This window comes from Desulfocastanea catecholica, assembly GCF_054657295.1.
On the sequence record NZ_BAAHYZ010000016.1, the window covers coordinates 57,672 to 106,421 of the forward strand.

A 48,750-nucleotide genomic window follows, 5' to 3' on the forward strand; every position below is an offset into this window, starting at 1 on the left:
GCCAACTCGGTGGGCAGAGAAAGCCTTTTTTCAACCACCAGGCAGGCAGCACCGTTTTCCACCGCCTGCCAGGCAAAGTCATGGGCATCATGGCTTTCTCCCTTCAACGCGACAAAAATCCCATCGCGGCTGACATGCCTGCTGTCGGTGATGACCGGGCCGAGCAATTTCGTTGCATCTATTGGATTCTTGCCTGGGTGCAGTCTGCCTCCCGCTGCAGTGGCCACCAGCTCCGCCGTCCACGAAAAGAGCACGCGTTTTGCGGCCAGGCGATCATCAAAAAAACGTTTTCCCTGCAGGGTCAATTGGTAGGGCTCATGGCCTTTGCCGGCAATAACGACGATATCTCCAGGCGAAGCCGCCCGAATGGCCGCGTCGATCGCTTTTTGCCTGTCACGTATTACCACATATCCAAATTCTTTGCTGCTGGTAACCTGGAGAGATCTGTCATTTTTCAGTTCCAGCCGGGGCAGCGCCGTCTTGCGCAGTCCGTCAAGAATCTGTGCCACTATTCGTTCAGGATCTTCCGTGCGTGGATTATCATCGGTCACCACGGCGACATCACATACCTTTCCGGCAATTTCACCCATCAGGGGCCGCTTGCCCTGGTCCCTGTCCCCGCCGCAGCCAAAGACACAGACCAGCTTATTATGCGGCAGTGCCGCCACGGTCGTCAGCACTTTTTCCAGAGCGTCAGGGGTGTGCGCATAATCAACCAGCACCACCGGTCCCTTTCTCTCCCAGGCCGATCCGGTGCTGATCCGCTCGAGTCTTCCGGGAGCTCCGGCAGCTGTGGCCAGAGCGCGGCAGATAAAGGTCTCATCAAGGCCCAGGGCCAGACAGAGGCCGTAGACGGTCAAGATATTATCTATGTTATACCGCCCGACCAGCGGCGACGAGAGAGTATGCCGGCCGGTAGAGGTCTCAAGAATGAGATCCGTCTGCGCAAGTGTTGTCGAGTAACTCCGCAGCCAGACCTCTGCCCCTTCCTCTTCGCCCCATCGTATCGTTTTCCTGCAATTTTTGTCACAAATCCCCTGCAGCAGCTGCAGCCATGCTCTTTCCTCCGAACTCCCGTGCACTCTCGGCAGAACAGCTGTCCCGCTATTTTTCATATACTCCGAAAAGAGCCGCGCTTTGGCCTGAAAATAATCTTCCATGCCCGCATGGTAATCCAGATGATCCCGGGACAGATTGGTAAAAGCGGCAGCATCAAACAATATCGAGCCGATGCGCGACTGGGCCAGGGCATGCGACGACACCTCCATAATCACCTGTTCCACCCCATTATCGACCATTTCCCGCAGCAATTCCTGCAGTAAAAAAGCCTCCGGGGTGGTAAACCGGGTTGGCAGAATTTTCTGCTCCCCCCGCCGGTTGGTATACCTGTTGTTAACCGTTCCGATAACCCCGACAGCCACGTTCGCCTGCAGCAAAACATGTTCGAGCAGATAGGTGCATGTGGTCTTGCCATTGGTACCGGTGATGCCGATAAAGTGCAGTTTTTCCGCGGGTCGATGAAAAAAGTTTGCCGCGATGGCCGCATATGCCTGCGCGGTATCCTCTACTTCGATGACGGTTGCCTGCAGGTCTCTTGCCCTCGCTTCGTCAAGTCTTCCGAGACCACAGATTATGGCCGGTGATCCGGCTGCTACAGCCGCCTCGATATAATCGTGACCATCGCAGGCAACTCCGGGAAGAGCGATAAAAAGACTGCCCGGAACAACGTGACGCGAGTCAACGGTAACCGTGGTGATCAGCTGTTCAGCTATCGTCCTGGCGGGGTTGGAGGAGATCAATGTATATTGCAGCCCGTGGAGAAGAGATGCAAATGTCGTGTGTGTTGTCGAAGATGCCATGCGCATAGTGTTGTGTTGTAAAAGATTGTCAGTTTACATCAAGGCTGAAAGATGAAAAAGCCCTCACACAAAAACGCCGGACGGCAAGGAAGCACTAAAAACTTCCAGACTTATTCCTTGTCTCTCGGGGTCACCCCTTCAAGCGGCTTTTTGAATAATTTGTCCGGAACTATATTCTCCTGCTTTTCAAGAATCAAGACACATTCCGTTATTCCTTTCAATGAGGTACCCGGCCGTGGCTTTTGATCGACAACTTTTCCTGTTCCCTGAATGTGCAGCTCGACAGGTATCCCCTGCAGGAGACGAAGACTTTTTCTCAGACTCAACCCCTGCAGATCCGGCATCACTCCGGGGGTAGCCTGTTCTTCTTTTGCAACCTTTGCAACACTGCCGCTCAACTCAAAAGCCAGGCGGTTGCCCGCCTGATAATTATCCTCGTTGCCGACCTCAGTTTCCGCAAAATCGGCTAAAGACTTGCCGATTTGCTGCAGTACCGAGATTCTCTCCACCTTTTCTTCGACAATCTGCTCAATGGTTTTTCTTTTTTCGTCCACGTCACCGCTCACGCCCTGCGGACCCCGCTGCACGACAATGAGCATATGCATATCGTGACTTGCGTCAGGGAGTGTGGCAAACACGACATCATTGATGAGAAACTGCTGCCGTCCGCCATGCCGCGCAGTGACCAGGATTTCATCCCTGAAAAAATATGACCCCGATGCTCCATGGCTGGCCTGACTTTGAAAGAAAGATTTCAGCCGCTCACCTGCACCGGCAGACCAGTTGGCCAACCGGCCATCGCTCACTGCATTGCCCGGCAGGATAACCTCATCACCCGTTTCTTTGTCAACAACCTTTTTTACGACAAAGGGGTGTATTTTTTCACCTTTGCCGAGCAGAATGGAGAAGATGGTCAGCAGCCGGGAAGGTGTGGCAGACTCCGGGACAAAACCGAAGGATCCGGCTGGTTCAACGACCGGCTTCTGTTTGTTCGTTGCCGTCTGGCCGGATTGTGTCGGCACATGGAAATCAGTGTTCGATGATTCCTGAAGCCCGAGTGAATCCCAGAAACGCAGCTGACTGCCGAGATCATTATCCTCCGGGACGATACTCCAGGCAGAGGGTGAGAGGTCTTGCACAGGTTGTGCGTACAGCATTGTCGCATCCCGCAGGAAGATTCGGAATTTTTCAGGGATGCAGAAAGGAACAAAAAACATATTCTCCGTCTGTTCCTGAGAATATCTGGTAAAGGTGTTGGGGTTAAACCCAGGCAGGTTGGCACCGCCGATTATTTCACCGGTGCCGCTTTCCAGCAGATAGACAGTAACTTTTTCCGCCTGTTCACTGCGGGCAATATCGTTACTGAGTTTTTCGAGAATATCCTGTATTTTCAGATCGATGGTTAACACAAGATCCAGCGCGCTGCTCAGGGGCTGCTGTGCTTCCTGCTGTTCTATTTTCCTGCCGGCCAGAAGTCGATCATAGAAAAATTCCACCCCGGCCAAACCTATGCCGTTTTCGACGTAGCCGATAATATGGGCTGCCTGAAAATCATTGGGATAATATCTCTTTTCATCTCTCTGCAAATATATTCCGGGCAGCTGGAGATTATTAAGAGCAAGTTCCTGTTCCTGACTTATATCTCTGGCGATCCACAGTCGCAGTGCACCTCTTTTCAGCTGCTCTTCTAGTGTATTCTTATTTAGAGCCAGTATCTGACTGAGCTGCGTCGCCGTTTGCTGGATAGAATCGATCTCCCGGGTCCTCGCATACACCGACACCCGTTCAAGAGTTACCGCAAGCTGTTTGAGGTTTCGGTCATAAAATGCTCCTCTGGCCGGATCATTACCGGAAAAGGTGCTCTTTACGGTGTGCAGTAGATCCTGAAGAGAGCTGGTGATGCCGTAGTACCGTTCGACCTGGTATAAAGCAGCCCCGAGTGCCGCAACAATCAACAGATAGACAATTGCCCGCCCCCCCCTTTTTTCTTTCTGCATTCTGAGGCGGGATTTTTTTATCATTTTTTTTATCAGGGAGAGACAAAGTTTCCGTTACTCCGATTGAACCATCCCACCTGATCTCCGGAATGTGCATAGAGTGCTAATTTTTCTCCGGCAAGTTTCTCTATATTTTCGGGAGCCCAAAGGCTTGCCTTCTGGGCAAGCAGTCCAATGTTTTTATCCATCAGTTCATGCCGCTGATTTTCGACCATGGTAATCGTCTGGTCGGTGTTTGTCACGACAGAGGCAAGGAACATATGTATAACCAGCACCACCGGGAAAATCATCAACATAATCCTGCCGACAGGTTTCCACAAAACCAGCCATTCAGACAGATCAAAAAGATCCCGAGATCCGATCTGCTGCCGTCCGCCGATTTTGGCAATCGATCGCATATACGCTTCTGTAGAATTGTTATAATTCATAGTACCCTCTCTCAAATGATTAGTGTGCAGTGGAAATTCTTTTTTGTGCAACCCGTAATCGTGCACTTCGCGATCGGGGATTGACGGCAATCTCCTCCGGCGAGGATTGAACCGGCCTACCGGTCAATACATCCAGCAACTCGTTGTTTCTAAATTTTCTCTTGACGATCCGATCTTCCAGAGAGTGAAAAGAGATCACACAAAAATTGGCCCCCGGCTTCAAATACCGCACGCCGTCATCGAGGATGCGGGCCAGATTTTCCAGCTCGGTGTTGACGGCTATGCGTAAGGCCTGAAAGACCTTCGTCGCGACATGAATTCTTTTCGGATGAAAGCGTTTCGGTACCGCATGGGCAACTATGGCGACAAGCTGCTTGGTGGTGCGGAGCTGCTCTTTTTTCCTGTATTCAATTATCGCGTTGGCAATCGGCCGAGCCTGGCGTTCTTCCCCGTAGTAATAAAAAATATCCGCCAGTTCCTGTTCCGAGCAGGTGGCCAGAATCGATTGCGCCGTTGTTTTTCCCCGGTTATCCATGCGCATGTCAAGGAGTTCATCACGCTGAAAGCTGAAGCCGCGTTCGCCCATGTCCAGCTGCAGAGAAGAAACTCCGATATCGATAAGCAGACCATCTATCTCCTGAACACCTATTTCGTCCAATCCTTCGGCCAGTTCGGCAAAATTTCGTCGGACCACCGTCAATCGATCCTTAAAACGGTCCAATCGCAGCAGAGCGTGCTGCAGTGCACTGTCATCCCACTCAAAGGCAATGACTCTGCCATCCGGGGCCGAGGCGGCCAGTATGGCTTCGGTATGCCCGCCCAGGCCAAGCGTACCGTCGACATACACCTTACCGGACTGCGGGTCCAGAAAATGGATACATTCCGGTAACAATACCGAGGTATGCAGCTGCCCTGCCTGATGTTCGATGACCACTAGAGAATCCCCATCCTGGCAAGACCTGCCTGATATTCTTCAAAATTGTCACGGGTGCTGTCAATTTCCGCCTGCGCCACGTCTTTATCGCAGATTTCAAACCAGTCTATCATGCCGGTCAAGACCACATCCTTGGTCAGATTGGCCTCGACGCGTAATTCAGGAGGAAGACGAATACGCCCCTGATTGTCGACGACACACTCAACGACGCCACCAAGCGCATAATGCACAAATTTACTGATCCCCTGCTCCCCGCCCTGGGTCAGCAACTTAGTCTCCAGGGCCTCCCACTCGGCCATGCGATACGCCCGCAAATGTGTCTTCCAGGGGGCGACCATGAGAATATCGGAACCGCTTTGACGCAGTACATCACGAAAACGACTGGGAAGATTCAGCCTCCCTTTCGTATCCAGTACGTGAACCGTTCTGCTTCGAAATCGATTTTGTGTCAAAGATACGCTCCTGCACCCCACACCGAACCACTTCCAACTACCATCACCCCACTTTCAACCACCATAGTTCTTTTTATAAGGAGACAAGCCCAGTGTCAAGAGAAATAAATTTGTAACTTCAGGATGATAACTATTTCCCCCAGGACCGAGACAACCACAATATATTGGGTCATGGTGAGGTAAATCCGCTCCGCATCTAGTAAATACAGTGAAAATCACCACAAAACACCCAACACACAGATTGCCTTAAAAAGTTAAGTAATCACGTATTTTCATATGGTTAAACATCTGATACTCCGAGGACAAAAAATTTGATTTTTTTGTAGTGGAGCAAAGTGGTGGGAGGAGGGAGGGGGAAATGTTTACGGGAAAAAACAAGGGGCCGACTGAATGTCCATCAGTCGGCCCCAAGGGAATGAAAAGCAGATTGCAGGGGGATCGGATTGCAGGGGGATTATTCACGCAAAAGGCTGCTGTAATCCGCATCACTGGAAAAACTGTGTTCGGTTCCCGGATAGGTACCTGCTTTTACTTCAGTGTGATACTGCTGAATACTCTCCTTGATGAGGGGCGAGAGATCGGCGTATTTTTTGACAAATTTCGGGGTAAATTTATCAAACATGCCAAGCAGATCGTTGACGACCAGCACCTGGCCATCGCAATGCACGCCCGCGCCGATTCCGATAGTCGAAATTTTGCTCGACTCGGTGATCAGCTGCGCCAGTTTATCCGGGATACATTCAAGCAGCAGGCCGAAGGCCCCGGCTTCTTCCAACCCTTTTGCCTCGGCAAGAAGCCGCCTGGCATCGTCAAGCCCCTTGCCCTGCAATTTATAACCGCCGAGTTGACTGGCCGTCTGCGGCGTCAGACCAATATGGGCCATGACCGGCACGCCTGCCTGGACCAGGGCCCGAACTACACCGCACATTTCCAGACCGCCTTCCAGTTTTACCGCATCACACCCGGCCTCTTTCAGAAAACGTATACCGTTTTTCACCGCATCCCGTTCGCCGGTATGATTCGCGCCAAACGGCATATCAGCAATGATAAAACTCTCCGGAGCGCCACGCCGAACGGCCTTGGTATGATGGAGCATCTCCTCCATGGTCACCGGCACCGTCGAATCATAGCCGAGCATGACCATGCCGAGGGAATCGCCGACCAGCAAAATATCAATCTGGCAACTGCTCAACAATCGCGCCATTGAACTGTCGTAGGCGGTCAACATGGAAATCTTCTTTCCTTGTGCTTTCATTGATCGTATTTCTGCAAGTGTTTTACGCATAGGTATAACCTCTTCATGGAAGGAGGGAGGGCCTCTTTTTTTCTTTCCTAGTCTTCAAAAAGAGACTGCTGCATAGCATTTTGTCGGGGAAGTTTCCGTTTAAAGTGTTCGTACGCCCTGGCTGTCGCCACCCGCCCCCGTGGCGTTCTATTCAAAAAACCCGATTGAATGAGAAAAGGTTCGTAGACATCTTCCAGTGTATTTTTTTCTTCACAGACCACCGTCGCCAAAGTTTCCAGGCCAATCGGGCCGCCGGCAAATTTATCAATAATGGTCAGCATGATGCGCCTGTCCATGTCATCCAGGCCGAACTGGTCAACGCCGAGAAGATGGAGTGCCGCGTTGGCGACGTCACTGTCGACCACCGCATGGCCGCCCACTTCGGCAAAATCCCGTACCCGCCGAAGCAGTCTGTTGGCAATTCGCGGCGTTCCACGGGATCTTTTGCCGAGCTCCAGGGCGCCGGACTGATCGATAGTCATGCCGAGAATTTTCGCCGATCTCCGGACGATGGTGACAAGCTCCTCGGGCGAATAGAATTCCAGCCGCAGCACAACCCCGAAACGGTCTCTGAGCGGCGGCGTCAACAGGCCGGTACGGGTCGTTGCCCCGACCAGGGTAAACCGCGGCAGGTCCATTTTCACCGATCGGGCCCCCGGCCCCTGGCCGATAATCAGATCGAGCTGAAAATCCTCCATGGCCGGATAGAGCACTTCTTCGACGGCGTGGTTCAGGCGGTGGATCTCATCAATAAAAAGGACATCCCCCTCCTGCAGGCTGGTGAGGATAGCGGCAAGATCGCCCTGTTTTTCGATTACCGGGCCTGAGGTCACTTTTATCCCCGCCCCCATTTCGTTGGCAATAATATAGGACAGCGTGGTTTTACCTAGACCCGGAAAACCATGAAAAAGAGCATGATCGAGAGGTTCGCCGCGGCCAAGAGCCGCCTTGATAAAGATGGCCAGGCTTTTGCGCACCTGCTCCTGGCCAATATAGTCGGCGAGCCTTTGCGGGCGCAGCGAATTGTCATTGGCCGGCTCGCGCAGCTGCGGCCCTGACGCGACTATGCGGTTGGTGGGCGTATCGGAGCTGATGTCTTCCTCAATGTTCATGCCAGTGCTCTCAGAGCCTCCCGAATAAGAACTTCAACCTTCTGGGTGGAAAAATCCTCTTCCCCCAGCTGTTTTTTCACCTTGGCCAGCGCTGCCCTGGCCACCCCTTCAGCATAGCCAAGATTCATAAGGGCGGAGATAGCATCGGCCGCTGCCGAACCTTCGACGGCAACCACGGTGGCACCGCCGCCTTGCAGCGAGATTGTTCCGGAGACCAGATGGCTCACCTTTTCCTTGAGATCAACGCAGATACGCTCCGCCGTCCTTTTGCCGACGCCGGGAAGTGTTGTCAGTCTTTTGATATCACCACTGCTGATCGCCTGGCAGATCTCGCCGACCCGTAGGCCCGAAAGCATGGCCAGGGCCAGTTTTGGTCCGATGCCGGAAACGGTTTTCAGGATAAGAAAGAGCTCTTTCTCCTGTTCCTCGAGAAATCCAAACAGGGTGATCGCATCTTCCCGAACATTGGTATGAATGTAGAAAAAAGCATCCTCGCCCTTCTCCGGCATCCGGGCAACACTGTCAGTGGATAAGATCACCTCATAGCCGACACCGGCCACATCGACGATCGCCCGGTCAAAACCTTTTGAAAATACCCTGCCTGTCAGTGTCGCTATCATAAATTGAGTACCTGGAGATGGGAGGCCATCACAGTTGCAGCTGATTGGCATGGCATATGGCCACGGCCAGGGCGTCGGCGGCATCGGCGCTCGGTGAACCGGACAAGCCGAGCAGCACCCGGACCATATGCTGCACCTGATCTTTTCCCGCCTGGCCGTAGCCGACAACCGCCTGTTTTACCGCCCGGGGGCTATAGTCAAAAACGACCAGCCCGTTTTGCATGGCGGCGACAACGGCAGCTCCCCGGGCATGGCCCAGTTTCAAGGCCGAGCGCGGGTTGGTGGCCAGAAAGACCTCTTCAATGGCAGCAATGACCGGTCCATGTACCTGAACCACCTCATTTATGCCGTCAAAAATTTCATTGAGACGATAGGAAAAGGGAAAGCTCGTCGTCGTTTTCACGACGCCGCAGGCCACAAAATGCAGCTGCCCCCGATCGGCATCAATAACTCCATAGCCGGTAATCCTGCTCCCTGGATCGATGCCGATTATTCTCTCCACAATAGTTGCCGAAAGAGCTGCCTATTCCGACAGCAGCTCCATCAGTTCATCGTCTATGTCAAAATTGGCATAGACATTCTGGACATCATCGTGGTCCTCAAGGCTCTCCATCAGCTTCATCAGGGCGCGGGCAATCTTTTCATCGGTCACCTCCACGGTATTTTGCGGCACCATGGAGATGGACGCATCCAAAAAGCTGATGCCGGCCTCTTCCAATGCGCCGCGTACGCCGTCAAAATCTTCCGGGGCGGTGAGGATCTGGAATTCGCTCTCTTCCTCGACAACATCCTCGGCGCCGGCTTCAAGGGCCGCGTCCATCAGCATCTCTTCCTCGACCGTGCTTTTATCAATGAGAAGCAGCCCTTTCTTGTCAAACATATAGGCTACGCAACCGGACTCGCCCAGATTGCCGTTATTTTTCGCAAAATAATGTCGAACATCGGCCACAGTCCGATTTCTGTTGTCTGTCAGACATTCAACGAGAATGGCCACGCCGCCGGGGCCATAGCCTTCGTACATGATCTCGTCGTAGATCTCGCCGGCTATCTCGCCGGTGCCCTTCTTGATTGCCCGGGTGATGTTGTCCTTCGGCATATTTTCCGCCTTGGCCGTGACAATCGCCGACCGCAGACGCGGGTTGCCTTCCGGGTCGCCGCCGCCCTGGCGGGCTGCAACGGTAATCTCCTTAATCAAACGGGTGAAAATCTTGCCCCGTTTTGCATCAATTGCACCCTTTTTCCTCTTGATTGTCGACCACTTAGAATGTCCTGACATATATCACCTGGTTATTATTTCTTTGTAACTATCAATTTATTCCCGGAGATTACTTTTTATACTCCATTCCCAACACAAATACTTCCCTACTTTCGATGCGCGAGCTCTTCGGCTTGAGCACCTTGACCATGGCAAAACGCTTTTTCAGCTCCTCGACAAAGGCAGGAAAATCTTCCCCCTGAAAAACCTTGCAGATGTAGTGACCCTTATTCAGCAGGAGTTCCTCGGCAAGGGCCAGGGTTTTCCGAACAAGAATCAACGACTTCTGGGCATCCGTCCATTTATTGCCGGTGGTCGCCGGCGCCAGATCAGAAATAATCACCTTGAAGGCCGGACGAAATTTCCGGACCATAAGAATCATCTCCGGCTCGAGTATATCCTGACAGAGCCAGTGAATCGGCGCCCCTCCCGGACGGACAGTCTGATCCGCCTGCTGCAGATCAACCCCGACGACAATCCCTTTCGGACCGATCACCTCCGAGGCATACAGCGACCAGCTGCCTGGATAACAGCCCAGATCAAGCACGCTGTCGCCCCAGTGAAGAAATTTGTACTTGAGCTGCACTTCTTCCAGTTTATAGATGGAGCGGGCCGGATATTTATCTTTTTTGGCCTTTCTCGAATAGTAGTCGTTTATTTTACGCACGTTTTAGTCCATTTATTTTTCTTTGACAAGACGAAAACCAGGATCGGACCTCGCTCGGCAGAGGTATCCCTCAGGAAACTCTCTCGTTCAAATATGTATTCACCCAGGCAAGGGCGGTTGTTCTATCGACCACTTTACCCTCGACCCTCGCCGCTTCCAGCTCCTCGAGAATTTCTGCAAAAAGCGGCCCCGGCACAAGGTGAAATTCGCCGATCAAGTCCCTGCCGGTCAAAAGACGCGGCCCATGCAGCACCGGGGCTATCGTCTCATCATACATTTTGTCGACCGTAGCGAAAAGTGTCAGCAGCTCTTCTTCCATCCTCTCCGGCTTCTTTTCTCCGAGACTGGCCAGGCTGTCCGACATGGCCAGTAAAAACAATCCGATCAGACTCTTTTCCGCCCGGCGGCAGAGTTTTAATGCCGCTCTTTGAGAAACCGGTTCCTCCCGCTGCACATTGCACAGGTGAAAAGGATGCATATGCATGGCAATCAGGCTGCCGACCAGCTGCGCATCTGCTTTACTCCATTTTAAACGATCGGCAAACTGCAAAAAAAGTTCCCGGCCCACTTCGTCATGGCCGTAAAAAGTGACCCGGTCATCTTTATCGGGGCGTATCTCTTTGGTTACCGGTTTGCCGACATCGTGCATCAGGGCCGCCCATTTCAGACATCGCACCACCCTTTCTTCTTGCAGATAGCCGATAATTTTCGCCCCATGGCCGGGGAAAAACCGCTCCGGCTCGGCGAGAATCATCTCCATCATCTGCAGGGCCAGGAAGCAGTGCTCCAAGACATCCAGATGATGAAATTCTGGCTGCTCCACCCCTTCCCCCTGGTACAGTTCCGGCAGCAGCCGGCGCAAAAGGCCGGTCTCGGCCATATCGCGAAGGGTCTCACTGGTCCGCGGCGAATCAAAAATCAGCTGCAGTTCGTAGGATATCCGCTCGGCGGCACTGTTTTCAATCAGAGAAGCATCCCGGGCTATTGCCTTTTTCGTTTCCTGGTCAAGATGAAAGCCAAGACCGGCACACATTCGATAGCCGCGCAGCATTCGCACCGGGTCGGCGGTAAAGGCGCCTGGGCAGTGCCGCACCCGTCCCTGACGCAAATCCTCCAGACCACCGGTGGGATCGAGCAGGCTCCAGCTCGACGCTGCCGTTTCCGCCTTCGTCTCCACCGGCGAAAGCTCCATGGCCATGGCGTTGACGGTGAAATCCCGCAGGCGTAAATCTTCTTCAATGGTCTTTACGCCTGCCCGAAAAGCGGCAAGATCAACCTGCTCCCCTCGCCAGACCAGGCGAACCGCCTCGTCATCGGGCCCGGACAGATCGACCAGGGTTCCGCTACCCAGCTCGCGCTGCAGATACTGTGCACAGGGTAATACCCGCCCGGCGACGGCAATATCCAGATCATGGGAAACCCGACCCAGGAGACAATCGCGGACGGTCCCTCCCACCAGATACATCCGCACCCCTTTTTCTTCGGCTGTGCGCAAAAGGGCCTGGAGCAATTGCGCAGGATAGCTTGTACAACATTTTGTTAAATTCTCCAGCACTATGCGATACACCCTTTTCTTTCCTTCTGCTCTTGGCTATATTCCCGCCATGTGAGGTCTTCCGGCAAGTGCCGCAAGCACCACAGTCTCCCCGCCAATCGTTGACGGCTCTTCGAACAACGCCAGCGAAAGGCTGTAAAGATACCATATCCAGCCTAAGAAAAAAAGATACGCCTTATGAACCAGCTACCGCCGTTTCTCTATCTCGCCCCTCTGCGCGGGCTCACCGAGGCACTCTTTCGGGAACTCCTGACGGGTCATTTTGGCGGCTTTGACGCGGCGGTAGCGCCATTTATCACGCCGCAGAAAAAATCGCTGTACGAAGATAAACAGATCCGTGATGTGCTGCCGGAAAATAACCGCAACCTGCCGGTCGTACCGCAGTTGCTGCACACCGACCCGGAGGACTTTCTTGTTTTGGCCCGTCGGCTGGCAGATCTTGGCTACAGGCACATCAACTGGAATCTCGGCTGCCCGGCGCCGATGGTCGCCCGGAAAAAGAGAGGTTCCGGTTTACTGCCCTATCCTGAGGAAATTCTCGGCCTGCTCACCAAGATCATGCCAAAACTGGAAATCGAATTGTCGATCAAGACGCGGCTGGGTTTCAACGACCACGCCGAGACCAGGGCCCTTCTGCCGCAGCTCGACCAGTTTCCGCTCAAAGAGATAATCATCCACGCCAGACTCGGCAAACAGCTCTACAAAGGGATCACGGATCCTGACGGTTTTGCCGTCTGCCGGCAGCTCAGCAACCATACCCTCGCCTATAACGGCGATATTAATGATGTTGAGACTTTCAGATCGCTTGCCGACCGATTTCCGACGGTCAACCGCTGGATGATCGGTCGCGGCGCTCTCAGTAATCCCTTTCTTGCCGAGGAAATAAAAGGCTTTCCGCCACAATCGGCAGAAGAGAGAAAAATGCGCCTGTATAAATTTCACGACGAGCTGTTCAGCAGGTACACCGAGCGGCTCGCCGGCCCCAGCCATCTGCTTGGCCGGGTAAAACATCTCTGGCTCTACCTCATTGCCTCTTTTCCGGGAAATAAAAAAATGCTCAAGAAAATCCTCAAGAGCCACACTCCGGCAGGCTACCGTGCTACTGTCGAAGAGCTTTTTGCAAAGTAGATTTTTCTTTTCTCGGACAGCCGGCTCAGCGTAAAGCCCAGTCCTGGAAAATTTCGTCAGCCAGAGGCAAAGCGCGGAGCAGCCGACGAGATGGCCCAAGGGTGCAGGTGACCTCACCCCTGTCGATGTTTTCCGGCAGTTTTTTGCCGTAACGGACAACCAGAGAGGCGGCACGTTCGAGATCCCTCTCAAGCACTTCCCGGTTCGGATAGCGGCTGCCGGCTTTTTTCAACACGGCCAGCGGCCCCGCCCACTCTTCCATCTGCAGCACCGCGTCGTCGGCCTGGACCAGTTTCTCCAGCTTGATATTATCTTTCTCGGTACGGCCGACAATCAACCATCCGCCACCCGGCAGGATGAACTGGCGACCGACCAGCAGCAGCCGGATATCCGTCACGCTGATTTCCGCCGTCTGCAATATCGACTCGCGCGCATAGACCTCGGCAATACGCTTGCTGAGAATGGGATCGGCAAGAATGCATCCTCCGGCCGGGGCAGGGATATCGGTAATACCGTACTGTTTCGCCAGGGCAATCTGCGGCGAACGGCCGCGCCCGCTGATGCGCAGGAGTTTTGACCGATCCACCCACCCTTGTATCTCCGCCTCCGTTTCATTCATAAGCTGGGCACAGAGCGGACGCAGGAGGATCGATTTTGTGCCGGAATCCCGCTCGATGACGTTCAGCGTATCGCGGCGCTGGGACATCGGCCGCTGGCCGAGCACTTCCCCGGAAATAAGAAAAGACGCACCCCTCTCCGCGAGCATCTTTTTCGCCCGGGAGAGCATCATGATCTTGCAGTCGATACATGGGTTGAAATTTTTGCCGAAGCCGTGCACCGGGTTGCGCAAGAGCTGCAGATATCCGGGACTGATGTCCTCGACGATCACGTCTATGCCGTAGCTGGCCAGCACCCGCTGCCTGTGCGCCTCGATATCTTCGAGGATGTCGTAGTGAAAAAAGGGGGTGACGAACTGAATCGCCTCGACTTCGACGCCCTGGTCCATCACCAGCCAGGTGGCCAGGATGGAATCAAGCCCTCCGGAAAAAAGCGACAGCGCTTTTATTTTTTTCACGCGCAGGCACCGCCTTTGACCAGCAGCTCTTCCGCCCATGCCTGGGTCTGCTCAGTGGCGGAATCCCCGGCGAGCATCCTGACCAGTTCCTGCACCCTTGATTCAGGGGTTAGGCGGACAACAGCGGATTGGGTCCGCCCATCGCCGACTTTTTTTGATACCTGAAAGTGCAGGGTGCCCCGGGCGGCAATCTGGGGCAGATGGGTGATACAGAAAACCTGATGATGGGCCGACAGCTCCTGAATCTTCCTGGCCACCGCCTCGGCCGCCTCGCCGCCTATCCCGGCATCCACTTCGTCGAAAATCACCGTTTCGACCATATCTTTTCGGGCCAGCAGGCACTTCATGGCCAGCATCAGCCGCGACAGCTCCCCGCCGGAGGCAATTTTTGCCAGCGGCTTGGCCGGCTCACCGGGGTTGGCGGAAAAGAAAAATTCACCCCTTTCCCAGCCGGTCGCCCGCATCGTTTCCGGCAGCTGCACCACATCTTTCCAGACCATCTGAAAACCTGCCTGGTGAAAGGCCAGCGAGGACAACTCAGCGTTCATTGCCGCTTCCAGAGTGGCGGCGGTCATCATGCGTTTTTCCGAGAGAAGCCTGGCCCGATCGCACATCTCGCTTTCGAGCAGCGCCACTTCCTTTTCCAGCGCGGCGATTTCCTTGTCCATATTGTCCAGATGCTCCAGCTCGCGTTCACCCTGCTCGGCAAAATCGAGAATGTCCTCCACCGATACGCCGTATTTCCTTTTCAACTGCTGGATGAGATCGAGTCGTTCGGCGACCTGCTCCTGCCGATAGGGATCGTTTTCCAGCGAGTCGCGGTATCCTTTCAGCTCGTTGACATAGTCTTCGGCGAGAAAGGTATAGCCGGTGATATCCTCGGCAAGCTTGACAACGCCGGGGTCGATTGCCGCCAGCTGGGCCATGTTCAGCCGCAGGGTGGTGAGATGATCCATCAGCTCATGGGAAAGCAGCCGGTGCGTCGACTGACTGAGGGTAATCAGGGTCTGGGCATTTTTCAGCCGCTTTTTTTCGGCAAGCAACAGCTCATCTTCTCCGGGCTGCAGCGCCGCCTCCCTGATCTCGCTGACCTGGAAGCGCAGAAAATCCTGCCGCTGCTCTTTTTCCTGCTCCTGCAGCCGAAGCGCCGTCAGCTCAGCCCTTTTATCCTGCCAGGTTTTATGGATCTTGCCGACCAGCAGCCGATCGGCCCAGAGATCACCCAGGGTGTCGAGGTAATCCAGGTGCAGCCCCGGCTGCAGCAGCTGCTGATGATCATGCTGACTGGCGACACTGAGCAGTTCGGCCGTCAGCTCGGCGACAATTTTACCCGTCGCCAGTGAGCCGTTGACATAGAACCTGCTCCGCCCGGAGTCGCTCATGATGCGTTTGATGACCAGCGAAGGCTCCTCGCCAAAGCCGCCTTCCTCCAGTTTTTGCAGGAGCAGGTGATGGTGGGGATTGATCTCGAACAAGGCCTCCACCTCACAGCTCTCGGCACCGCTGCGAATCCAGTCAGACGACGCCCTTCCCCCTGACAGGAGATGGATGGCCCGCAGCATGATCGATTTCCCCGCTCCGGTTTCGCCGGTCATGACCACCAGTCCCCCGGCTTTCCCCTGGTCAAAGCCCAGTTCAAGAAACTCGATCAGGGCCAGATTTTTTACGCGCAGTTCACACAGCATCGGTTGTTGTTGACATCCTCACAATTAAAAAGTCCTTGCTTGACTCTGCTGAAAAAGGACAGTAGTTTACTCATAATTCAAGCCGGTTGTATCGAGAGCCCGTTGTCGGCCGGCCCGATAGCCGTCTTCTCCAAGCTATAATCGACAACAGTTAATCGACAACAATTGAATATGAAAGAAAAAACGGACCTCAGCGCCAGCCTTGAAGATTACATTGAGGCAATCTATCACATAATCGAAGAAAAGCTCGTGGCTCGAAGCAAGGAGATTGCCGCCCGTCTCGATGTCAGCCGCGCCTCGGTGACGGAGGCCTTACGGGCCCTGTCCAAAAAAGGTCTTATCTACTATTCGCCGTACGAGGCCATAACCCTGACCGACGAAGGCAAAGAGGTGGCGGAAGATGTTATTTTCCGCCACGATGCCCTGAAACGTTTTTTTATCGACGTGCTGACCATCGAAGATTCGATTGCCGAAGAAGGCGCCTGCCGGATCGAACATGCCGCGCCGCCTGAAATCATTGCCCGGATGATCAGTTTTACCGAATTCATGCAGATCTGTCCCCGAGGCGGCGACGAATTGATCAAGGGTTTTGCCGATTACTGCAAACGGGGGAAACAAAACGATAACTGTGAAAGATGCGTTTCTCACTGCCTCGATACACCTAGAAAAAACTGATCCGCCGGGTGCTTTCAACGACGACCGGCCTGCAGCAGATGAGTCACTTCTCCCTCTTCCGGAAAACGCTGCAGACTTTTCTTGGAATAAATCAGCTTGCCGTCAGCAACAATCTCGAACACGCCTCCCGAAGAGGATATCAGCTCTACTTCCGCACCAAACGCATCCTTGAGTTCAGCCCCCAGACTGGAGGCACGCGGCTGGTAGTTTCACTTTGCACAGTACTCTATGGATATCTTCATTTGTTTTTCCTTCAATATTTCTTACTCTACGATAACGTTGCGAGCATAAATGTATCAAAATACGACTGTCATTGCCCCTGAACATTAGCCACTTTTTATCTCTATATCAATATGAACATGGATAAATCAACCGCCGGGAATACCACCTCACCCCTTTTCAAAGAACTTGCCAGACTGGACCACGAGGAGTCACAGCGCCTGTCACCGGGCGTTACCCTGTCCCGAAGAGGGGTGAGACGATCCACGGAAGGCACCGCCGCCTATCGGCAGCAATTTGCCCTCGATGCCGACAGGATTCTCTATTCCCGGGCCTACAGCAGATATATCGACAAAACCCAGGTGTTTTCTCTGGTGGCCAACGATCATATCACCCACAGGGTTCTGCATGTCCAACTGGTCGCACGGATCGCCCGGACAATCGGCCGTTTCCTGCGCTTAAATGAAGACCTCATCGAGGCCATTTCCCTCGGCCACGATGTCGGTCACCCGCCCTTCGGCCACGACGGGGAAGCATTCCTCTCGACCATCTGTCTTGCACACGGCCTGCCGCCCTTTCAACATAACATCCAGTCGGTCCGCCTGCTTGACAAACTCGAGAGAAAAGGCCAGGGCTGGAATCTCACCCTGCAGGTACTCGATGGTATCCTTTGCCATGACGGAGAAATACACGCACAATTTCTCTGCCCTGACCCGATCACCACCTTCGAGGAGTTTGACAGGAAACTGGAGGAAAAGTCAAAAAATGCCCAGCTGGTCAACATGCCGTCAACGCTGGAAGCCTGTGTTGTCCGCCTGGCCGATACCATCGCCTATATCGGCAGGGATATTGAGGATGCCATTATCCTCGGTTTGATCACCCGGGACGACATCCCCAGGAACTGCCGAACACTTCTCGGCAGCACCAACGGCACCATCGTCTATACACTGGTGACCGATCTTATCACCCACAGTCATGTTGGCCCTGTTGCAGATACGCCATCGTCGTCTATCGGCTTCAGCGCGGAGGTTGCCGCCGCCCTGCGGGAACTGAAAACCTTTAACTATGAATGCATCTATCTGGCCCCGCAGACCAAGCAGCAGAACCCGCTCATCGGGGAGTGCTTCACCCGACTGTTCGACCACTATCTGCATTGTCTGACAGACTCACCGCAGCAGCTGTCCGGCGATGTTGACCTGATGACCGACATTAATCCGCATTACCTGCAAAAATACAGTCCTGAGGAGAAGGTCCGCGATTTTATCGCCGGCATGACCGATGATTTTTTCCTCAAGCAAGCCGGGTCAATCGGCTGCAAGGTACCTGGCAAAAAGTGATCCAAAGAGGCTTCTGATTAGTCGAGTCTGCACGGAAATTGCTCGCCTGTAGACATTACCATTGACCTCGGTTCTCGAACATGGTATCCATTTCCCTGCAAACCAGCACCCGTAGCTCAGCTGGATAGAGCACCGGACTTCGAATCCGGGTGTCGCCCGTTCGAATCGGGCCGGGTGTACCAAATATATGAAGGCGTTATCGGGAGTTCCCGGTAGCGCCTTTTTTTTGTCGCAGACGTGTCCGGCATCCTTCAATAATAACTGCACCCATCCATACAATGTGTGCACAGATGTTCCTTCGGCAACCCGATGGCGGCCACCAGATCATCCAGGCGCTGGTATTTGAGTGAGGTGAGGTGCAGCTTGGTGCGTATTTGCTCGATCATCGCCAGGTTCTTGGCCGATCCGGTCTGAGCATATATGTGCAGGTCTTTATCCTCGGCCCCTTCGAGCTCCTGAATGGTCTTGCGGCCGACCAGATCCAATGTCGATCGCGAAGAGGAGAAATTGAGGAATTCGCAGGGATAGATCAGAGTGGGGCAGGCAATGCGCATATGGACCTGGCATGCGCCGCAATCGAACAGGACCTGCACATTTTCCTTGAGCTGCGTACCCCGTACGATCGAATCGTCGCAGAACATCAGACGCTGCCCTTCAATGAGCCGGCGCACCGGTATCAGTTTCATTCTGGCCACGAGATCGCGCATCTTTTGATTCTGGGGCATGAAACTGCGCGGCCACGTCGGGGTGTACTTGACGAATGGTCGGCCGTAAGGGATTTTCTTTTCATTGGCATAGCCAAGGGCATGCCCGATGCCCGAATCCGGAATACCGGCAACAAGATCCACTTCGACATCATCATGCTGGGCCAGCACGGCGCCGCATTTATAGCGCACGTGCTCCACGTTGATGCCCTCATACTCCGAAGCCGGGTAACCGTAATATACCCATAAAAACGAACAGATCTGCATACGCTCTCCCGGGGGAAGCCGCTGTTCCCATCCATCGGCGGTCAAAAAGAGGACTTCGCCCGGCCCCGGGAAATATGCCGTCTCGAAACCAAGGTTGGGAAAAGCGCTCGTTTCGGAACTGACCGCCGTGGCCCCCGACCTTCGCCCTACCACCAAAGGAGTCCGTCCCAGTCGGTCGCGGGCGGCATAGAGCCCTTTCTCGGTAAGCAGGAGCATCGAACAGGAGCCTTGAATAATCTCCTGGGCGGAACGAATGCCTGCCTCGAAACTCTCTTCGCGGCATATCAGCATGGCCACCATTTCGGTCGGGTTGGTGATGCCGTCGGAGGTGCTCGAAAAATAGCCCTTCCTGGCATAGGCTTTTTTGATCAGGTCCGCCATGTTGTTGATCCTGCCCACGGTGACGATGCCAAAAGTGCCGAGGTGCGAGTCGATGATCAATGGCTGCGGGTCGGTGTCGCTGATCACGCCGATACCTTGCCGCCCGTGAAAGGTGACCAGTTCGGACTCGAACTTGGAACGGAAGTATGAGTTCTCAATATTATGGATGGCGCGATGGAAACCATGCGTGTTGCGCACGGCCATGCCGCCACGCTTGGTTCCCAGGTGGGAATGATAGTCCGTACCGTAAAAAAGATCCGTCACACAATCGGTTTGCGAGACAATTCCGAAAAGACCGCCCATAGTTACCTCTAGTTATAGTGTATTCATTGTATATCTTCTGCATTCGGCCCGCTCGGCAATCCATGGCCGACCGGACCGAATGGTCAATCCATCAAGGATTACCGGCTCAGCGGATATCGCCGTGATAGTTCTGCAGGGAACGCACCTTGGCCTCCCCTTCACGAATCGCCGCGATCCCTTTTGCCGCGGCAATGGCCGCCGCCGTGGTGGTGATATAGGGGATTTTGTATTTGATAGCTTCCTTGCGGATGTTTGAGCTGTCAGCCGATCCCTTTTTGCCGCTGGGGGTATTGATCAGCAGGTGTATCTGCCCGCTTTTGATCGCGTCCACCAGATGAGGTCTGCCCAGACCGATTTTGAAAACTGCCTGGGTGTCGATGCCTTTTTCCTGCAAAAATCGATGGGTGCCTTCTGTGGCCATGATCGTGAATCCCAGCTCACGGAAGCGGCGGGCCGGTTCCAGGGCTGCCTGCTTGTCGCGGTCGGCAATGGTGAACAGCACGGTGCCCTGCAGGGGCAAAATAGACTGGGTTGCCTCCTGGGCCTTGAAGAAGGCCCGGCCGAAGGAACTGGCCATGCCGAGCACCTCGCCGGTGGAACGCATTTCCGGGCCGAGCACGGGGTCAACCTCGGGGAACATATTGAAAGGGAAAACGGCCTCTTTCACACCGAAATAAGGAATGCGTATTTCTTGCAGGTTCAGGTCGGTCAGGGTTTTTCCGAGGATAATCCGGGTTGCCATGCTCGCCATGGACAGCCCGCACACCTTGGAGACGATCGGCACGGTGCGCGAGGCCCGCGGGTTGGCCTCCAGCACGTATACCGTATCGTTCTGAATGGCATACTGGATGTTCATCAAGCCGATCACCTTCAGTTCGATGGCGATGCGGCGCGTGTATTCGCGGATCGTGTCGATGTCTTTTGGCGCGATGCTGATCGGCGGGATGACGCAGGCCGAATCGCCGGAATGGATACCGGCCAGTTCGATGTGTTCCATAACTGCCGGCACGAAAGCGTCTACGCCGTCGGCAATGGCATCGGCCTCGGCTTCGATGGCGTTGTCGAGAAACTTGTCGATCAGTACCGGGCGTTCGGGGGTGATCTCTTCCACCGCCACATGGAGATACCGCCTGAGCATCTGGTCGTCATGGACGATTTCCATGCCGCGCCCGCCGAGCACGTAGGATGGTCGGACCATCAGCGGATAGCCGATCTGCGCGGCAATCTCCAGCGCCTCTTCGGCACTGGCAGCCATGCCCGATTCCGGCTGGGGGATGCCGAGGCGACGCATGATCTGATTGAAACGGTCACGGTCCTCAGCCAGATCTATTGCCTCAGGCGAGGTTCCGAGAATGTTTACCCCCGCCTCGGCCAGTTCTCTGGCAAGGTTTAAAGGGGTTTGGCCGCCGAACTGGACAATGACGCCTTCCGGTTTTTCTTTTTGATAGATGCTGAGGACATCTTCCACGGTTAAGGGCTCGAAGTAGAGCTTGTCCGAGGTGTCGTAGTCCGTCGAGACGGTTTCCGGATTGCAGTTGACCATGATCGATTCAAGCCCCGCCTCGCGGATGGCCATGGCGGCGTGGACGCAGCAGTAGTCGAACTCGATGCCCTGGCCGATGCGGTTGGGCCCCCCGCCGAGCACCATGATCTTGCGGCGGTCGCTGACCGGCACCTGATCGACGCCATTATAGGTGGAATAGTAGTATGCCGCGTTTTCCACCCCGCTGACCGGCACCGGCTGCCAGCCCTCGACGACACCCATGGCGATGCGCTGCTCACGAATGGCCCGTTCCGACACCCCCAGCAGGTTGGCAAGATATCGGTCGGCAAAACCATCCTGCTTGGCCCGGCGCAGCAGGTCGTCCGGCAGGGACCGTCCTTTACAGCTGAGAATCTCCTCTTCCAGGACCACCAGTTCCTGCATCTGCCGGATGAACCAGGCTTTAATATGGGTCAGGAGATGCAGCTGGTCGATGGTCGCGCCTTTACGCAGGGCTTCATACATGAGAAACTGCCGTTCGCTGGTGGCAACGGCCAGCCGCTGCATGAGGGTTTCCAGGGGAAGCTTGTTGAAATCCTTGGCGAATCCGAGGCCATAGCGGTTGATCTCCAGACTGCGGATGGCTTTCTGAAAGGCTTCTTTATAGTTCCTGCCGATACTCATGGCCTCGCCCACGGCACGCATCTGCGTGCCCAGACGGTCGTCGATCCCGGCAAATTTTTCAAAGGCCCAGCGGGCAAATTTGACCACCACATAGTCGCCCGACGGCGTATATTTTTCCAGGCTGCCGTCGCGCCAGTAGGGAATCTCCTCCATGGTCAGACCGCCGGCGAGAAGAGAAGAGACGCGGGCGATGGGCAGTCCGGTGGCCTTGGAGGCCAGAGCCGACGAGCGGGAGGTGCGCGGATTGATCTCGATCACGGTCACCCGACCGCTCTTGGGGTCATGGGCAAACTGAACATTGGTGCCGCCGATTACCTCGATAGCCTCAACGATGGCATAGGAGTAGTCCTGCAGTTTTTTCTGCAGGGCCGGGTCGATGGTCAGCATGGGAGCGGTGCAGTAGCTGTCGCCGGTATGTACGCCCATGGCATCGACGTTTTCGATGAAGCATACCGTGATCATCTGATTTTTGGCATCCCGAATCACCTCCAGCTCCAGCTCTTCCCAGCCCAGCACGGATTCTTCCACCAGCACCTGGTGAATTAAACTGGCGGCAAGTCCTCGAGGCACGATGGTGCGCAGCTCTTCAAGGTTGTACACCAGTCCGCCACCGGTGCCGCCCATGGTGTAGGCCGGTCGAATAACCACCGGATACCCCAGTTCCTCGGCAATTTTTTCTGCCGCCTCGAGGGTGGTCACGGCGGTGCTGCGCGGCATATCGATACCCAGGCGCTCCATGGTTTCCTTGAAAGCGATGCGGTCCTCGCCGCGCTCGATGGCCTCGATGTTCACACCGATCACCTTCACACCGTATTTTTCAAGAATACCCTCGTGATACAGCTGGGACGAGAGATTCAGCGCGGATTGGCCGCCGAGATTGGGTAAAATCGCATCGGGTCGCTCGGCGGCAATGACCTTTTCCAGGGTTTTGACGTTGAGGGGCTCGATATATGTCGCATCGGCCATGTCCGGATCGGTCATGATGGTTGCCGGATTGGAGTTGACCAGTACGATCTGATAACCGAGAGAGCGCAGCGCTTTGCACGCCTGCGTTCCGGAATAGTCAAATTCACAGGCCTGCCCGATAACGATGGGACCGGAACCAATGATCAGAATTTTATGAATGTCGTCGCGCCTGGGCATTACAAGCTCCTTTTTTGTATGGGATGCGTCTCAGCGGGTTGTCGAGGTATTCGAATAGGCATGAACAGTATTTGATAAATTAAGCCACACTGAAAATCAAGGTATAGTTTTTGTTGTTGTCAAAAGAATCTCTCTCCGACAGCCTCCTCGACGAAAAACTCCATGGGAAGCGCGACGCCGCACTCCCCATGGAGCCTGTCCGAATCCCTCCCACCGTCTATCTTTTCATAAACTCAACAACGGTAAACGACGCAAAGCGCCAGCCATCCGCCTGTTTCTCCACGGTGATATTCAATTCATAGGCATCGGTAAACTGCTTATCGACTATCTTGCCGTTTATACGGAGGGTGGTAAGCACTTCAGCCCGGTCGTCTCCGACAATTTCGACAGCAGTATCATGAAAGCTGAACGCCGTGCTGGTCAGCCTCTTTTTCATCATAAGAAAACGATCGGTCAGCTCTTTTTGACTGAAGGCACGGTCAATCTTCAATGATGCAAAGTGGACGGTGCAGGGGTCAGTGCAGAGCTTTGCCGCCAGCGCCGCTTTCTGCAGGGTTTCAATGACCGGTTCGTCCCTGACCGACGAACAGTATTCCGCCAGTGAGTCCAGATTATCCCTGATTTTTTTCTCGTCACTGGGCCAGAAAAAGATTGCCCCGCCGACAACGAGCACCAGGGCAAGGAGCAGGATTTTATTGTTCATGGGAAGACGCCTCCAACGATTCGGTTCATGGGGGTTTCGCCAAATTGATGGCGGTCCATGGGGCTGCCTCGATTATCACCGACGACATAGACATGTCCCGGCGCGACCGTTCTTGGCGGAAGTTCCCAGGCGGATCGATAGTGGACATAGGGCTCATCGATAAGCTTTCCATCGACATAGAGAAACCCTTTCCGAAACGCAACCGTCTCCCCCGGCAAGGCGACAATGCGTTTCAGCAGCATCACCCTCCTCCCTGAATAACGCACAGTCACCACATCAAAACGCTCCATCGGGGCAAAGGCATACTGCGGCCGCCAGGAGAAGGCATAGGTTCTGTCACGGTAGGTGGGCTCCATGCTCACCCCCTGTATGCGCAGCGGAATGAGGAGATGGCCAAAGATCAGGTAGCTGGCAAGGGCGACCAGGGCAAGACGGATGAAGTATCTCTTGTTCAGGGTCGGCAGGAAAAACCGGCGCAGGGACGAAGAAGGCGTCATATTATTGATTTCCTAGCTTTCGATGTGCTTGACCAGTTTGACCGGCTCAACTTTCTTGTTACGATGGACCCTGATATTGAGCAGCTCGACCACGACAGAGAAGGCCATCGCAAAGTAGATGTAGCCTTTCGGCACGTGCACATCAAATCCCTCCGCCACCAAGGTAAAGCCGATCATCATGAGAAACGATAATGCGAGCATCTTGATTGTCGGATTTGCGTCGACAAAAATCCCAATAGGTTTCGCGGCGAATAACATGACAATGACCGCACCGATGATGGCAACCACCATGACCGAGATATGCTGCACCAGACCGACGGCGGTTATCACCGAATCCAGCGAGAAGACGATATCGAGCAGGGTGATCTGGGCAATGGTGGCATAGAAACCGCCGTATCCGGCCTGTGGTTTGTCTTCATCACTGACGCTTTCCAGGCTGCTGTGAATTTCATGGGTCGCTTTTGCCAGCAAGAAAAGGCCACCGCCGATGAGCACCAGATCCCGTCCGGAAAACTCCTGTCCGAAAAAACTGAACCAGGGATCGACCATGCCGATAATCCACGCCAGACTGAAAAGCAGTGCGAGTCGCGAGAGCATGGCAAAGCCGATGCCCAGAGATCTGGCCAGATCGCGCTGCTTTGCCGGCAGCCTGCCCACCAGAATGGTGATAAAAATAATATTGTCGATACCTAAAACAATCTCGAGAGCGAGAAGAGTTGTCAGCGCCACCCAGGCCTCGGGCATTACCATCCATTCAAACATAAGCTATATGACTCCTTGTTGGTTTTTCTCAGCAATCAGTTCTATAAGCCTGTCCGGGAACGCTCCTGGAAACAGTAGGGATCCAGAGCAGTGAAAATATCCCGGCCCAAGCCGTGACTCACCGCCGGACACCCGCCACAGACAGGACGTATTGCACAGGAAGTGCAGGCGGAACTGCCAATTCTGTAACGTTCGGCAAGAGGGGTATGATAAATTTTAGTCAGGGAATCCTCATACATATTCCCCAGGAAGGAGGGGAGTTTTCGGCAGGCGTGAACTTCGCCGTCCGGGAGAAGGGAAACAAAATTAAAGGCAGCACCGCAGCCAACACCGGCACAGCCCCCATGCAGGGGTTGTCCCTTACGATGAAGATGCAGATTACATAAATTATCTTTGAGGCTTAAAACGGGATTGATGGCAGCCGCATTGACAAATCTTTCAAGAAATTCCGGATACTGCGCCGGATCCACCGAGGCGAGCGCCGCACCTTCTCCGACCATTGCCAGTCTGTTGAAGGTAAACAGGTCTGCCTTTCCCCGCAATATTTCCGCGAGTGGGAGAACCTGATCCATATTCGCCCTGGTGAGGGTGAGCATGACCATACTGTATATATTCATTTTTCGCAGCAACAGAAGAAAAGCCATGACCCGGTCAAAGTGGCCTGCGCCGCGCATATAATCATTATGTTCCTGCAGCCCTTCCAGGCTCACCTGGTAGAACTCCGGCATGCGGATCGCCACCATCTTTTCAAGGTATGTTCCGGCCATTGGGTTACCGAGTATCGCAGTGAGAAATCCTCGATCAACGGCTTCCTGATAGAAGGTATAGAAATGCGGAGACAGCATCGGGTTGCCGCCGGTGAAACTGACCTGGCCATACACATTGTGCTCCCGGCAAAATCGGTAAAAATCATCGAGTACATGAATCCCCTGTTCAACTGTCATGGAGGTGCGGTCACTGCGATCATAGCAATGACGGCAATGCAGGTCACAGTGTTGCGTTATGTGCCATTGCAGGGTGAACGAGTTGGTCGAGCATGCGCCTTGTATCGCTTTATTTATCGCCACATCCTCTCTGCAGAAATCTTTTGCACGAACTATTTTTGACGGTGGAAAAAGAATAATTCCTTTTTGCCCGGCGCTATACAAGATGCTGTCAATAAAACCGACACTTACCTGCGCCGCACGTGCCGCAGCTTTGCTGTCAATACCCTCGGCGACAATTTTCAGGGCCAGCAGATCGAAGTTGCTCGGCGTGAAGATTTGGACGCCATCCTCGTCACTCCCCGGCATGAGGAGGATAAAACCTTTTCCCGGCACAGGAGCAGCAGAGCCCCCTGCAAGCAGCTCGCCCAGCCCCTGCCAGCCGACTTCAAGGAGGTCAAGGCCCGGATGCACCATTCTCATCTTGATGTCTTTGGGGACAGCAACAGGATGCAGCAACATGGAATGGATTGCCAGTTCAATGGCTGCAAGGTCGGCAAGATACGGGGTGTCTTGACAAAGTTTTGGGTTTTTTCTGAGATGTTCCGGAAGGTTCTCGGCCGGGGTACAGGTAAACCCCTGGGGCAGCGAGATCGAGCTCAAAGGATAGATGATGTGCAGCTCAGTTTTCACAAAGACTCCTTTGTGATCTGTTGAGGCGAAAAAAGCTGGTGAGCTGTCGGATGCACAGCAAAGCCGGAACCCGCTAATAAGTTCCGGCTGCAGATCAGTTATGAACGTGCGGACCGCACGCTACTGTCAACCGCTTCAACCACTTTTGGCAGGCTTTTTCTTAGGCAGTTCAGTGTCTGCCGGCATCGCTTCCTTCGCTTCGTCCTCAGTCTTTTTTTTGCCTTCCTCAACTGCTTCAGGAGTCTTTTCAGCTTCTTTCTGACCAGCGCTCACGGCGCTGTCCTTGTGTCCACTTCAGCCACTTGCCGCAGCGGGCTTGCTTACTTCAGCGCTACCTGCGCTGGGTTTTGCCCCTCACCCACTGCCTGCGGCATGGGCTCCCGGCAAAGTGATCCCACCAGCACTGATCAAGCTTGCGACGCCAAGGCTTGCCAGTATCTTTTTCACATCCTTTTTCATAACAGTCTCCTTGTGCGGAAGTTTATGAAAACAGGATAGGTGATCCCTATCCATACATAGACAGTTATAGGAATTATATATCTATAACCGACAAGAGATGTCAACCAGAATTGATAATCTATATCACCGCTCAATATAAATTTTTTTTATCAAACTGGGTGAAAAAGTTGCCGTCCCCTGTTTACATTATTTCCAATTAGGGCGTATAATCGTAACGATTGTTGGTTGGAACAATTCCGGTCCCATTCGTCAAAGCAGGGCTCTGGCCTTGGTGAGCAACAGTTGGAGAGAGAACTTCTCCGTCATCGAAAAAAAAAAGAAATGTCCGAAAAATTTTCCTGTTGTCGCTGGGTCCGGGCAGTATTGGAGGGTAATTTTTGAACAAGCCAGAGGAAAAATACCGTGATGCAGTTTTTCTCATCACCGAGGAGCGTTCCTGTCCCATTTACAATGCAGGTGAAGAGCTGAAGGTGCAAAATTTCAACCTGCTGATACCATCCTATAAACCAAGCTGCCTCCATCTGGCCCAGAAAATTGCCAACATCGTCACTGTAAAACATACTATCGGTGGGCTTCCCCAAAGTGGTGGGCAAAAGTCTCAATTTGACTGCGGCGGCTGTGAGGGCATGATTCACTTTGAGTACAAAAAGGGCAAGGATTTTGCGACGCTGCAGATGAAAATGCTCCAGGTGGCAAGAGATCGGCGTCGGCAGAAGCTTATTGAACAACATTTCGGGGAACTCCGGCAGCTCGATATCTTTAAACCTCTTGATGATCACTCTTTAATTGACCTGACACTGCTGCTTGAGTTTAACACGATCCCCAAAGATAAGAGAGTTGTGAAGAAGGGAGCGCCAGGCAATGATCTGTATATTATCTTGAAGGGAATGGTAACGGTCATTAATGACCATGGCTCAAAGGTTGCCGAGGTTAAAGCAGGAGAGATATTCGGCGAAATGAGTCTTCTTTCCGGTGAACCGGTGTCCAATTCTATACATACTGCCGAAGACACCGAGGTGGCTATGCTCAGTGTGAAGAATTTCCGGAATGTCATGAAAAGGTATCAGATACTGCAGCTTTTTCTCTTAAAGATGTTGGTCGACAGGGCGCAGACAATAGCCTTGCGGTCAGGAAATATTACCTCCGGCATGACCGGAAAATTAGCCGACATAAACCCTGCAGATCTTTTGTATATGATCAATGCCGCACGGAAAACCGGGGCGGTTCATCTGTCACTGAAAGAAGGTAGAGCGGTGATCTTTTTTAAGGAGGGGGAAATCGTCTTTGCCCGTTTTCAGAAGCATCGTCAAAAGGAAGCAGTGTATACCCTGCTGGGTGAAAAAAACGGCAACTTCAGTTACACGAGGGGCATTCCAAAGGAATTGGAAAAGTCGCCGCCACTTGGAGAGTTCATGGTATTGATGATGGAGGGGATGCAGAGGTTTAATGAAACGTAAGGCTGATATGCCCAACGCTCTTAATTATTCCGCCTGGGCGAAGCGCAGTGAAGCAGCGCCGGAATGGTAACGATCTAGCCGCACATTGAGATGTTGTTCGAGCCAATGCCTTCGACTGCGAACACAACGTTGACTCCGGTTTCAGGTGGGCTCATGACCATGGAGAAGTGACATGATGAAGCAAGCAAAGAACACGATTTGCCTCTGGTACGATGGCGACGCCGAGGAGGCGGCGCGTTTTTACGCCAAGATTTTCCCCTATTCATCCGTTGGCGCGGTACACCGCGCACCGGGAGATTTTCCGTCCGGGAAGCAAGGGGATGTGTTGACGGTCGAGTTTACCGTGATGGGCATTCCCTGTCTCGGGCTCAATGGCGGACCCATATTCAAGCACAGCGAAGCATTTTCGTTTCAGGTCGCTACCACTGACCAGGCAGAAACGGATCGTTACTGGAACGCGATCGTCGACAACGGCGGCGAAGAGAGTGCGTGCGGCTGGTGCAAGGACAAATGGGGCCTGTCCTGGCAGATTACGCCGCTGGCCTTGACAAAAGCGGTAACCGATCCCGATCGCGCCGCCGCCAAGCGTGCCTTCGATGCAATGATGCAGATGAAAAAGATCGACATCGCTGCAATCGAGGCGGCGCACCGCGGTTGAGGGTGCGTCTTCGCAGGCGTGCATCTCGGAAGCGCAAGGGCAACATGACGGGCAGCCCCAAACCCTCTCGGTCCTGAACGTCGGTCCGTCCGTTATGCGTCGAACATGCGCTTCATATCTGAGGAGCGCCAATGAACGCTAAAAGGCCAAACGAAGGCCTGCCAGGAGAAAGAACTGTTCGGCATCCTCTCCCCTGGCCTCGGCGATGTTGTCGGTTTCTCCAACAAGGAACTGGGAGCGAATGCCGATATAGGGAGCAACCTCGCGCTTGATCTCATAACGCAGGCGCAGGTCAAGCTTGACGTCGGTCATGCCCGCGCCAAGGTTTCGTTCGGGAATATCCTGAAAGGCAAATCCCATTTCGGCCCGCGGCTGAAACACCAGGCGCTGGGTGATGCGAAGGTCGTACTCGGCTTCGATCGCGATGGTTACGTCACCGTCCTCGGAGATATAGAGTGAGTTATCAAGCTCGAACTTGTAGGGAGCCAGGCCCTGCATCGCGATCACGCCGGACCACCGGTCTTCGTAGGCATCTCTGTGCCAGTCGTTGGCGTATTGCACGCCGACCTGAAAGTCCCAGAACGGCCTGATCAGGCGGGAATAGAGCAGGTCGGTTTCCGTTTCCCCCTCATCCGGACCGTCGAAGAGCGTCTCGCCCTCGTTTTTCCAACAGAACTTGTTGAAGTCGCCGCCGATCCAGCCCTGGGCCTCCCAGCCGAGCTGATCGGCTGTCTCGTTGTCGGTGGCCACGCGATACTCCAGCTTCTCGAACAGCGTGAAGACGTAGACCTTGTCATCGGCTAATGGTTCAGGGAAGTCGCCGGGCGGCGATGACTCGGCGAAGTCAAACAGTTCCTCCAGTGTCATGCCTGCGGGGATGGCTGGTTCTATCTCCGGCGTCCGGGGCGCGGATTCATCATGCTGCGCGGCCGATTCGCCGTGCCTCGGCATGTCTGACTCGTTCTGAGCCCATGCCGGGCCGGCAAACGTCAGCAACATCACGAAGACGACCACATTCCGAGGGTGGGGATTACGACTTGACATTGATCGGACCTCCTTCCAGCGAGCGGACGACGGCGACCGTGCGGAACATACCGGCTTCCATGTGATAAAGCAGGTGGCAATGGAACGCCCACTGTCCCGGTGCGTCGGCGCTGATGTCTACGGTGAGCAACTCCGCCGGCTGGACAATCACCGTGTGTTTGCGGGGGTTGTCGCCGTAATTCTCGGCCCCCGTGTAGAGGTCCATCCACATGCCGTGCAGGTGGATCGGGTGGCTCATCATGGTGTCGTTGATCATGTTGATCCGCAGACGCTCGCCGTACTGGAAGCGGATCATGTCCGACTGTGACCACTTCTTGCCGTCGAAACCCCAGATGTACTTGTGCATGTTGCCGGTCAGATGCAGGTCGAATTGACGCGTGGGCGGCCGCCGATCATAGGGCTCTTTTAGCGCACGCAACTGGCTGTAGGTCAGCACGCGCCAGCCGTCTTCGCCAAGTCCCGCCCCAGGATAATCGAGCCGGCGATATGGTGTTTGAGCCATGGTGATGCTGGCCGGGCCGTGCTGGTCAGGGCCGTGCTTGATGCGCTGGACAAGGTTGGTCGTCGGTAATTCTTTTCCATGTCCGTCGCCGGAAGATTGATGCGGCATATCGTGATGCATGCCCTCATGGTCCTCACCGTCCATACCCTTCATCTCGCCGTGCATCATCATGCCCATGTCGGCCATGGTGAGCATGGGCCGGCGACGCTGTTCGGGCAGATCCGCCGACATTCCTTGTCTTACGGCCAGTGTGCCGCGTGCATAACCGCTGCGGTCCATGGTCTCGGCGAACAGGGTGTACGCCTGTGCGTCCGGTAGCGTCACGATCACGTCATATGTTTCGGCCACTCCGATCCGAAACTCGTCGGTCTCCACCGGCTTGATGTTCTGACCATCTGCCTGTACTACAGTCATCGGCAGGCCCGGGATGCGGACATCGTAGAAAGTCATCGTCGAGGCGTTGACGATGCGCAGGCGCACCCGCTGGCCAGGCTTGGCGATGAACGTAGGGTTCTCGTGGGCTGCCTTGCCGTTCATCAGGTAGGTATAGGTTGCTCCGGTAATGTCGGCGATATCGGTCGGGTCCATCCGCATCCGGTCCCACGCCAGTCGTTTCTCAAGCACCTCGCTCAGCGACATACCGGTCGCCTTCATCTGATCGTCGATATTCGCCAGCGTCGGGCGCTGGAAGTTGTAATAGCCTTCCATGGTCTTCAGCTTCCACAGTACACGGTGCGGTTTCTCGAATGTCCAGTCGGACAGAACGATCGAATGCTCGACGTCGTATCCCACTGGGTCCGGTTCGGCCGGCTCGAGAATGAGTTGGCCGTAATGTCCGAGCTGTTCCTGCAAACCCGTGTGGCTGTGATACCAATACGTGCCGTTCTGCCGGATGGGGTAGCGGTAGGTAAAGGTCTCACCCGCTGCAATGCCGGGGAAGCTGATGCCTGGGACGCCATCCATGTTAAAGGGCAGCAATATGCCGTGCCAGTGAATCGAGGTCGATTCCTCCAGCCGATTGTGGACGCGGATCAGCGCCTCTTTGCCCTCCTGCATCCGTATGACCGGCCCAGGGATGGAACCATTGATCGCAATCGCGCGGCCGGGCTTGCCGCCGACCAGCAGGTCTTTGTGCTCCAGATAGAGATCGATGCCGCCAGTATCGGTCGCGTTGAGTTCACCAAACTCGCCGGCATTCTTTGTGGCTGGTTGGGCTGCCCATAACGAACGTAACGACGGCAAGAACACGCCCGTGGAGACCAGACACGTCGTGCAGAGGAATTCCCGTCGTGACAAGGTTTGCTTTGCCGAATACATCATGTCATCTTTCATCGAGTCACCTTTCGCGTGAGGTAACTAAGAACATTTTATCACTTGTCCCGCCAACGTATCACCCCATCGCCTCGGAAATAGTTCAATGCGACAGATATTTCCCCATCTCCTGGAGAGAGGCGGGATGATTAGTAAGCTTCTTCGTTCACTCGGAATTTTGGCCCCTTGCTGAAGACATCCAAATAATGAAAAGTAATTGATTTATTCGGATTTTCTAAAAGAGTCCTATTCCAAAGAATAACAGGTTTCAGAAATAGTCTCAAACGCCTTGTGCACAATTGTGCTTAGGCTTGCCACTGTAAATCTGATGCAATAGAAATACAATTCTGTATTTCAAATAAGACTGGAATATTTCATCATAATCTTTTGCGGTAACTGGCTGGAGTTGATCCTGTCAGTTTTTTAAACATTGCGATAAAAGCAGATGCTTTCTGACTTCAGTAAAGTTATCTCATACGGAGGTACAGGGAATGAGTATTCGAAAAGCATTGGATGGAAAGGCCGTAGGCCTCATGATTTTTTTCTGCGCCATTTTAGGGATGCAGCAGATAGCTATCAAGGCGGCAGCGCTCGATATGGCTCCCGTTCTGCAGATAGCGCTACGGTCCGGAATGGCCGCTCTTATCATCGGTGTATATCTGCGAATGAAAAAACTGCCGCTTCTGCCCAGGAACGGAAAATGGCTTCCGGGGCTTGTTGCGGGGATTTTGTTTACTCTGGAATACCTTTTTGTTGCGGAGGGATTGCGGTTTACCAATGCCTCGCATATGGTCACCATGCTCTACACAGCTCCTGCTTTCGCCGCGCTCGGCCTGCATTTTCTCCTACCGGAAGAGCGTCTGCACCCGATGCAATGGGGCGGCATGGCCCTGGCTTTTTGCGGTGTTGCCATAGCATTTTATGATAATGGCGCTCCTCTTACGATCTCGTTCGGCTCAATGCTTTTTGGCGATCTGCTGGGATTGCTGGCAGGCATATCGTGGGGAGCCACCACCGTAGTTATTCGGACAAAACTATCTAAAACTCCGGCTCCCCAAACAGCATTCATACAACTTCTTACCTGTTTCTGCATTTTGCTGCCCGGAGCGGCGCTTACCGGCCGATTCAATTTTTCCATGACTACTGTTGTCTGGGCCAGTCTGGTTTTCCAAATTCTGCTCGTCTGCGTGGTCGGTATGCTGCTCTGGTTCTGGCTGCTCACGGTCTATCCTGCTTCCCAATTGGGTGCTCTTTCTTTCCTTACGCCGGTTTTCGGCATCGTTTTCGGGGTAGTGCTGCTAGGTGAGTCCGTGGAGCCAAAATTTATCCTGGGAGCGGCATTAGTGCTTGCGGGCATAGCCCTTGTCAGCGGATGGCAGTGGTTTTTTGCAAAAAATGCATTTCACAAACGCGCGGTTGCCAGGTCTTAAAAAGCGAGGGGAGTTTGGTAGACGATTCTCCGGGAAATCATTGAAACAGCCTGCAGAGCACCATCTGCCATGAATACACTTCCGTGGGAATTTATAGCGGCAGAGCGACTTATGCTTCGAGATCAGGTACTCCAATTGAAATCGTCAGTAAAGTCATGGTGCGGCATGTACTCTCCTGGTATTCGGCTGATATGGTATCAAACGCTGGTTTTCTCGGGATTGCCTGCAGAAATCCCTGGCTGGCTTCCGGAAAAACTGACATCTTACGACCGATTTTTGTTCTTGGCTTTATGCCAAGCTGAATTATATCCGAATAGTTTGCAGCAGCTGACGGATCTTTTTCTCGGTATCTGGTTGCGGATGCAGATCCAGCGCCGTAAGCAGATGCTGGTAAGCTGCGGTGACAAACCCCTGCTGCAAACGGATCTGGCCAAGCTGATAATATAATTCCGGCAGCAACGGTGATTTCCGGTGGGTCGCCAGGGTGAGCTTGACCATGCGGTTGGCCGGCTCGAGAAAACCACGCTGTTTGAGAATTCGCGCCGCTTCAAGGGTTGTTTCCGCCTCAAGCGTTTGAAAATCCCGCATCCCGGCATCAGCGGCAAGCGACACAAGCTGCCTACCATCAGTCGAAGCGATGGCGTTTTCCATCTTCTCCCGAAAGGTGAGCGCCTGCGGTAACCTGCGCTCGGGCTTAATGCCCAAAAAACGCCCCATGGCAACGAAGTTTTGCAGAAATGCCATGTGCCAACCGGACTCACCAAGCGCGGCAACAGCCAGTCCGGCAAAGAATCCTCCCAGATGGGCGCCATGGGCGACATTGCCGCTCGCCTGGGCCAGAACAGGCAGCAGATTGTCGACCACAACGTAGATGCCGAGCACTATTCGGGCCGGTATTCTGACCACATTCACAAAAATGGGAAACAGCAGGATAAACATTTTAACCTGGTTTTTGGGAAACATGAGGAAATAATAACCAAGTACTCCCGAGATAGCCCCCGAGGCCCCGACCAATGGGGTAAGCGAATCACCGGCGAAAACGGCAAAGCTCAAGGTGGCGATCACTCCCGCCGCCATATACAGGAGGAGAAACTTCATCCTGCCCAGCTGATGTTCGGCGTTATCCCCATAGATATAGAGAAACAGCATATTGCCCAGCAGGTGCAAAAAGCTGCCATGGAGAAACAGCGAGGCAAACATGCTGACCACGTTGGGTGCGGCAGGTTTGAAGCCGTAGTGAAAAAGCAGCAGATCATTGAGCGAGAGCCGGGAGAGCACCACCCGCAAATGGGTTTCAGGAATGCCCTGTTCCATCAGCATTTTTACGTATTCGGCCAGCAGCGGAGTGGATACATCCACCGGCCGGCTACTGAGCGGAATGTTGATGAAAACAAAAATGGCGATATTGATGGCTATGATTCCCCAGGTCACATACGGCGTGAAGCGTTCAGGGTTGGGGCTGTCGCCGATGGGCAGAAACAAGGTCGTCTCCTTGTGAAATTATCGTGGCTTTTCCTGAATGGTAATCATTTCACCTGAAAGTACCGGCTTAAATTTGCCGCCGGACCATAAACGGCGGCAATATTCGAGTGGAATATGGGGAATGCCGGGCCCTTGACACTCCCTGTCAGACCATTACCTTGTTCGGTAGACCAGTTTCCATGGACATTTTTTCCCAAGTCCAGCAAAGAATACATCGGGAGGGCCGGAAATGAAATCATCTCATTTAATCGGATTGCTCGTGAGTTTTCTCGTCGTCTTGCTGCTGTCGGACGGATTTGCCGCGGATGGCACGGCCGCCGGTGAGGCAGGAAGTAAGGACATAGCCATACGTGGATATGATCCCGTCGCCTACTTCAAGGCCGGCGCAGCCAAAAAAGGTGCTCCATCGCATTCCTTCAGGTGGCACAACCTGACATGGCATTTTCAGAACGAAGAACACAGGCAACTCTTTCAGGAAAATCCCGAAAAGTTTGCTCCGCAGTACGATGGGTACTGTGCCTGGGCGATGACGGAGGCACGGAAAGCCGAAACCGATCCGGAAGTATGGAAGATCGTTGACGGCAAACTGTATTTGAACTGCAGCGTGGCGGCCTATGAAAAATGGAGCAGGGACATTCCCGGCAACATCAGAAAAGCTGATGCGAACTGGGCAAAGTTCGACGAACGCAAATAGAAGCGGTCAGTCTCTCGGCGGGTTGTCGTCCAACAGTGAACCAGACCGGACGGAAAAGGAGGTTCAGGAAAAAGATTAATTCTATATCCTTTTGTCAGACTGTTTCACCAAACATCGCCATGAGTTTTGCCTGCATGGCCTGGGTTGTTTTTTGGCGGTCGTTTCCCTCCCGAAGTCGTTGTCCCAAAAGCTCATTCAAGGACCTGCTGGTTAAAGCTTACAGGATAATCGAGTTGTCGTTTTATGCGGGTGCTGCCGTCTTTTATATTGGGGAGATGCGAACGAACAGAAAAGTATCTCAAAATCCAATTCCGCGATTTTCTTTAAAGAGTCTATCTGCTGATCATTCCTTTCATCAACCCTGAAGAACTGTATTTTTCACCGACGTAGAGGTCTCCGTCGTGTTTTTCACAAAAAATTCTGCCTGAATGTTTCGCAGCGCAGAAGCCCAGCGGCCTTTGTCGATCGATTTAAAGTAACTGGTCCAATGGCATCGCGGTGTGATCGCCAACCAGGCCTCAGTGATGAAACCGTGCTGGGTCTGTCAGCATGGCACCGAACAATAAATCCAGAAAGGTTGGAACCGAACGTTTTGGCAGTCTTAAGGTTTTAAAACACGTACCACAAGCCCAGAAAAAGGAGTAAGGAAATGGTCACATCAATAACATGAGGTGCTTTAACCGCATAGAATACATCATCAATTTTGGAAATTACCCTGACCCATCCGGGAATGTATTGGTCTATCACCGCCACTCGCGAGTCAATGGCCTTGGCGGCTCTCCTGCCACTTTCCACGGCGCCCTCAATGCTCCAGACATGGGCCTGGGTCCGGGTATGCGAACCGGCGAGAAACAGGTTGGCAAGCGGTGTAATCTGGGGCGGCATAGAGTGCTGGGTAGTGGTAGTGGTTACCCATTTTGGTTGATACGGCCTGATTCCCTCAGCGGAAAATTCCCACTCATGCCAGACCTCGATTTCCATCATCGAAAAATCCTGCAGCGCTTTTCCCTGATTCGCTTCCCGAATCATTCCGTCAAGTGCGCCGCAGCTCAATATCTGGGCCTTCACCTCCTCCCGGAACTCCTCTTTAGTGCATGAACTGACGGGTTTATGATAGATCCTGCCGGGAACGCTGCTGATACAGGAGGTCCCGGTCCACAGCGACTTGACGTTTTTCCCCAGATCTACCTCCTTCATCCACACCTGTTCCTCAGCGAACAAGGTCAGGTTGAATTCTGAATCACTCACCACCACCGCAACTCTTTCACGGGGAAAACGGATTTCCTCGGAAAACGGCACCCGGAAGGATACCTGGGTATGCGGTCCATCCTGGATAAGGGGCTTAAACATGCGGAGAACCTCCAACTGCTCCAATTCGGGAGTCCTGCTTAAAATTTGCGCCGTGGCAAAGGGATTAAGGGCCAGGATATAAAAATCGCCGACAATTGTCTCGTCGCCTGAAACGGTGGAAATAATTTTTCTGCCGTCAAATTCAATTTTTGTCAACGGCTCCCGCCAGTGAAACTCGACGCCCTTTTTCTGGAGATAGGCAGTCCAGGGATCGAACCAGTATTCACTGCTGGGTCCTTTGAGCAACAGCCAGCCGTCTCCCGCCCCTTGGCTCCATGCCGGTCCATCCTCATCTGTCCGGTGGTGATGCTTCGGCCTGGTTGTCAATTGCTTCCTAAAGAAATCACCAGTGGTATGCAGACAAACCCTGGACCAGTCCGAGCCGATCCACGGTCCGAAACAGGAGCGCCAGGTGGTATAGCCTGTGCTCTTGAGGAGCGGACGCCATGCCTCTGCTGCATTGAGGCGGCTGTATTTTTCTGTACTGCGGTTGTTGGCTGTCCAGGTCTTGAGCATGAGATACGACCATTTGACAAATTCCCATCTGTTCATCCTGAACATGCCGGGAATACTCAGCCAACCTTTGTCATAAAACCTGGGGTGCGTGTCGTCCGGAAAAATGCCGAAATCGATGGGCCGGGAAAGGGCGAGATCGTAGAGGTTCCCTCTGTCGTTCAAAGGAATCTTCTTCATGAGATCAAAGGTATTATGATACCATGGCCCCATGCCGTGCCAGGAATATTCCGATGGCATATTGTTGTTACTGCTGCGGGCGCTTCTAAAGAAACCTCCCGGCTGTTCCAGGGCTTCATACACCGAAACCTCATATCCCAACTGGTTGAGCTCATGTGCGGCACTTAATCCGGCTATTCCGGCGCCGAAAATAATTACTGATTCCATCTTTCTTCCTCCAGCAAACCCTCTTTCTCCTTTTTGCTGACCAGGCACGGCATTCGCAAGAGAGATTACGTGAAAAGCGCCAGTGTCAGCAAGGGAAACTGTAGGTAACGCAAAAGGGCCGACACCTGGAGAGATTTTTTCATCAAAGCTGCGATCTGATTGGCAGCAGAATCTTTTCGGAGAACTTTTCGCGCAACGGACGGCTCTTCCAGCGAGCAAGGGAGTACGACTCAGCCGCCAGCAGATCGTCCTCGAACACCACCGTCATCTGAGTGGCGAACTCGCTGCTGTAGATATTCAGACTCGCTTCGTCATTGAGCCGAATCGAACGCATGTCGAAATTGGTTGAACCCACCGAAACAAACTCGCCATCGATGATCAGCAGCTTGGTGTGCAGCATGGTCGGCTGATAGACGTGGATCTCGGCACCTGCATGCAGCAGCTCGCCCCAATCGGCCTTGGAGGCGATCTTGACTGTCAATGAATCGATGTGCGGCCCAGGTAACAGGATGCGAACGCGAACGTCGCGACCACGGGCAGCGATCAAGGCCTCGATCAACAGCCTGTCGGGCACAAAGTAGGACGCCGCCAGGTCGATAGTCTCCTCGGCCGCCGCGATGGCTAGCAGATACATCAGATGCATACTCTCGCTCCCGCCGGACGGCGAGGCAACGAAGACGTGCGCGTCCATCTCGCCTTCCTCCTTCATGACCGGAAAGTAGCTCGGGCCGTTCAGCACCCGGCCAGTGGTCTTGATCCAATTGTCGTTGAAGGCCGCTTGCAACTGCGCCACGACGGGCCCTTCAATCCGGAAGTGAGTGTCTCGCCAGTGCTCCGGATCGCCACCGTCGCCAGTCCACTGATCCGGCCTACCCCACCGGTGAACCCGATGCGGCCATCGACCACCAGCAGCTTGCGATGGGTGCGATTGTTAATCCGGCCAAGGTTGTACCAGTGCAGCGGCCGATACCGATGCAACTGCACACCGGCAGCCTGCATGGAATCCAGCAGCGACTGCTCCATCTTGGTGCTGCCCACCCAGTCGATAATAACGCTAACCGTTACGCCAGCACGGGCCCGTTCAGAAAGCGCTTGTGAGAACTTTTCACCAATTTCACCTGACCAGTAAATGAAGGTCTCGAAAGTGATCGACGTCTGCGCCGAGCGAATGGCCAGCAGCATCGCCGGAAAAATCTCGTTGCCGTTCTGCAGCGCGGTCACCTTATTGCCACGCTTAATCGCCGGGCCCAGCAGGACGGACATCTCGCGCCGAAACTGCGGATCGGAGACAGGGTAGCGATGCTCGACTTTACGCTCCAACACCTTCTCGGGTTTCTTGAAGTTCTGCAACAACACCAGCATCAGGCTGGTGGCCAGCACAGTGATTCCGATAACATAAAGCATAGATTTTCGGTCCCCAGTCATTGAAATCCCAGCCGGGCAAAGGAGAACAGCGCTGTCAATGGATGCGGGCGGCGTTCGATCTGCGCGCGTAACAATCCAGCGCCGAGCATGCTGTAAGTGATGCCGTTTCCACCGTAGGCCAGCGCGAACAGAACGCGCGGCCCGTACTGCGAATGGTGACCGAACAGTGGCAGCCCGTCGCTGGTTTCAGCAAATGTGCCAGCCCAGGCGAACGCCGGTTGCGCCTGTAGGTGAGGAAACAATCGGGCGACCTTACGCTGCAGAGTCGTTGCCTTGCGGTCGACCAACCGATCCCGGCGTGCCGGGATGTCGCGGTCGTCGTCTTCGCCACCCACCAACAGCCGTCCATCGCCGGTACTGCGCAGATACAGATACGGCCGCGAGGACTCCCACAGCAGCGTGCTTGCCAACCAACCCAGCTCGGCAGGATCGACGGGATCGCTGATGTAGGCGTAGCTGCTGCGATTCTGAGCAACGCGCTGGCGCAACCAGCATTGCGCTTCGTAGCCGCTGGCGATCACTGCGTGCTTCGCCCTGATCAACATGCCACTGTCGGTGGTGAGCTGTACCGAACGCGTCGTCGCCGTGATAGTTTTCACCTGCGTGCGATCGAACACGCGCGTGCCCTGTTGCTGCATCCTGCGCAGCAGTCGTGAGGCGAGCCGGTAGGGATCAACCCGAGCGGCCACCGAGCTGAGAATAGCGGCTGGGGCAGTCAGTCCGTACTCGTCCTTGAGTGCTGCGCGGCTCAGCCAGCGAACCGGAAGGCCGTGCTGTTTCCGCCAGGCAAATTCGTCGGCCAGGTGTGGATGATCAGCGCGATTGCTGGCGTAGTACAGGCTCTCACACTTGGCGAAATCGACATCGCCGACCGCATGGGCTACCGCGCCAACCTCGCTGATCGCACGCAGGCAGGATTGATACGCCAGGAGCGCTGAGGCCTGGTCGTAGCGCTTAGCGAGATCTGTCGCATGGGTATCAATTTCATACTGCAGCAAGGCGGTGCTGGCCGAGGTGCTGCCCCAGCAGACCTCGCGCTGATCGAGCACGACGACATCATGATCATGTCCAGCCAATTCATCAGCGATCAGCGCGCCGGTGATGCCGGCGCCCACCACCGCCACATCGCAGCTCAGGTCGGCATCAAGCTGCGGGAAGGCATACATCAGGCCATTCTTGACCGCCCAGTACGGATATCCGCTTTTCAAGTCCACAGGCTACCCCCGTCGAACATCATCTTTTGTTACATATTAAAGCAGTTTTTTGAATCTTCCTTGGAAAACCATCGTTTTACTAACCGATCGTGCGACTGCCTTATACCGCGACCAACGTTCCCCGAAGTTCTGCATGCAACGGGCGGTTCCTGGCCAGGTATGTTTTTAATGCCTCTATGCTTCGCTCGCTGCAGATTTTCCTCCAGCATCGCGACAATTTCCTCGCCCGTCAGCTCGACCGTTGAGATCGGCGGGTTCATCGGAATGATATTGTAGAGGTCATTGAGCGTGACCTCCCCCGGAATGACCGGTGCGCCATAGCGCCATCCATTCGAAAATGCCAATTGCGCGCCCGTGTTTTCCAGCAACGCCTGCAACAGGAAATTATCCATCATCGTTTCCAGCGTGGTGCCTCGGTTGAGGGCCGTCGCCGTTTTGCCCACAACCGTTGACAGTTTTTCTTGGTAAGGCGCGAGCGCTTGGCGTATGAGGTTACCTTCTGCGGGATCGGGATCTAAATTGGCTTCTACCTCAATCGGTTGGTGTCGGTAGTCAGCGACACGTCCCCCCTCAATTTCCAGATCCAGGCGGCCCAGATAAGCAAATTCCCAGTGGGGCCGTCATTGCATCGAGGCCCAATGAATTCAAAACAGGAACCATTGCCTGTCCCTGCGTACTCTGGGCGGGATAGGTACCCTGGAGGGTATCGCCGCAGTCGCCAAAGAGCGTGCGCCCTGGTTCTCGGTGCGAATCTTCTTTACGATTGCGGCAATGCGGGCATACCCTCCCGCGGGACGATAGACGCCTGACCACCCAGCCAGAACATCTCCTGGTGTAGGTCACAATAGGCATGGTTATCGTTGAGTTCAATGAAGGTGAGTGAATTCCTGCTTTTCATCATGACAAAAAGAACCTCCAGCCAGGTTCTTCCATCATCGGTTGAAAAAACATGATGTAGGGTGCCCGGATAAGATGGGCAATAACGCCATCATCGTGTATTTTTCTGATGGCTTGATTCACCAGAACTTTTGCGAAACCCAACTGAACCATTTCCGTCGCGTCCCACTCACTGTGAATAAGGTATTCAGACGGGCTTGGCATGGCATCCAGCGTTTTAAATAGCGGTTTCGGGTTCCTCGGCGGGTTGGCCCCGAGTGTCTGCAGGGTTTCTGCCATTGACACCGGGTCGAGCATAAGGCTGCCCAGTGCGCAGATCCCGATTTGTTTCAAAATCATGTACCCGAGAAAACCGGTTGAGTCAGACAAGGCATCCATAGTTTTGATTGTGCCTTGTTCAAAGGCCTTTTCCCTTCCGGAAAACACCGTATGTTCGCCGATGGCAACACAGCGCTGTGGGGTGGCAAAGCGGATAAAATCTTTTTGCTATATAAAATCTTTACCGAGATCGGCGATTTGTCCCATTGATCGAACAGGTGACATTTTGGCTTTGACAATGCGGTAAATCGGCTCCCAAGGGCCTTCTACCGGTATCCGTCATATTTTCAGACGTCATACTGCATCTCCCTAATATTAATTTACCGTGCGCGCCAATTTCAAATCTTGCGGTCTTCGCGCCAAGCGCTTTTTGTCGTCACCGGGTAGTGAATTACTGTAACACCACAAGGAGAGCGGTGAGAGCCGCTGCAAAGCAGACTACAAACAAGCCGCGTGGCACGCTCAGCAAATCGGGGAGCATCACTTTGCCGAAATCGCCCCAACTCTCAACCGTTCGTTTTGTCCATGCCGAAAGTTCGGCAAACATCCACGAGCCCGCAATAAGTCCGGCCAAGCCGAAAAGCGCGTCCCAACTTCCCTGAACCAGTGCGACGGCGGCAGTGCCTGGACAATTGCCCATCAGTGCAAAGCCCACGCCGAAAAGGAGCCCCCCAATGATGTTCGCGCCGATGTGTGTCGGTTTAATGTGCAGGTTCACCTTGGCGAGGTGGTGCAACATGAATACGCCGATCATGCCGACGACTACTGCGGTGAGCATTATCTTCACGACGGGCCAGTCCTGAAGAAGCAGTTGGCCGATGGAGCACGTTGTATTTTCCGACACCCCCTTTTTGCAGGAGGAAGCCAACCACCAGACCAAAAATCGCGCCGGCAATCAGCTTGGGAGTCGCGGCTTCGAGTGGTGCGCGGTTCACCGTTTTTGACTTTACTGTTTTACCAGTGTCAATCATAGTTCCTCACAGTTTGAAGAGCGGCAGGGCCACAGCGACACCACCAACGAAAATGCAAATCACTATAATGCACGATGCCACGTTGAGCTAAAGAGTTCCGCTGATACCGTGGCTGCTGATGCAACCTCCGGCCAGCCGCGCCCCAAATACCATCAGCATGCCACCGGGAAAGGCGACGGCCGCACGCAGCGCAACGCTGTCACCGAAGCGTGCCTCCCATATGGACGGCAGCAATTCATTGGCGAACTCGCCGCCTGCTAGGGCGGCAATCACGCCACCCACGATGGTTGCTATCACGAAGACGAATCCCCAACTGATGCTCGGCGACCTGCCTAGGAGTGTGTCGGATTTTGAGCCTCACCTAAGGGCCATGAGTTTAAATTCGACACACTCCTAGGAAGCATGAAGAAAGCGACCGATTATCACCCACCAATAGTCGGTGTCCCTTTGTCCCTGCAATCCTTTCTTAATGAAATTAATGACCAGGGGCCACTCCGCTTACAACGGTATAAACGATGCACCGGCTCTGGCTATTGCCGATATCGGGATTATCATGGGGCAAGGGTACCGAAGTAGCCCTTGAAACCGCCGATATCGCCCTGATGGGAGATGACACCGGCAAACTGCCATTTTTAATATCGCTGGGTCGCAGGATGCTCTTTAACATTAAACTTAATATTGTTTTCAGTCTTGTTTTCAATCTGGTCGCGGTTCTGGCTGGAGCAAGTGGAATGATAACGCCCATAATGGCCAAGGTGGTACATAAGATTGGTTCTGTCATGGTGGTTCTGTCTTCTGCGAGTATCGGTTTTTTCAAAGAGGATTCCAGTGGCGGGATACTGAATTTGAATTACTTTAGGATACAGACCAAACTCAACCCCAAATTTTAGTGCCTTACAGATTGTTTTCTTATTTTTTTGCAAGAGAAATTCTTTGACGAAGTGGCCTATTCAAAGCAATGAACGAGCAATTTTTAATTTTTGCTATCCTCTTCCTGACTTTAGGCATGTTTCTCTGGGGGCGCTGGCGGCATGACATGGTTGCGATGGGGGCTTTGCTCGCTTGCGTATTAGGAGGGCTTGTTGAACCGGCCGAAGCGTTTTCCGGTTTTGGTCATCCTGCCGTCATTACCGTTGCATGTGTTCTTGTGCTCAGCAGGGGACTGCAAACCTCAGGGGCAGTTGATGTTCTTACCCGTTTTGTTTTGCCCGCCCAAGCAGGGCCCATGCTCAGTCTTGCTGCTCTCGTGGGTCTTGGCGCTTTCCTTTCAGGGTTCATGAATAATGTTGGTGCTATGGCGCTGCTGATGCCTGTCGCCGTGCAACTGGCCGATCGATTAGACCTTCCCCCAGGACGGGTGCTCATGCCACTCGCCTTCGGCACGATTCTGGGAGGAATGACTACCATGATAGGTACTCCACCTAATCTTATTGTTTCCGGATTTCGAGCTCAACAGGGACGAGGCGGATTCGGCATGTTTGATTTTACTCCAGTGGGGCTTGCAGTGGCTCTTGTAGGCCTGCTTTTTATTATTACTGTCGGCTGGCGTTTAGTGCCGGTTCGCAAGCGCCAGGGCACCCTTGAATTTGAGACTGGAGCCTATATGACAGAAGCGCTTGTCCCTCCGAAAAGTAACGCTGCCGGAATGCGTCTACGTGAAATCGAGGCTGCCCTCGAAGAGGTGGACGTTCAAATCATAGGACTTATTCGTAATGAAGTTCGGATTAATGCACCCCCTCCCTGGCGTCAGGTTCTTGGTGGTGACATACTCGTCATTGAAGCCGAGGCCGATGCCCTTGCTCAGGTTCTTTCCAGTCTTGGCTTAAAATTGGCCGAGGCGAAACCGCCGAGTGCGGATGCAATTCCAGGAAATGAAACATCGGAAGTAACTTTACAAGAAGAGAACGAGACGGAAGATCAGAAAAAACAGGAAGAAGAGGAAGAACAGGAAGAGAAGGAGAAGCCTTCTGACGAAGTAGCGCTTATGGAATTGGTAGTTCGTCCGGAAGGCGCGATCGTTGGCCGTTCCGCGACCGACATATCGCTTCGTTCCAGATATGGGATTAACATGCTTGCAATTTCGAGGGAAGGGTCGCGATCACGATTCCGTTTGAGGACGATAAAAATCCGTCCGGGTGATCTTCTTCTCATGCAGGGACCTGGGGAGGCGATCAGTGAATTCGCAACAGACAATGGCTGTGTGCCACTGGCGGAGCGGGAGCTGCGTATTCCCGATAAGGGGCAAGCTCTACTGGCTGGCGGTATTATGGCAGGCGCGGTCGGTGGCGCGGCTCTGGGTCTTCTCCCTGCCGCGATCTCATTTGCCATCGGGGTACTTGCCTCGATGGCCTTTCGTACAGTGTCGCCGCTATCAGTCTACAAAGCCATTGACTGGTCTGTGGTAGTCCTCCTCGCTGCCTTGTTACCGGTAGCTACTGCTGCGGAAACATCCGGCACCGCCGCTCTGATCGCCCGTTTTTTAATGGAATATATTGCCCAGGGACATTCCATTGTAGCTCTCACTCTTATACTGATCATTTCAATGTTTTTATCAGACCTTATAAACAATGCAGCCACGGCGGCGGTCATGTGCCCCATCGCTCTTGGTACGGCTGCTGCGCTTGACTTGAATGCCGACGCATTTCTCATGGCCGTAGCAATTGGGTCGTCCTGCGCCTTCCTTACCCCCATTGGTCACCAAAACAATACTCTCATCCTTGGCCCCGGTGGTTTTAAATTTAGTGATTACTGGCGCATCGGCCTTCCTCTCGAAATTCTTGTGCTGGCCGTTAGCATCCCTGTCCTTTTATATGTCTGGCCGTTGTGATGCTGCCGAAAAATCTGTCGCAACAGTAGCATTTATGTTGAAAATGATTTTCTGTCTGGAAATTTTGCTTTTACAGCCGTATGTGATGATTCTTGTTTTTAAGCATATCAAGCAAAGGTTTGACAAATTATAAATAGCTATTTACAAGACACTCTTAACCAAGATGCACCATAAACTGCAACTTTCTTGGAGAGGAATCTTTGACCTTACTCAGTGCAAAACTGCTCTTACCTGGTATGGTTTGGCTATAAATCAAGATCATAATGTTCAGGAAGAGTAACCTTTTGATCATGGCTGGCCTGAATATGAGGAAATTTTCATCGATGTGCAGGCATGATAATCTTCTGCTGCGGGATACTGCTACAAAATTTCGGTGATTAATGACATTTGTTTGCTGAGGTTTTGATGCATTGAATCGGATAGCGCTTCATTGAAAAGGGCCTTTTTTAGGAAGTTCGAAGAAAGCGATGACGTATCAACCACCCCGCAAATCAAATTCGCCTTCCTCCTGGATGATAATATCAGGTAAATACCCACGCGGATCCAACTTCGCCTTAAAACCATATTTGAAGGAGTCTCTGGGATCATTCATGAGAGAACTGAGAAGTCTGATACCGCTAAGCAGATCGACACCGGCTTCAAGGTAGATATCAACTTCACCGTAGGGTTCGACAGTCGGAAGGTTGTTGGAAACTCCTGACAGGACTTTATACCCTTCGATATCGACAGTATAGTAAATACCAAAAAAATTGAGGGGTTCGCGGTTGGGATTTATAATGTGGAGTCCAATTTCAAATCTTGGGCCGACACCTTGTTGCGGCAGCACCTTGAATGTCTGCAGGCTGACATCCGGAGGATTCAGGCTGGATCGCATCATTCCGGCACAACCGCCTAAAAAAAGAGAAGGACCAGATCACCAAGAGCAAACCGAAAAATTTATGCATTGCTTTTTCCTCTCTGTTTCATTCATCAAACAATCCATCAGGCCGCAAATGCACCATTCACCAGGATATTCTGCCCGGTTACCCAGCCTGCCTGCGAATCAGCCAGCAGACCAACCATATCTGCAATATCCTCTATATAAATCATAAAAATCTATCCTTTATATTTTTTTCAGGAAGCAGACACTGATTTTTCCTGCCAAACCACCGATACCTGTTTTTTGAAATTATTGAATACACTAGATCTCTGACAGGCTTTGGGATAAATTTAAAAACATGCAGGAATCTCCATAGGCCTTCGAGATCCTTCGCTATTTCTACAGCAGCATCGCTCTTGACATACACTTGGTCATTTTTTAGTAGGATAACGGAGCCATCTTTCAAAGTATCGACACCATGCAGGCGCTGAAGTTCCTTCCCTCTATCCGATTGGGCAGATACAAATTTAAACCTCGCTTGACGGTCATTTTTGACGATAAATTTTACAGCATACTCACAAAGATTACATACACCGTCAAAAATAATAAGTGGTTGATCTGTCTTCTCCATCAATATTCTCCAAACATCTCAACCAGAGGAACCTCCCAATCCCTATGTATTGGCAGTCCAAACCTTCATCTTGTGGCGGTACGAAACTACTGTGGCTTCGTGCAGGTTGCCAAACAGAGGATCTTTTTGTATAACACTACAAATTGCAAAGTTCACGGTTTCTATACAATTACTTTTTAGGCCCCCAAAATTGCCCGAGTGGCTGCGATGGATACCTGCCTCCATTCCGGTTTACCATGAACAAATCTCCAGGCTATCTCTGCCTCCTTGCGGCGGCGCTCCTTTTTTTTCCAGCAACATGCTTCGCCAATGATGACATGCGCCCACGGGATGGCAAGCGCTGGTGGCGCGGTGAACTGCGGGAAGACTTCTGGAACGGCCCCTGCGAGGTGAAGATCGAGGCCAAGCGAGGAGAATTCAAGCGAGAAATCAAGAGCAATCGACCAATGGACAATTTCCTTTTCTCTTTATTTTCTCGCACTCGCGTGTTGCACATCTCGATTGCAGCCTGGATTTACCTGATACCACGGCATTGACAACCGTACTCGGCTGGACACCGGTGTCTGTAATTAAGCTAGATAGAAAACAATCGGCTCAAATTGGCAAAAATCCTTTTGATATAGCTCGTTAACTCTGTATTTTATTGAGAAAATATTATAGTGGGCAAAGGTGCCTCTCCACTCTTTTTCTTGCTACCCGGCGACATGGTCGAAATACATAACGCCCATGGAGCATGAGAATCAACGAAACGGAAAATTGCTGGTTATCAGTATCCGAAATCGGCATATACCTCGGGAGCAGCAACTATAGTGTGGACAAGTGGATCTACAGGTGTGGCATACCCGCCTACACCCCATCGGGCCGCCTCTGGAAGTTCCAAAAAAGATGAAATGGACACATGCTGATCGTGAGATCGAGCTGATGCGCAAATACCCCACCCGGTTGAACTCCGATGTAACCAGGGAATACTTTCTCCTGCCGAACATAGGTTACGGTGATCTTTGTTCCGTCCTTCCGTTTTTGTGGCTGCTAAAAGATAGCGTCTATCGTTGGTACAGACTCGCTCGATCCATCCGCTAGAGGCCGTGGTGAGTGACCCAGTAGTTGTATTCAAAAGGCCATTCCGCTTTCCGCCAGGTCATTAACGATCGCATCCGCTGGTGAAAATCGTCCATCTTTGTTTTCACCTCCGAGTCAACGGCTTTCATTTTCCAGGCTTCGACAAGACGGCAACCCAGGTCAAAAGCGTTTTTCTTTATATCTTCAGGGAATTCATCGCCCGTGATCAAGCCCATGGTGGCCCAGACCGATCCCACCGGAACGATACCAGTCGAGATGAGAAAATGGTTCATATAATCCGCGATGGGCTTTTCGTCGCCGCCACCTGACGTGACAATCGATACGCCGTATCGACCCGTGAAGCTCTGGCAGTGAAGAATACCACAGCATCGGTCCATGAAGGCCTTGAGCTGAGCACTTACGGAAAAGATGTAAT

The 48,750-nt window shown here is 53.3% G+C and carries 45 protein-coding genes, 1 tRNA gene and 4 pseudogenes (1 of these 50 cut by a window edge); 12 read left to right on the forward strand and 38 right to left on the reverse strand.

Going from position 1 to position 48,750, the window contains the following annotated elements; translation table 11 throughout:
* The 12 genes from ACYQ8U_RS15025 to ACYQ8U_RS15080 all read right to left on the reverse strand — a co-directional run.
* Window positions 1–1,865, reverse strand: partial view of a UDP-N-acetylmuramoyl-L-alanyl-D-glutamate--2,6-diaminopimelate ligase gene (locus tag ACYQ8U_RS15025; protein WP_459946371.1) — the 5' portion only. The gene continues 1,219 nt to the left of window position 1, outside the view; only the first 1,865 of its 3,084 coding nucleotides appear in the window; its start codon is at window positions 1,863–1,865; its stop codon lies beyond the left edge, outside the window.
* Window positions 1,866–1,969: 104 nt separating this feature from the next.
* Window positions 1,970–3,880 (reverse strand): PASTA domain-containing protein, encoded by a 1,911-nt coding sequence (locus tag ACYQ8U_RS15030; RefSeq protein ID WP_459946372.1) that lies wholly within the window; start codon window positions 3,878–3,880, stop codon window positions 1,970–1,972.
* Window positions 3,881–3,888: 8 nt separating this feature from the next.
* Entirely contained in the window at window positions 3,889–4,284 is a 396-nt protein-coding gene (locus ACYQ8U_RS15035; protein ID WP_459946373.1) for a hypothetical protein, read from the reverse strand.
* 19 nt (window positions 4,285–4,303) lie between these two features.
* Window positions 4,304–5,218, reverse strand: coding sequence for a 16S rRNA (cytosine(1402)-N(4))-methyltransferase RsmH (gene rsmH / locus ACYQ8U_RS15040; RefSeq protein WP_459946374.1), 915 nt, complete (start codon window positions 5,216–5,218; stop codon window positions 4,304–4,306).
* On the reverse strand, window positions 5,218–5,670 hold the full coding sequence (locus ACYQ8U_RS15045; RefSeq protein WP_459946375.1) for a division/cell wall cluster transcriptional repressor MraZ: 453 nt from the start codon (window positions 5,668–5,670) through the stop codon (window positions 5,218–5,220). Before ACYQ8U_RS15045 ends, rsmH begins: the two co-directional genes overlap by 1 nt.
* A 454-nt stretch (window positions 5,671–6,124) precedes the next feature.
* Window positions 6,125–6,955, reverse strand: a complete 831-nt coding sequence (gene panB, locus ACYQ8U_RS15050) for a 3-methyl-2-oxobutanoate hydroxymethyltransferase (RefSeq protein ID WP_459946376.1) — start codon at window positions 6,953–6,955, stop codon at window positions 6,125–6,127.
* Between the two features lie 47 nt (window positions 6,956–7,002).
* Window positions 7,003–8,067: a Holliday junction branch migration DNA helicase RuvB gene (ruvB, locus tag ACYQ8U_RS15055; RefSeq protein WP_459946377.1), complete on the reverse strand. Its 1,065-nt coding sequence runs from the start codon at window positions 8,065–8,067 to the stop codon at window positions 7,003–7,005.
* Window positions 8,064–8,687, reverse strand: coding sequence for a Holliday junction branch migration protein RuvA (gene ruvA / locus ACYQ8U_RS15060; RefSeq protein ID WP_459946378.1), 624 nt, complete (start codon window positions 8,685–8,687; stop codon window positions 8,064–8,066). Before ruvA ends, ruvB begins: the two co-directional genes overlap by 4 nt.
* 28 nt (window positions 8,688–8,715) lie before the next feature.
* Window positions 8,716–9,189 carry a crossover junction endodeoxyribonuclease RuvC gene (gene ruvC / locus ACYQ8U_RS15065; protein WP_459946379.1) on the reverse strand — a complete coding sequence of 158 codons (474 nt, stop codon included), beginning with the start codon at window positions 9,187–9,189 and terminating at the stop codon, window positions 8,716–8,718.
* Between the two features lie 21 nt (window positions 9,190–9,210).
* Window positions 9,211–9,963, reverse strand: coding sequence for a YebC/PmpR family DNA-binding transcriptional regulator (locus ACYQ8U_RS15070; RefSeq protein WP_459946380.1), 753 nt, complete (start codon window positions 9,961–9,963; stop codon window positions 9,211–9,213).
* Between the two features lie 49 nt (window positions 9,964–10,012).
* Complete coding sequence (locus ACYQ8U_RS15075) at window positions 10,013–10,609, reverse strand: SAM-dependent methyltransferase (RefSeq protein ID WP_459946381.1); 597 nt, start codon at window positions 10,607–10,609, stop codon at window positions 10,013–10,015.
* Window positions 10,610–10,679: 70 nt separating this feature from the next.
* Window positions 10,680–12,176, reverse strand: a complete 1,497-nt coding sequence (locus ACYQ8U_RS15080) for a CCA tRNA nucleotidyltransferase (RefSeq protein ID WP_459946382.1) — start codon at window positions 12,174–12,176, stop codon at window positions 10,680–10,682.
* Between the two features lie 165 nt (window positions 12,177–12,341).
* On the opposite strand from ACYQ8U_RS15080, the gene ACYQ8U_RS15085 reads away from it, so the two are divergent.
* Entirely contained in the window at window positions 12,342–13,292 is a 951-nt protein-coding gene (locus ACYQ8U_RS15085; RefSeq protein ID WP_459946383.1) for a tRNA dihydrouridine synthase, read from the forward strand.
* 25 nt (window positions 13,293–13,317) lie between these two features.
* On the opposite strand, the gene ACYQ8U_RS15090 is transcribed toward ACYQ8U_RS15085, so the two are convergent.
* Complete coding sequence (locus tag ACYQ8U_RS15090; RefSeq protein WP_459946384.1) at window positions 13,318–14,367, reverse strand: thiamine biosynthesis protein; 1,050 nt, start codon at window positions 14,365–14,367, stop codon at window positions 13,318–13,320.
* Entirely contained in the window at window positions 14,364–16,052 is a 1,689-nt protein-coding gene (recN, locus tag ACYQ8U_RS15095) for a DNA repair protein RecN (protein WP_459946385.1), read from the reverse strand. Before recN ends, ACYQ8U_RS15090 begins: the two co-directional genes overlap by 4 nt.
* A gap of 171 nt (window positions 16,053–16,223) precedes the next feature.
* On the opposite strand from recN, the gene ACYQ8U_RS15100 reads away from it, so the two are divergent.
* A complete protein-coding gene (locus ACYQ8U_RS15100; protein WP_459946386.1) occupies window positions 16,224–16,727 on the forward strand; it encodes a metal-dependent transcriptional regulator in 504 nt (167 codons plus the stop codon).
* 14 nt (window positions 16,728–16,741) lie between these two features.
* On the opposite strand, the gene ACYQ8U_RS15105 is transcribed toward ACYQ8U_RS15100, so the two are convergent.
* Complete coding sequence (locus ACYQ8U_RS15105) at window positions 16,742–16,969, reverse strand: SelT/SelW/SelH family (seleno)protein (protein ID WP_459946387.1); 228 nt, start codon at window positions 16,967–16,969, stop codon at window positions 16,742–16,744.
* 117 nt (window positions 16,970–17,086) lie between these two features.
* Here ACYQ8U_RS15105 and ACYQ8U_RS15110 point away from each other — a divergent pair, with 117 nt between their 5' ends.
* Entirely contained in the window at window positions 17,087–18,283 is a 1,197-nt protein-coding gene (locus ACYQ8U_RS15110; RefSeq protein WP_459946388.1) for a deoxyguanosinetriphosphate triphosphohydrolase family protein, read from the forward strand.
* Window positions 18,284–18,388: 105 nt separating this feature from the next.
* A tRNA-Arg gene (locus ACYQ8U_RS15115) sits at window positions 18,389–18,465 on the forward strand.
* Window positions 18,466–18,534: 69 nt separating this feature from the next.
* Here ACYQ8U_RS15115 and ACYQ8U_RS15120 read toward each other — a convergent pair.
* The 7 genes from ACYQ8U_RS15120 to sbtA all read right to left on the reverse strand — a co-directional run bounded on the left by ACYQ8U_RS15120 (window position 18,535) and on the right by sbtA (window position 27,285).
* Window positions 18,535–19,938 carry an amidophosphoribosyltransferase gene (locus ACYQ8U_RS15120; RefSeq protein ID WP_459946389.1) on the reverse strand — a complete coding sequence of 468 codons (1,404 nt, stop codon included), beginning with the start codon at window positions 19,936–19,938 and terminating at the stop codon, window positions 18,535–18,537.
* Between the two features lie 106 nt (window positions 19,939–20,044).
* Window positions 20,045–23,248, reverse strand: a complete 3,204-nt coding sequence (gene carB / locus ACYQ8U_RS15125) for a carbamoyl-phosphate synthase large subunit (protein WP_459946390.1) — start codon at window positions 23,246–23,248, stop codon at window positions 20,045–20,047.
* Between the two features lie 217 nt (window positions 23,249–23,465).
* On the reverse strand, window positions 23,466–23,951 hold the full coding sequence (locus ACYQ8U_RS15130; protein ID WP_459946391.1) for a hypothetical protein: 486 nt from the start codon (window positions 23,949–23,951) through the stop codon (window positions 23,466–23,468).
* Window positions 23,948–24,448: a signal peptidase I gene (gene lepB / locus ACYQ8U_RS15135; RefSeq protein ID WP_459946392.1), complete on the reverse strand. Its 501-nt coding sequence runs from the start codon at window positions 24,446–24,448 to the stop codon at window positions 23,948–23,950. The genes ACYQ8U_RS15130 and lepB overlap by 4 nt, the downstream gene beginning before the upstream one ends.
* A gap of 12 nt (window positions 24,449–24,460) precedes the next feature.
* Entirely contained in the window at window positions 24,461–25,210 is a 750-nt protein-coding gene (locus tag ACYQ8U_RS15140) for a TerC family protein (protein WP_459946393.1), read from the reverse strand.
* A gap of 41 nt (window positions 25,211–25,251) precedes the next feature.
* Entirely contained in the window at window positions 25,252–26,826 is a 1,575-nt protein-coding gene (gene sbtM / locus ACYQ8U_RS15145; protein WP_459946394.1) for a thio(seleno)oxazole modification radical SAM maturase SbtM, read from the reverse strand.
* Window positions 26,827–26,961: 135 nt separating this feature from the next.
* Window positions 26,962–27,285 carry an SbtA family thio(seleno)oxazole RiPP natural product precursor gene (gene sbtA / locus ACYQ8U_RS15150; protein WP_459946395.1) on the reverse strand — a complete coding sequence of 108 codons (324 nt, stop codon included), beginning with the start codon at window positions 27,283–27,285 and terminating at the stop codon, window positions 26,962–26,964.
* Window positions 27,286–27,662: 377 nt separating this feature from the next.
* On the opposite strand from sbtA, the gene ACYQ8U_RS15155 reads away from it, so the two are divergent.
* A complete protein-coding gene (locus ACYQ8U_RS15155; protein ID WP_459946396.1) occupies window positions 27,663–28,742 on the forward strand; it encodes a cyclic nucleotide-binding domain-containing protein in 1,080 nt (359 codons plus the stop codon).
* A gap of 172 nt (window positions 28,743–28,914) precedes the next feature.
* Complete coding sequence (locus ACYQ8U_RS15160) at window positions 28,915–29,400, forward strand: VOC family protein (RefSeq protein WP_459946397.1); 486 nt, start codon at window positions 28,915–28,917, stop codon at window positions 29,398–29,400.
* A gap of 138 nt (window positions 29,401–29,538) precedes the next feature.
* Here the strand turns inward: ACYQ8U_RS15160 and ACYQ8U_RS15165 are convergent, their stop codons facing one another.
* Both ACYQ8U_RS15165 and ACYQ8U_RS15170 read right to left on the reverse strand, forming a co-directional pair.
* Window positions 29,539–30,444, reverse strand: coding sequence for a copper resistance protein B (locus ACYQ8U_RS15165; protein WP_459946398.1), 906 nt, complete (start codon window positions 30,442–30,444; stop codon window positions 29,539–29,541).
* On the reverse strand, window positions 30,431–32,278 hold the full coding sequence (locus ACYQ8U_RS15170; RefSeq protein WP_459946399.1) for a copper resistance system multicopper oxidase: 1,848 nt from the start codon (window positions 32,276–32,278) through the stop codon (window positions 30,431–30,433). The genes ACYQ8U_RS15165 and ACYQ8U_RS15170 overlap by 14 nt, the downstream gene beginning before the upstream one ends.
* A 470-nt stretch (window positions 32,279–32,748) precedes the next feature.
* Between ACYQ8U_RS15170 and ACYQ8U_RS15175 the strand changes: the two genes are divergently transcribed.
* A complete protein-coding gene (locus ACYQ8U_RS15175; protein WP_459946400.1) occupies window positions 32,749–33,687 on the forward strand; it encodes a DMT family transporter in 939 nt (312 codons plus the stop codon).
* Between the two features lie 303 nt (window positions 33,688–33,990).
* Here the strand turns inward: ACYQ8U_RS15175 and ACYQ8U_RS15180 are convergent, their stop codons facing one another.
* Window positions 33,991–35,169: a rhomboid family intramembrane serine protease gene (locus tag ACYQ8U_RS15180; RefSeq protein ID WP_459946401.1), complete on the reverse strand. Its 1,179-nt coding sequence runs from the start codon at window positions 35,167–35,169 to the stop codon at window positions 33,991–33,993.
* Between the two features lie 229 nt (window positions 35,170–35,398).
* Here ACYQ8U_RS15180 and ACYQ8U_RS15185 point away from each other — a divergent pair, with 229 nt between their 5' ends.
* Window positions 35,399–35,863: a YHS domain-containing (seleno)protein gene (locus ACYQ8U_RS15185; RefSeq protein ID WP_459946402.1), complete on the forward strand. Its 465-nt coding sequence runs from the start codon at window positions 35,399–35,401 to the stop codon at window positions 35,861–35,863.
* A gap of 424 nt (window positions 35,864–36,287) precedes the next feature.
* Here ACYQ8U_RS15185 and ACYQ8U_RS15190 read toward each other — a convergent pair.
* From ACYQ8U_RS15190 to ACYQ8U_RS15235, 10 genes and pseudogenes are all read right to left on the reverse strand, one after another.
* A pseudogene (locus ACYQ8U_RS15190) lies at window positions 36,288–36,477 on the reverse strand (IS701 family transposase); the annotation flags it as partial.
* Window positions 36,473–38,113 carry an FAD-dependent oxidoreductase gene (locus tag ACYQ8U_RS15195; RefSeq protein ID WP_459946403.1) on the reverse strand — a complete coding sequence of 547 codons (1,641 nt, stop codon included), beginning with the start codon at window positions 38,111–38,113 and terminating at the stop codon, window positions 36,473–36,475. The gene ACYQ8U_RS15195 and the pseudogene ACYQ8U_RS15190, both read right to left, overlap by 5 nt.
* A 142-nt stretch (window positions 38,114–38,255) precedes the next feature.
* Window positions 38,256–39,517: pseudogene (locus tag ACYQ8U_RS15200) on the reverse strand (phospholipase D-like domain-containing protein).
* 17 nt (window positions 39,518–39,534) lie between these two features.
* Window positions 39,535–40,752 carry an NAD(P)/FAD-dependent oxidoreductase gene (locus tag ACYQ8U_RS15205; protein WP_459946404.1) on the reverse strand — a complete coding sequence of 406 codons (1,218 nt, stop codon included), beginning with the start codon at window positions 40,750–40,752 and terminating at the stop codon, window positions 39,535–39,537.
* A gap of 29 nt (window positions 40,753–40,781) precedes the next feature.
* Complete coding sequence (locus ACYQ8U_RS15210; RefSeq protein ID WP_459946405.1) at window positions 40,782–41,195, reverse strand: 5'-nucleotidase C-terminal domain-containing protein; 414 nt, start codon at window positions 41,193–41,195, stop codon at window positions 40,782–40,784.
* A gap of 314 nt (window positions 41,196–41,509) precedes the next feature.
* Window positions 41,510–41,653 (reverse strand): hypothetical protein, encoded by a 144-nt coding sequence (locus ACYQ8U_RS15215; protein WP_459946406.1) that lies wholly within the window; start codon window positions 41,651–41,653, stop codon window positions 41,510–41,512.
* Window positions 41,650–42,243: pseudogene (locus tag ACYQ8U_RS15220) on the reverse strand (sulfur oxygenase reductase family protein). The gene ACYQ8U_RS15215 and the pseudogene ACYQ8U_RS15220 overlap by 4 nt, the downstream one beginning before the upstream one ends.
* A gap of 115 nt (window positions 42,244–42,358) precedes the next feature.
* A complete protein-coding gene (locus tag ACYQ8U_RS15225; protein WP_459946407.1) occupies window positions 42,359–42,721 on the reverse strand; it encodes a DUF6691 family protein in 363 nt (120 codons plus the stop codon).
* On the reverse strand, window positions 42,669–42,938 hold the full coding sequence (locus ACYQ8U_RS15230) for a hypothetical protein (protein WP_459946408.1): 270 nt from the start codon (window positions 42,936–42,938) through the stop codon (window positions 42,669–42,671). Before ACYQ8U_RS15230 ends, ACYQ8U_RS15225 begins: the two co-directional genes overlap by 53 nt.
* Before the next feature lie 87 nt (window positions 42,939–43,025).
* A pseudogene (locus ACYQ8U_RS15235) lies at window positions 43,026–43,262 on the reverse strand (YeeE/YedE thiosulfate transporter family protein); the annotation flags it as partial.
* A 191-nt stretch (window positions 43,263–43,453) separates the two neighbouring features.
* Here ACYQ8U_RS15235 and ACYQ8U_RS15240 point away from each other — a divergent pair.
* Together ACYQ8U_RS15240 and ACYQ8U_RS15245 are read left to right on the forward strand one after the other, a co-directional pair.
* Complete coding sequence (locus ACYQ8U_RS15240; RefSeq protein WP_459946409.1) at window positions 43,454–43,828, forward strand: hypothetical protein; 375 nt, start codon at window positions 43,454–43,456, stop codon at window positions 43,826–43,828.
* 68 nt (window positions 43,829–43,896) lie between these two features.
* Window positions 43,897–45,765, forward strand: coding sequence for an SLC13 family permease (locus ACYQ8U_RS15245; protein WP_459946410.1), 1,869 nt, complete (start codon window positions 43,897–43,899; stop codon window positions 45,763–45,765).
* A 475-nt stretch (window positions 45,766–46,240) separates the two neighbouring features.
* Here ACYQ8U_RS15245 and ACYQ8U_RS15250 read toward each other — a convergent pair whose 3' ends face one another.
* Window positions 46,241–46,642 (reverse strand): LEA/WHy family protein, encoded by a 402-nt coding sequence (locus ACYQ8U_RS15250; RefSeq protein ID WP_459946411.1) that lies wholly within the window; start codon window positions 46,640–46,642, stop codon window positions 46,241–46,243.
* A 208-nt stretch (window positions 46,643–46,850) separates the two neighbouring features.
* On the reverse strand, window positions 46,851–47,255 hold the full coding sequence (locus ACYQ8U_RS15255) for a thiol-disulfide oxidoreductase DCC family protein (protein WP_459946412.1): 405 nt from the start codon (window positions 47,253–47,255) through the stop codon (window positions 46,851–46,853).
* A gap of 236 nt (window positions 47,256–47,491) precedes the next feature.
* On the opposite strand from ACYQ8U_RS15255, the gene ACYQ8U_RS15260 reads away from it, so the two are divergent.
* Window positions 47,492–47,791: a hypothetical protein gene (locus ACYQ8U_RS15260; RefSeq protein ID WP_459946413.1), complete on the forward strand. Its 300-nt coding sequence runs from the start codon at window positions 47,492–47,494 to the stop codon at window positions 47,789–47,791.
* Between the two features lie 349 nt (window positions 47,792–48,140).
* Window positions 48,141–48,335 carry a hypothetical protein gene (locus tag ACYQ8U_RS15265; protein ID WP_459946414.1) on the forward strand — a complete coding sequence of 65 codons (195 nt, stop codon included), beginning with the start codon at window positions 48,141–48,143 and terminating at the stop codon, window positions 48,333–48,335.
* Here ACYQ8U_RS15265 and ACYQ8U_RS15270 read toward each other — a convergent pair.
* On the reverse strand, window positions 48,332–48,750 hold a 419-nt coding region (locus tag ACYQ8U_RS15270), incomplete at its 5' end, for a flavodoxin family protein (RefSeq protein ID WP_459946415.1). The genes ACYQ8U_RS15265 and ACYQ8U_RS15270 overlap by 4 nt on opposite strands.

Coding starts and splice junctions, on each gene's coding strand:
- ACYQ8U_RS15030 (WP_459946372.1), bottom strand. CDS start 3,880: ATGATAAAAAAATCCCGCCTCAGAATGCAGAAAGAAAAAAGGGGGGGG.
- ACYQ8U_RS15035 (WP_459946373.1), bottom strand. CDS start 4,284: ATGAATTATAACAATTCTACAGAAGCGTATATGCGATCGATTGCCAAA.
- panB (WP_459946376.1), bottom strand. CDS start 6,955: ATGCGTAAAACACTTGCAGAAATACGATCAATGAAAGCACAAGGAAAG.
- ruvB (WP_459946377.1), bottom strand. CDS start 8,067: ATGAACATTGAGGAAGACATCAGCTCCGATACGCCCACCAACCGCATA.
- ruvA (WP_459946378.1), bottom strand. CDS start 8,687: ATGATAGCGACACTGACAGGCAGGGTATTTTCAAAAGGTTTTGACCGG.
- ACYQ8U_RS15070 (WP_459946380.1), bottom strand. CDS start 9,963: ATGTCAGGACATTCTAAGTGGTCGACAATCAAGAGGAAAAAGGGTGCA.
- ACYQ8U_RS15085 (WP_459946383.1), top strand. CDS start 12,342: ATGAACCAGCTACCGCCGTTTCTCTATCTCGCCCCTCTGCGCGGGCTC.
- recN (WP_459946385.1), bottom strand. CDS start 16,052: ATGCTGTGTGAACTGCGCGTAAAAAATCTGGCCCTGATCGAGTTTCTT.
- ACYQ8U_RS15100 (WP_459946386.1), top strand. CDS start 16,224: ATGAAAGAAAAAACGGACCTCAGCGCCAGCCTTGAAGATTACATTGAG.
- ACYQ8U_RS15110 (WP_459946388.1), top strand. CDS start 17,087: ATGGATAAATCAACCGCCGGGAATACCACCTCACCCCTTTTCAAAGAA.
- ACYQ8U_RS15120 (WP_459946389.1), bottom strand. CDS start 19,938: ATGGGCGGTCTTTTCGGAATTGTCTCGCAAACCGATTGTGTGACGGAT.
- carB (WP_459946390.1), bottom strand. CDS start 23,248: ATGCCCAGGCGCGACGACATTCATAAAATTCTGATCATTGGTTCCGGT.
- ACYQ8U_RS15130 (WP_459946391.1), bottom strand. CDS start 23,951: ATGAACAATAAAATCCTGCTCCTTGCCCTGGTGCTCGTTGTCGGCGGG.
- lepB (WP_459946392.1), bottom strand. CDS start 24,448: ATGACGCCTTCTTCGTCCCTGCGCCGGTTTTTCCTGCCGACCCTGAAC.
- ACYQ8U_RS15140 (WP_459946393.1), bottom strand. CDS start 25,210: ATGTTTGAATGGATGGTAATGCCCGAGGCCTGGGTGGCGCTGACAACT.
- ACYQ8U_RS15160 (WP_459946397.1), top strand. CDS start 28,915: ATGATGAAGCAAGCAAAGAACACGATTTGCCTCTGGTACGATGGCGAC.
- ACYQ8U_RS15165 (WP_459946398.1), bottom strand. CDS start 30,444: ATGTCAAGTCGTAATCCCCACCCTCGGAATGTGGTCGTCTTCGTGATG.
- ACYQ8U_RS15170 (WP_459946399.1), bottom strand. CDS start 32,278: ATGAAAGATGACATGATGTATTCGGCAAAGCAAACCTTGTCACGACGG.
- ACYQ8U_RS15175 (WP_459946400.1), top strand. CDS start 32,749: ATGAGTATTCGAAAAGCATTGGATGGAAAGGCCGTAGGCCTCATGATT.
- ACYQ8U_RS15185 (WP_459946402.1), top strand. CDS start 35,399: ATGAAATCATCTCATTTAATCGGATTGCTCGTGAGTTTTCTCGTCGTC.
- ACYQ8U_RS15195 (WP_459946403.1), bottom strand. CDS start 38,113: ATGGAATCAGTAATTATTTTCGGCGCCGGAATAGCCGGATTAAGTGCC.
- ACYQ8U_RS15215 (WP_459946406.1), bottom strand. CDS start 41,653: ATGATGAAAAGCAGGAATTCACTCACCTTCATTGAACTCAACGATAAC.
- ACYQ8U_RS15225 (WP_459946407.1), bottom strand. CDS start 42,721: ATGATCGGCGTATTCATGTTGCACCACCTCGCCAAGGTGAACCTGCAC.
- ACYQ8U_RS15230 (WP_459946408.1), bottom strand. CDS start 42,938: ATGATTGACACTGGTAAAACAGTAAAGTCAAAAACGGTGAACCGCGCA.
- ACYQ8U_RS15240 (WP_459946409.1), top strand. CDS start 43,454: ATGCACCGGCTCTGGCTATTGCCGATATCGGGATTATCATGGGGCAAG.
- ACYQ8U_RS15245 (WP_459946410.1), top strand. CDS start 43,897: ATGAACGAGCAATTTTTAATTTTTGCTATCCTCTTCCTGACTTTAGGC.
- ACYQ8U_RS15250 (WP_459946411.1), bottom strand. CDS start 46,642: ATGATGCGATCCAGCCTGAATCCTCCGGATGTCAGCCTGCAGACATTC.
- ACYQ8U_RS15255 (WP_459946412.1), bottom strand. CDS start 47,255: ATGGAGAAGACAGATCAACCACTTATTATTTTTGACGGTGTATGTAAT.
- ACYQ8U_RS15260 (WP_459946413.1), top strand. CDS start 47,492: ATGAACAAATCTCCAGGCTATCTCTGCCTCCTTGCGGCGGCGCTCCTT.
- ACYQ8U_RS15265 (WP_459946414.1), top strand. CDS start 48,141: ATGAAATGGACACATGCTGATCGTGAGATCGAGCTGATGCGCAAATAC.